This window comes from Streptomyces sp. NPDC085866 (genome assembly GCF_044541035.1).
Taxonomy (GTDB): Bacteria; Actinomycetota; Actinomycetes; order Streptomycetales; family Streptomycetaceae; genus Streptomyces.
This window is the reverse complement of sequence record NZ_JBITSQ010000024.1, coordinates 1-54,698: the sequence shown is the minus strand read 5'-3', so window position 1 is coordinate 54,698 and position 54,698 is coordinate 1. Positions and strand designations below refer to the sequence as shown.

At 69.4% G+C, this 54,698-nt stretch carries 54 protein-coding genes and 9 pseudogenes; 23 read left to right on the top strand and 40 right to left on the bottom strand.

The window, feature by feature from the left end; genetic code table 11:
* Nucleotides 1-236: 236 nt before the first annotated feature.
* From ACIF83_RS41315 to ACIF83_RS41270, 10 genes and pseudogenes are all read right to left on the bottom strand, one after another.
* On the bottom strand, nucleotides 237-530 hold the full coding sequence (locus tag ACIF83_RS41315) for a hypothetical protein (RefSeq protein WP_398141449.1): 294 nt from the start codon (nucleotides 528-530) through the stop codon (nucleotides 237-239).
* Nucleotides 531-788: 258 nt separating this feature from the next.
* Entirely contained in the window at nucleotides 789-2,240 is a 1,452-nt protein-coding gene (locus ACIF83_RS41310; protein WP_399735211.1) for an amidase, read from the bottom strand.
* 326 nt (nucleotides 2,241-2,566) lie between these two features.
* Nucleotides 2,567-3,364: pseudogene (locus tag ACIF83_RS41305) on the bottom strand (hypothetical protein).
* 265 nt (nucleotides 3,365-3,629) lie between these two features.
* Entirely contained in the window at nucleotides 3,630-4,445 is an 816-nt protein-coding gene (locus ACIF83_RS41300) for a carbohydrate ABC transporter permease (RefSeq protein ID WP_398141447.1), read from the bottom strand.
* Between the two features lie 16 nt (nucleotides 4,446-4,461).
* Nucleotides 4,462-5,361, bottom strand: coding sequence for a carbohydrate ABC transporter permease (locus ACIF83_RS41295; protein WP_399735207.1), 900 nt, complete (start codon nucleotides 5,359-5,361; stop codon nucleotides 4,462-4,464).
* A complete protein-coding gene (locus tag ACIF83_RS41290; protein WP_399735204.1) occupies nucleotides 5,333-6,583 on the bottom strand; it encodes an extracellular solute-binding protein in 1,251 nt (416 codons plus the stop codon). Before ACIF83_RS41290 ends, ACIF83_RS41295 begins: the two co-directional genes overlap by 29 nt.
* Before the next feature lie 49 nt (nucleotides 6,584-6,632).
* Nucleotides 6,633-7,442 (bottom strand): alpha/beta hydrolase, encoded by an 810-nt coding sequence (locus tag ACIF83_RS41285; protein ID WP_399735201.1) that lies wholly within the window; start codon nucleotides 7,440-7,442, stop codon nucleotides 6,633-6,635.
* Nucleotides 7,443-7,484: 42 nt separating this feature from the next.
* Entirely contained in the window at nucleotides 7,485-10,232 is a 2,748-nt protein-coding gene (locus tag ACIF83_RS41280) for a helix-turn-helix transcriptional regulator (protein ID WP_399735198.1), read from the bottom strand.
* A 70-nt stretch (nucleotides 10,233-10,302) separates the two neighbouring features.
* Nucleotides 10,303-11,343, bottom strand: a complete 1,041-nt coding sequence (locus ACIF83_RS41275; protein ID WP_399735195.1) for a helix-turn-helix domain-containing protein — start codon at nucleotides 11,341-11,343, stop codon at nucleotides 10,303-10,305.
* A gap of 147 nt (nucleotides 11,344-11,490) precedes the next feature.
* Nucleotides 11,491-12,342, bottom strand: a complete 852-nt coding sequence (locus ACIF83_RS41270) for an NmrA/HSCARG family protein (protein WP_399735191.1) — start codon at nucleotides 12,340-12,342, stop codon at nucleotides 11,491-11,493.
* A 204-nt stretch (nucleotides 12,343-12,546) separates the two neighbouring features.
* On the opposite strand from ACIF83_RS41270, the gene ACIF83_RS41265 reads away from it, so the two are divergent.
* Both ACIF83_RS41265 and ACIF83_RS41260 read left to right on the top strand, forming a co-directional pair.
* Nucleotides 12,547-13,641: an LLM class flavin-dependent oxidoreductase gene (locus ACIF83_RS41265; RefSeq protein WP_399735188.1), complete on the top strand. Its 1,095-nt coding sequence runs from the start codon at nucleotides 12,547-12,549 to the stop codon at nucleotides 13,639-13,641.
* Nucleotides 13,638-14,252 carry an FMN reductase gene (locus ACIF83_RS41260; protein ID WP_399735186.1) on the top strand — a complete coding sequence of 205 codons (615 nt, stop codon included), beginning with the start codon at nucleotides 13,638-13,640 and terminating at the stop codon, nucleotides 14,250-14,252. Before ACIF83_RS41265 ends, ACIF83_RS41260 begins: the two co-directional genes overlap by 4 nt.
* On the opposite strand, the gene ACIF83_RS41255 is transcribed toward ACIF83_RS41260, so the two are convergent.
* The 8 genes and pseudogenes from ACIF83_RS41255 to ACIF83_RS41220 form a co-directional block, all read right to left on the bottom strand.
* Nucleotides 14,209-14,484, bottom strand: a complete 276-nt coding sequence (locus ACIF83_RS41255) for a hypothetical protein (protein ID WP_393483889.1) — start codon at nucleotides 14,482-14,484, stop codon at nucleotides 14,209-14,211. The two genes, ACIF83_RS41260 and ACIF83_RS41255, sit on opposite strands and share 44 nt — an antisense overlap.
* Nucleotides 14,485-14,842: 358 nt before the next feature.
* Nucleotides 14,843-15,115, bottom strand: a pseudogene (locus ACIF83_RS41250) (cytochrome d ubiquinol oxidase subunit II); the annotation flags it as partial.
* Nucleotides 15,116-15,278: 163 nt separating this feature from the next.
* A complete protein-coding gene (locus ACIF83_RS41245; protein WP_398141437.1) occupies nucleotides 15,279-15,854 on the bottom strand; it encodes a Dps family protein in 576 nt (191 codons plus the stop codon).
* A 310-nt stretch (nucleotides 15,855-16,164) separates the two neighbouring features.
* Nucleotides 16,165-17,823, bottom strand: coding sequence for an MFS transporter (locus ACIF83_RS41240; RefSeq protein WP_399735182.1), 1,659 nt, complete (start codon nucleotides 17,821-17,823; stop codon nucleotides 16,165-16,167).
* 269 nt (nucleotides 17,824-18,092) lie between these two features.
* Nucleotides 18,093-18,830 carry a YoaK family protein gene (locus tag ACIF83_RS41235; RefSeq protein ID WP_393483884.1) on the bottom strand — a complete coding sequence of 246 codons (738 nt, stop codon included), beginning with the start codon at nucleotides 18,828-18,830 and terminating at the stop codon, nucleotides 18,093-18,095.
* The gene (locus tag ACIF83_RS41230) at nucleotides 18,811-19,335 is read right to left on the bottom strand and encodes a DoxX family protein (protein WP_393483881.1); all 525 of its coding nucleotides are present in this window, start codon (nucleotides 19,333-19,335) and stop codon (nucleotides 18,811-18,813) included. Before ACIF83_RS41230 ends, ACIF83_RS41235 begins: the two co-directional genes overlap by 20 nt.
* Before the next feature lie 49 nt (nucleotides 19,336-19,384).
* Nucleotides 19,385-20,047 carry a hydrolase gene (locus ACIF83_RS41225; protein WP_393483878.1) on the bottom strand — a complete coding sequence of 221 codons (663 nt, stop codon included), beginning with the start codon at nucleotides 20,045-20,047 and terminating at the stop codon, nucleotides 19,385-19,387.
* Nucleotides 20,048-20,174: 127 nt separating this feature from the next.
* Entirely contained in the window at nucleotides 20,175-22,049 is a 1,875-nt protein-coding gene (locus ACIF83_RS41220) for an amidohydrolase (RefSeq protein ID WP_399735336.1), read from the bottom strand.
* Nucleotides 22,050-22,415: 366 nt separating this feature from the next.
* Between ACIF83_RS41220 and ACIF83_RS41215 the strand changes: the two are divergent.
* A pseudogene (locus tag ACIF83_RS41215) lies at nucleotides 22,416-22,513 on the top strand (IS5/IS1182 family transposase); the annotation flags it as partial.
* A 119-nt stretch (nucleotides 22,514-22,632) separates the two neighbouring features.
* Complete coding sequence (locus ACIF83_RS41210; protein WP_399735178.1) at nucleotides 22,633-23,157, top strand: hypothetical protein; 525 nt, start codon at nucleotides 22,633-22,635, stop codon at nucleotides 23,155-23,157.
* A gap of 95 nt (nucleotides 23,158-23,252) precedes the next feature.
* On the opposite strand, the pseudogene ACIF83_RS41205 reads toward ACIF83_RS41210, so the two are convergent.
* Nucleotides 23,253-23,354, bottom strand: a pseudogene (locus ACIF83_RS41205) (IS5/IS1182 family transposase); the annotation flags it as partial.
* A 155-nt stretch (nucleotides 23,355-23,509) separates the two neighbouring features.
* Between ACIF83_RS41205 and ACIF83_RS41200 the strand changes: the two are divergent.
* Nucleotides 23,510-23,662, top strand: coding sequence for a helix-turn-helix domain-containing protein (locus tag ACIF83_RS41200; protein WP_393483872.1), 153 nt, complete (start codon nucleotides 23,510-23,512; stop codon nucleotides 23,660-23,662).
* A 321-nt stretch (nucleotides 23,663-23,983) separates the two neighbouring features.
* Nucleotides 23,984-25,417: a hypothetical protein gene (locus ACIF83_RS41195; RefSeq protein ID WP_399735174.1), complete on the top strand. Its 1,434-nt coding sequence runs from the start codon at nucleotides 23,984-23,986 to the stop codon at nucleotides 25,415-25,417.
* A gap of 13 nt (nucleotides 25,418-25,430) precedes the next feature.
* Here the strand turns inward: ACIF83_RS41195 and ACIF83_RS41190 are convergent, their stop codons facing one another.
* The 4 genes from ACIF83_RS41190 to ACIF83_RS41175 form a co-directional block, all read right to left on the bottom strand.
* Nucleotides 25,431-26,141 (bottom strand): HAD family hydrolase, encoded by a 711-nt coding sequence (locus tag ACIF83_RS41190; RefSeq protein WP_399735171.1) that lies wholly within the window; start codon nucleotides 26,139-26,141, stop codon nucleotides 25,431-25,433.
* Between the two features lie 291 nt (nucleotides 26,142-26,432).
* Nucleotides 26,433-27,302 (bottom strand): SDR family NAD(P)-dependent oxidoreductase, encoded by an 870-nt coding sequence (locus tag ACIF83_RS41185; RefSeq protein ID WP_393483865.1) that lies wholly within the window; start codon nucleotides 27,300-27,302, stop codon nucleotides 26,433-26,435.
* The gene (locus ACIF83_RS41180; protein ID WP_399735168.1) at nucleotides 27,289-28,668 is read right to left on the bottom strand and encodes a flavin-containing monooxygenase; all 1,380 of its coding nucleotides are present in this window, start codon (nucleotides 28,666-28,668) and stop codon (nucleotides 27,289-27,291) included. The genes ACIF83_RS41185 and ACIF83_RS41180 overlap by 14 nt, the downstream gene beginning before the upstream one ends.
* A gap of 563 nt (nucleotides 28,669-29,231) precedes the next feature.
* Entirely contained in the window at nucleotides 29,232-30,581 is a 1,350-nt protein-coding gene (locus ACIF83_RS41175) for a diacylglycerol/lipid kinase family protein (RefSeq protein ID WP_399735165.1), read from the bottom strand.
* A 326-nt stretch (nucleotides 30,582-30,907) separates the two neighbouring features.
* Here ACIF83_RS41175 and ACIF83_RS41170 point away from each other — a divergent pair, with 326 nt between their 5' ends.
* A complete protein-coding gene (locus tag ACIF83_RS41170; protein ID WP_393483856.1) occupies nucleotides 30,908-31,546 on the top strand; it encodes a TetR/AcrR family transcriptional regulator in 639 nt (212 codons plus the stop codon).
* A 110-nt stretch (nucleotides 31,547-31,656) separates the two neighbouring features.
* Here the strand turns inward: ACIF83_RS41170 and ACIF83_RS41165 are convergent, their stop codons facing one another.
* From ACIF83_RS41165 to ACIF83_RS41155, 3 genes are read right to left on the bottom strand one after another with little or no spacing between them, the layout of a single operon-like run.
* The gene (locus ACIF83_RS41165; protein WP_399735162.1) at nucleotides 31,657-32,679 is read right to left on the bottom strand and encodes a TolB family protein; all 1,023 of its coding nucleotides are present in this window, start codon (nucleotides 32,677-32,679) and stop codon (nucleotides 31,657-31,659) included.
* Nucleotides 32,676-33,944: an MFS transporter gene (locus ACIF83_RS41160; RefSeq protein WP_399735159.1), complete on the bottom strand. Its 1,269-nt coding sequence runs from the start codon at nucleotides 33,942-33,944 to the stop codon at nucleotides 32,676-32,678. The genes ACIF83_RS41165 and ACIF83_RS41160 overlap by 4 nt, the downstream gene beginning before the upstream one ends.
* Before the next feature lie 5 nt (nucleotides 33,945-33,949).
* A complete protein-coding gene (locus ACIF83_RS41155; RefSeq protein ID WP_393483848.1) occupies nucleotides 33,950-34,840 on the bottom strand; it encodes an alkaline phosphatase family protein in 891 nt (296 codons plus the stop codon).
* A gap of 322 nt (nucleotides 34,841-35,162) precedes the next feature.
* Between ACIF83_RS41155 and ACIF83_RS41150 the strand changes: the two are divergent.
* The 3 genes and pseudogenes from ACIF83_RS41150 to ACIF83_RS41140 all read left to right on the top strand — a co-directional run.
* A pseudogene (locus ACIF83_RS41150) lies at nucleotides 35,163-35,501 on the top strand (hypothetical protein); the annotation flags it as partial.
* 25 nt (nucleotides 35,502-35,526) lie between these two features.
* The gene (locus ACIF83_RS41145) at nucleotides 35,527-35,697 is read left to right on the top strand and encodes a hypothetical protein (protein WP_393483845.1); all 171 of its coding nucleotides are present in this window, start codon (nucleotides 35,527-35,529) and stop codon (nucleotides 35,695-35,697) included.
* Nucleotides 35,698-35,742: 45 nt separating this feature from the next.
* Nucleotides 35,743-35,964 (top strand): hypothetical protein, encoded by a 222-nt coding sequence (locus tag ACIF83_RS41140; RefSeq protein WP_393483842.1) that lies wholly within the window; start codon nucleotides 35,743-35,745, stop codon nucleotides 35,962-35,964.
* Between the two features lie 84 nt (nucleotides 35,965-36,048).
* Here ACIF83_RS41140 and ACIF83_RS41135 read toward each other — a convergent pair.
* Nucleotides 36,049-36,417 (bottom strand): annotated as a pseudogene (locus ACIF83_RS41135) (thioesterase family protein); the annotation flags it as partial.
* 19 nt (nucleotides 36,418-36,436) lie between these two features.
* Here ACIF83_RS41135 and ACIF83_RS41130 point away from each other — a divergent pair.
* Entirely contained in the window at nucleotides 36,437-36,580 is a 144-nt protein-coding gene (locus tag ACIF83_RS41130) for a hypothetical protein (protein WP_393483839.1), read from the top strand.
* Between the two features lie 67 nt (nucleotides 36,581-36,647).
* On the opposite strand, the gene ACIF83_RS41125 is transcribed toward ACIF83_RS41130, so the two are convergent.
* From ACIF83_RS41125 to ACIF83_RS41115, 3 genes are read right to left on the bottom strand one after another with little or no spacing between them, the layout of a single operon-like run.
* Complete coding sequence (locus ACIF83_RS41125) at nucleotides 36,648-37,769, bottom strand: ABC transporter ATP-binding protein (RefSeq protein ID WP_399735155.1); 1,122 nt, start codon at nucleotides 37,767-37,769, stop codon at nucleotides 36,648-36,650.
* Between the two features lie 3 nt (nucleotides 37,770-37,772).
* On the bottom strand, nucleotides 37,773-38,579 hold the full coding sequence (locus ACIF83_RS41120; protein WP_399735152.1) for an ABC transporter permease: 807 nt from the start codon (nucleotides 38,577-38,579) through the stop codon (nucleotides 37,773-37,775).
* Between the two features lie 10 nt (nucleotides 38,580-38,589).
* Entirely contained in the window at nucleotides 38,590-39,057 is a 468-nt protein-coding gene (locus ACIF83_RS41115) for an ABC transporter permease (RefSeq protein WP_399735149.1), read from the bottom strand.
* Nucleotides 39,058-39,661: 604 nt separating this feature from the next.
* On the opposite strand from ACIF83_RS41115, the gene ACIF83_RS41110 reads away from it, so the two are divergent.
* The 3 genes from ACIF83_RS41110 (at nucleotide 39,662) to ACIF83_RS41100 (ending at nucleotide 44,394) form a co-directional block, all read left to right on the top strand.
* A complete protein-coding gene (locus tag ACIF83_RS41110; RefSeq protein WP_398141422.1) occupies nucleotides 39,662-41,107 on the top strand; it encodes a gamma-aminobutyraldehyde dehydrogenase in 1,446 nt (481 codons plus the stop codon).
* A 323-nt stretch (nucleotides 41,108-41,430) separates the two neighbouring features.
* Nucleotides 41,431-42,852, top strand: coding sequence for a DEAD/DEAH box helicase (locus ACIF83_RS41105; protein WP_393483822.1), 1,422 nt, complete (start codon nucleotides 41,431-41,433; stop codon nucleotides 42,850-42,852).
* 135 nt (nucleotides 42,853-42,987) lie between these two features.
* Nucleotides 42,988-44,394 (top strand): RodZ domain-containing protein, encoded by a 1,407-nt coding sequence (locus ACIF83_RS41100; RefSeq protein ID WP_399735146.1) that lies wholly within the window; start codon nucleotides 42,988-42,990, stop codon nucleotides 44,392-44,394.
* On the opposite strand, the pseudogene ACIF83_RS41095 reads toward ACIF83_RS41100, so the two are convergent.
* Nucleotides 44,391-44,614 (bottom strand): annotated as a pseudogene (locus ACIF83_RS41095) (integrase core domain-containing protein); the annotation flags it as partial. The gene ACIF83_RS41100 and the pseudogene ACIF83_RS41095 sit on opposite strands and share 4 nt — an antisense overlap.
* A 176-nt stretch (nucleotides 44,615-44,790) precedes the next feature.
* Between ACIF83_RS41095 and ACIF83_RS41090 the strand changes: the two are divergent.
* Nucleotides 44,791-45,153 carry a DUF952 domain-containing protein gene (locus ACIF83_RS41090; protein ID WP_398141417.1) on the top strand — a complete coding sequence of 121 codons (363 nt, stop codon included), beginning with the start codon at nucleotides 44,791-44,793 and terminating at the stop codon, nucleotides 45,151-45,153.
* A 75-nt stretch (nucleotides 45,154-45,228) separates the two neighbouring features.
* Here ACIF83_RS41090 and ACIF83_RS41085 read toward each other — a convergent pair whose 3' ends face one another.
* Complete coding sequence (locus ACIF83_RS41085; RefSeq protein WP_399735143.1) at nucleotides 45,229-45,390, bottom strand: hypothetical protein; 162 nt, start codon at nucleotides 45,388-45,390, stop codon at nucleotides 45,229-45,231.
* A 165-nt stretch (nucleotides 45,391-45,555) separates the two neighbouring features.
* Between ACIF83_RS41085 and ACIF83_RS41080 the strand changes: the two genes are divergently transcribed.
* The 3 genes from ACIF83_RS41080 to ACIF83_RS41070 are packed head-to-tail and all read left to right on the top strand — an operon-like array spanning nucleotide 45,556 to nucleotide 46,725.
* On the top strand, nucleotides 45,556-45,861 hold the full coding sequence (locus tag ACIF83_RS41080) for a hypothetical protein (RefSeq protein ID WP_399735140.1): 306 nt from the start codon (nucleotides 45,556-45,558) through the stop codon (nucleotides 45,859-45,861).
* A gap of 23 nt (nucleotides 45,862-45,884) precedes the next feature.
* Nucleotides 45,885-46,196: a hypothetical protein gene (locus ACIF83_RS41075; protein WP_399735137.1), complete on the top strand. Its 312-nt coding sequence runs from the start codon at nucleotides 45,885-45,887 to the stop codon at nucleotides 46,194-46,196.
* On the top strand, nucleotides 46,189-46,725 hold the full coding sequence (locus ACIF83_RS41070; protein WP_399735134.1) for a GNAT family N-acetyltransferase: 537 nt from the start codon (nucleotides 46,189-46,191) through the stop codon (nucleotides 46,723-46,725). Before ACIF83_RS41075 ends, ACIF83_RS41070 begins: the two co-directional genes overlap by 8 nt.
* Before the next feature lie 248 nt (nucleotides 46,726-46,973).
* Here ACIF83_RS41070 and ACIF83_RS41065 read toward each other — a convergent pair.
* From ACIF83_RS41065 to ACIF83_RS41045, 5 genes and pseudogenes are all read right to left on the bottom strand, one after another.
* A pseudogene (locus tag ACIF83_RS41065) lies at nucleotides 46,974-47,117 on the bottom strand (DUF1707 domain-containing protein); the annotation flags it as partial.
* A 406-nt stretch (nucleotides 47,118-47,523) separates the two neighbouring features.
* Nucleotides 47,524-48,591, bottom strand: coding sequence for a MerR family transcriptional regulator (locus ACIF83_RS41060; protein WP_399735131.1), 1,068 nt, complete (start codon nucleotides 48,589-48,591; stop codon nucleotides 47,524-47,526).
* 225 nt (nucleotides 48,592-48,816) lie between these two features.
* Nucleotides 48,817-49,344, bottom strand: coding sequence for a transposase (locus ACIF83_RS41055; RefSeq protein ID WP_399735128.1), 528 nt, complete (start codon nucleotides 49,342-49,344; stop codon nucleotides 48,817-48,819).
* Nucleotides 49,341-49,562 (bottom strand): annotated as a pseudogene (locus tag ACIF83_RS41050) (winged helix-turn-helix domain-containing protein); the annotation flags it as partial. The gene ACIF83_RS41055 and the pseudogene ACIF83_RS41050, both read right to left, overlap by 4 nt.
* Before the next feature lie 362 nt (nucleotides 49,563-49,924).
* Nucleotides 49,925-50,932 carry a GlxA family transcriptional regulator gene (locus ACIF83_RS41045; RefSeq protein ID WP_399735125.1) on the bottom strand — a complete coding sequence of 336 codons (1,008 nt, stop codon included), beginning with the start codon at nucleotides 50,930-50,932 and terminating at the stop codon, nucleotides 49,925-49,927.
* A 95-nt stretch (nucleotides 50,933-51,027) separates the two neighbouring features.
* Between ACIF83_RS41045 and ACIF83_RS41040 the strand changes: the two genes are divergently transcribed.
* From ACIF83_RS41040 to ACIF83_RS41020, 5 genes are read left to right on the top strand one after another with little or no spacing between them, the layout of a single operon-like run.
* Nucleotides 51,028-51,846: a dienelactone hydrolase family protein gene (locus ACIF83_RS41040; protein ID WP_393483792.1), complete on the top strand. Its 819-nt coding sequence runs from the start codon at nucleotides 51,028-51,030 to the stop codon at nucleotides 51,844-51,846.
* A gap of 50 nt (nucleotides 51,847-51,896) precedes the next feature.
* Complete coding sequence (locus ACIF83_RS41035) at nucleotides 51,897-52,214, top strand: hypothetical protein (RefSeq protein ID WP_398141935.1); 318 nt, start codon at nucleotides 51,897-51,899, stop codon at nucleotides 52,212-52,214.
* Nucleotides 52,201-52,470 carry a hypothetical protein gene (locus tag ACIF83_RS41030; RefSeq protein WP_399735120.1) on the top strand — a complete coding sequence of 90 codons (270 nt, stop codon included), beginning with the start codon at nucleotides 52,201-52,203 and terminating at the stop codon, nucleotides 52,468-52,470. The genes ACIF83_RS41035 and ACIF83_RS41030 overlap by 14 nt, the downstream gene beginning before the upstream one ends.
* Nucleotides 52,467-52,757 carry a hypothetical protein gene (locus tag ACIF83_RS41025; RefSeq protein WP_399735118.1) on the top strand — a complete coding sequence of 97 codons (291 nt, stop codon included), beginning with the start codon at nucleotides 52,467-52,469 and terminating at the stop codon, nucleotides 52,755-52,757. Before ACIF83_RS41030 ends, ACIF83_RS41025 begins: the two co-directional genes overlap by 4 nt.
* A complete protein-coding gene (locus tag ACIF83_RS41020) occupies nucleotides 52,754-53,065 on the top strand; it encodes a hypothetical protein (protein ID WP_393483780.1) in 312 nt (103 codons plus the stop codon). The genes ACIF83_RS41025 and ACIF83_RS41020 overlap by 4 nt, the downstream gene beginning before the upstream one ends.
* A gap of 499 nt (nucleotides 53,066-53,564) precedes the next feature.
* Here ACIF83_RS41020 and ACIF83_RS41015 read toward each other — a convergent pair whose 3' ends face one another.
* The 3 genes from ACIF83_RS41015 to ACIF83_RS41005 all read right to left on the bottom strand — a co-directional run.
* A complete protein-coding gene (locus ACIF83_RS41015; RefSeq protein WP_398141938.1) occupies nucleotides 53,565-53,999 on the bottom strand; it encodes a DUF2267 domain-containing protein in 435 nt (144 codons plus the stop codon).
* A 69-nt stretch (nucleotides 54,000-54,068) separates the two neighbouring features.
* Nucleotides 54,069-54,464, bottom strand: coding sequence for a DUF2267 domain-containing protein (locus ACIF83_RS41010; RefSeq protein WP_399735114.1), 396 nt, complete (start codon nucleotides 54,462-54,464; stop codon nucleotides 54,069-54,071).
* Nucleotides 54,465-54,566: 102 nt separating this feature from the next.
* A partial coding sequence (locus ACIF83_RS41005) for an Hsp20/alpha crystallin family protein (RefSeq protein ID WP_399726269.1) occupies nucleotides 54,567-54,698 on the bottom strand: 132 nt, incomplete at its 5' end.

The following is a 54,698-nucleotide window of genomic DNA, read 5'->3' as shown; positions in this document are numbered from 1 at the left end:
CTTGAATCGACGGCGTGTGCCCTGGTTCCCCCGGTCGGGACGATCGGGGACGCGGGGCAGCCCGGCGCGTACGCGCCGGGCTGCGGTTGGGCGATGAGCACAGATGCTCGGGTCCCGAGCTAGGCCGGTCAAGACTGCGTGTCCCACCTCCGGTTGCGGATCGGCGGCAGCTCCGACCTGGTGTGCCTCTTCGTGCTGGATGCCCTGACCTGCCGCGCCGTGACCGAGCGTGTCGGTCAGCGGGTGACGACGTTGTGCGCCGGGATGATCTGCGGCTCGCCGTCGGCGTGGCCCAGATCGGACAGGATCGGCAGGAGGATCTTCGAGAAGTTCTGGAGCGCCTCCTCGGACTCCCACACGTCGACGACCCGCCACCCGCCGTCGACCGGCCCGGCCGCGTGGGAGATCAGTCCGGGTGCGGGAATGTCGGCGAGCGAGGTGAACTCGCCGCCCTCGGTGAGGCGGTTGATACAGGCGTCGTAAAGCTCCTGTCCGACGCCCGGAATGTCGAACGTGACGATGATGGCCATGTTGTCCCCCCACTGCTCGCCTACTGTGTGCGGCGATCGCTCCTGTCGGCGCGATCCCCCTCATGCCTACCCGACCGCTGTCCGTGCGTCGACGCCCTGCGGGGTCCGGGTGGAGGAAGCTGAGGCGCGCCAAGGGCTCCCGCGCCCCCAGGTGAGCCGATTGCCACCCGGCGCGCGCTGCACGGCGGCCGTTCGAGTCATTCGGAAGATCGCGTCCTGATCCGCACCTCGTCCTCGACTGACATCCAGTAGCAGGCCCTACGTCGGAGCCTGAAAGCCGCCGATCTCCTCCTCGAGCAGTTCGGCCAGCCGCAGCGGGGTGCGGTCCTCGAACATCGGACCGATGAGCTGCACTCCCACCGGCAGACCCTCGGGGGACCGGCCCGCTGGAATGGCGGTGGCGGGTAGGCCGGGCATGGTGGCCACACCGGCCCAGACGAGCTGGTCGAGGTACGGGTACTCGACGCCGTCGATGTCGATCCGGCGTTCCATGAGATCGGGGTTGTGGTCGTGTGCGAACGCGGGAGTGGGCGTGATGGGACACACCACGGCGTCGAACTCGCCGAAAAGCTGCCGCCAGCCGTGGCGGTGGAGCTCGCGACGGCTGTTCGCCTCGATCCAGTCGCGGTGGCTGAACACCATGCCGCGCAGCCGCACCGCATCGAGACTCCGGTCGTCTGCGCTCAGTCCGGCGGCGCGGGTCCGCAGCTGCTCGTACGCCTCGACGGGAAAACGTGCAACGGAACTCGAAAACAGCAACTGCGTGTAGAGCATCGCGGCTTCGGTCAGATCGGGCAGCATCGGACTGTGCCGTTCGACTCGGGCGCCGCCGTCGACAAGCGCGTCGGCCACCCGGTTCACGCCCGCCCGCACAGCGGACCCGGTCGGAATGAGCGGATGCTCGTCGAGGACCAGGACCCGGAAGTCGCTGAGCCGCTCGTGGCGCGTGGGCGGCAGCGTCAACTCGTGTGCCACACCGAGCGTCAGCGGGTCCGGTCCGGCCATTACGTCGAGCAGGAGCGTGAGGTCGCGGGCAGTGCGTGCCATCGGGCCGACGACGGCGAGGTCAAGGTCGGCCGGCAATGCCGGCGCGAGCGGCGGGACCATACCGCGGTGCGCCGCCAGCCCGAGTGTCGGCTTGTGTGCGTAGACCCCGCAGAAGTGTGCGGGGGTGCGCAACGAACCTGCGATGTCGGAGCCGATGGACAGCGCGCCGAATCCGGACGCCAGGGCCGCCGCCGATCCGCCGGAGGATCCACCCGACGTGCGACGGTGGTCCCACGGGTTGTTGGTGGTGCCGTAGATCTCGTTGAAGCTCTGTATGTCTTGCAGGCCCAAGGGCACATTGGTCTTGCCAAGCACCACCGCGCCTGCGGCCTTGAGCCGCGACACCTGCACCGCGTCCTCGGCCGGCATGTAGTTCCGGTGTAGCGGCATGCCCCAGGTCGTGGGCAGCCCGGCGATGTTGTAGGACTCTTTGACCGTCACCGGAATGCCGAGCAGCGGCCGGTCCTCACCGCGGGCGCGCGCCTGGTCGGCACCGCGCGCGGCGGCCCGCGCACGGTCGAAGTCCGGCACACAGATCGCGTTGATCGCCTCGTCGTCCCGCTCGATACGGGCGATCGCCTCGTCGGTCAGTTCCGCCGAAGTCACTTCACCGGCACGCAAGGCGGCCGCGAGTTTTTCGGCCGTCTGAAAATTCCATTCCATGAATCCGACCGTAACGGCCCTTGGAACAGGTCATGAAATGCCGCTTCGTGCAAGAGGATTGATGCCCGAATACTCGTCATGTTCCTGTCCGGCCAAAGACAGTTCGCCCGACCCCCGGCGATGCCGACGCGCGGCGGGATCGGTGCAGGCCTGGGAGTTCAGGAGACCTTCATCGGCCACCCGGCCCACTTCGCCAGGCTGTGAACCGACGTGTGCCCGGACAGCTTGATCAGCACCGGTGTGGACGCGGCCTGCCTTCACCGCAGCGAGGCCACCGGAGCGGGTGGCTGTGGCCAACCGAAGCGCTCGGAGCCGGTTCTGCAGGTTCAGAGCGTCAGCACCGGCCGGGTGGAGAAGTCCTCGCAGAGATCCTCGCCGTCCGGCCCGTACACGAACTCGACCATGGAAGGGTTGCGGTTGGCGGTGGCCAGTGGCAGCCAGGCCAGCATGTGGCCGTATCCGCCGCACACCGACTCGCCACCGTCTCCGCCGTGGACCGCGACGGCGTCGCTCGCCAGCTCCGCACGGTAGGTGTCGTAGGCGATACGCAGTCCGAAGGCGTTCGACTGATTCTGCGGGCCAGTGTGGTCCCCGTAGGGAATGCGGTCGAGGGGACAGTCGTTTCCTCACCGGAACAGGGTGCCCGTTCCGGCGCCACAGGCATGTTCCCACTCGTCGGAACTTGGCATCCGCAGCCCACGAGCCGTGAGAGCAGCAGTCATGTCAGCAGGCGACTCGGTCAGGTTCTCGTCCTCCACGGCCATGAGGACTGTGGCCAGGTCGACGCGGCGGCGGGGGCTGAGCGTCTGCGCGAGGTGGGCTCGTAGATCAGGTCCGCACCCGAAGCCCTGTTCCAGGCTCTCGGCGTAGTCGGCGGTCTGCTCCGGCGTCGGCTGCCAGTTCTCCAGGGCAAAGCCCAAAGACATGGAGCCTCCAGGTATCAGAGCGAATTCCTGCCCGTTCCGTTCGATCCGGACGCGGTGCAGCGGGGCACCGAGATGCTCCGTGGTCTCGACCAGGGTCACCCGGCCGTTCACCAGGTTGGCGGCCTCCTGGGCGACGCGGCGTGCGACGGGCAACTCGAAGGACCGCCACTGGTCCAGAGTGAGATCAGCGAGTGACATGGGCCGCAGTGTGGCATGCGCGTCTGACACAGCCTGCCGGACCAGCCCCGACCGGCAAGATGCAGGATCTGGGCTTGAACACCAACTCTGGAGTTGAACCGGCCGATGGACATGTCCTCCCGAGAGATCCGCATGCCCCTCAGCAAGCGAAACCCTCCGGCGCTCCCGCGTGGAAGGCCCGCCCGCCACCCGCCCCGGTGCGGTCACCCGCGTGATCACCGCGGCGGCCGAGGCCGTCCGCCGACCACCGCCTCCGACCGGGCCCTCACTTGACGGCTCCACCGGTGATCCCGGAGGCGACACGGCGCTGGGCGACGACGAGCAGCGCTGCCGCAGGAACGGAGGCCAGAACGGCGGTGGCCATCACGGCGTTCCACTGGTTCGTGTGGGCGCCGAGGTACTGGTAGATGCCAAGGGTCACCGGCCGTACCGTGTCCGTGGTGTTCAGGGTGAGGGCGAAGAGGAAGTCGCTCCAGGCGAAGAGGAAGGTGAAGACGCCGACGGTGATCAGAGCGTTGGTGCTCAGTGGAAGCACCACGGAGCGGAAGATTCGCAGCCTCCCGGCGCCGTCGACACGCGCGGCCTCGATGATCTCCCTGGGGATGGCCTGCATGAACGCCCGCAGAACGATGACCGCGAAGGGGATCCCGGCGGTCGAGTCGGCGAGGATCAACCCGAGGTGCGAATTCAGCAGTCCAAGAGTGTTATAGGCGCCGTAGAGCGCGTTCGCCACGACGATGCCGGGCACCGCCTGGGTGACCAGGACACCGAAGAGCACGACGGCGGTTCCCCGGAGGCGGAAGTGGGCCAGGGCATGGGCCGCCGGGGCCGCGAGCCCGAGGCTGAGCCCCGCACTGCCGAGAGCCACGACGAGGCTGGTGAGGAGGCTGCGCCCCTGCTCATGCAGTGCGGTGGCGTAGCCGCTGAAGTCCGGGTGGGCGGGAAACCAGCCCGCCCGCAGGGCGTTGCCCGCCGGTTGCAGGGAGACGTTCACCATCCAGTACACCGGGAACAGCATCAGCGCGAGCAGGACGATCCCCGCGAGCGTGGACGGCAGGCCCCGTACGGGTGCGCGCTTCATCGGACTCTGTCCCCCTTCAGGCCTTCAGGGCACGGCGGTTGGCGCGCAGGAGGACGAGGGCGAAGGCGAGCGACAGGATGACGAGGACGTTGCCGAGGGCGGCGCCACGCCCGAACTCGAACTGCTGGAAGGACAGTTCGTACGACCGGGTGGCGAGGGTCTGCGTGGCGTCGGCCGGACCCCCACCCGTCACGACGAGGATGATGTCGAGCACCTTGACCGTGTAGACGACGCCCAGCACCACGACGACGCCGGCCACGGGCCGCAGCAGCGGCCACGTGATGTGGCGGAACGACGCCAGCCGCCCGGCCCCGTCCAGCCGCGCCGCCTCGTACAGCGGGGCCGGGATGTCCTGGAGCCCGCCGTACAGGATCGTGGCGTTGAAGGGGATGCCCACCCAGACGTTGACGAGGATCACCGACACGAGCGCCTGTGACGTGCCGGTCAGCCAGGGGACGCCGCTCGACAGCAGGTGCAGGTCGCGCAGCGCGCGGTTCACCACTCCCGTGTCGGCGTCGAGCATCCACCTCCAGGTCGTCGCCGAGACGACCAGCGGCAGCAGCCAGGGCAGCAGCAGGAGCGCGCGCAGCACGCCGCCGAGCGGGAACCTGCGGTGGAAGAACAGGGCGACGGCCAGCCCGAGCACGAACTGCCCGGCGAGCGAACCGACGGTGAACAGGACCGTGGTCAGCAGAAGCTTCGGGAACTGGTCCGACGACGCGATCTCCGCGTAGTTCCGCAGCCCCACGAACGGTGCGGCACCGGTGTAGAACGCCGTGGTCGTGTACCGCTGGAAGCTCACCGTGATGTTCTTGACGACCGGGTACCCGAAGAACAGCAGCAGGTAGGCCAGGGCGGGAACGAGAAACCCCCACCGGGCGATCCGGTCAGGAAGTGGTCGCGATCCGCTGCGCATGCCCGAGTGCTTCCTTCGGTGTCTGCTCGCCCGTCAGCGCTGCCTGGACGGCCGTGTAGATGCCGGTCGCCGCCTTGGGCCACCTGACTCCCAGTTCGCCGGTACGGGCGCGGGCCCGCTCGACGCTCTCGACGAAGGCCGCCATCGACGGGACCTGCTCGGCGTAGCGGGACGCCACCGCCGTGCGGGAGGGCACGGTGAAGTTCTGCCGGGCCAGGGTGAGCATGTGCGCGGAGTCGTTCAGACAGGCGAGGACCTGGGCCGCCTTGGCCTGCCGGGCCCTGGACGCGTTCTGCGGGACCGTCCACACCTCACCGCCGAGCGGCGTGACGAGGGTCTGCCCCGGCCGGCGGACGGGGATGGGTGCCACTCCCCAGTGCAGGCTCTTGACTTTGTTCATCTCGGATATCCGCCAGGGCCCGTTGACCATCATGGCCGTCCGTCCGGCGACGAACTGGTCGTGCACGTCGGCCTGTGTCCAGTTCAGCACCGACTTGGACATGGAGCCGCTCCTGACCAGGTCGACCCAGAGCCGGAGCGCCTGCGCGGCCTGCGGGGTGTCCAGGTGCCTCTCGTCCCCGCCGTTGGACCACAGGAAGGGCAGGAACTGCCAGGTGCCCTCGAACGTGGCGTTCGCGTCCACCGCCATGCCGTAGCGCCCCGGGCGGGTCAGCCTGGCCGCGGCCGCCTTCAGCTCGTCCCAGGTCCGCGGCACGGCGACACCGGCCTCGGACAGCATGTCCTTGTTGTAGAAGAGAGCGATCGTGCTGACCGTGGGTGCCAGTCCGTACACCTTGCCGTGATAAGTGCCCGCCGACTGGATGCCCTTGGCGAACCCGCCGGAGTCGATGTCGTACCGGTCCAGCGGTGTCAGCGCGCCGGTCTGTGCGATCTGCTGCAGGTCGGGGTTGTCCAGCATCAACAGGTCGGGAAGCGTCCGTGACGACGCCTGCTGCAGTACCTTCGGGATCAACGAGGCCCCCGGAACACTGCGGTGCTCGACCGTGACGCCGGCAGTCCTGCCGCAGGCGTTGAGGCGCTCGCTCCACTGGGCGTGCTCGGACCCGTCGGTGTAGTAGTCGAGAGCGGTGATGGAGGTGACCTTCCCCGAGGTCGGCTCGGTCCCGGAGCCGCCTGTGCACCCGGAGGCGGCCAGGACGAGGGCGGCGGCCGCGAGGAGAGCGGATATGCGCCGTGCCGACGCTCCGGCCGCTGAGATCATGGTGATGCCTTCCTTGTGCTGGGCGGGGATATTACCCTTAATTCCCAATTCAGAAGGGGTGCCGAGGCGTGCGGCCGGAGTCGGGCCCGACACTGTGCGCCGCAGCTTCCCGGATCATCGCCGCCACGGCGTCGGGCTGCGAGCGCGGCACGGCGTGCGAACCCTCCAGTGAGTGGGTGGTGGCCGTCATGCGCAGCGCCATGAACCGCTGGGCGGTGGGGTTGAGCATGCGGTCGGCGGTGGCGACGGCGTACCAGGACGGTTTGTCCGCCCACGCGGGCGGGCCCGACCTGCTGGTCAACGCGCACCGGGCGATCGGGCGTTGCGTCACGGACAGCACACTGGTGACGTGCGGTGACAGGTCGGCGGCATACACCTGAGGAAAGAGTTCCCTGCGGATGTACAACTCGCTGTCCGCGTCGGCGGGAAACGGCGTGGGGACGGGGGCTCCGAAGAGCGCGTCCGCAGCGGGCGTGGGGGAGAAGCGGCTCGTGATGTCCAGAAGGCACTCTCCGGCGTCGAGTCCGAACGCCGCGACGTAGCACAGGGCGAGGACGTTGTCGGCGTCGGCTGCGGCATCGGTGATGACCGCGCCGCCGTACCCGTGGCCGACCAGTACGACCGGGACGTCGATCCGGCGCAGCACGTTCCTGAGGCAGGCGGCGTCGTGCGCCAGGCCGCGCAGCGGGTTCGCCGGGGCGTGCACGGTCAACCCGTCGTCGTGCAGGAGCCCGGTGACCCCCGCCCAGGACGAGGCGTCGGCGAACGCCCCGTGCACGAGTACGACGGTCAGCGGTGAGGGAGCGGGTCCGTGCACGTCGGCGACCTCCGACCAGGTGGGCTGCCCAGCCAACCGCATCCCGGTCCACCCTGGCATCGCGTGAACGTACCAACAGTGCGCTCAGCTGTCGGGCAGGGACCGCACCAGATTGGCGAGCTGCACCCGAGAGTTGACCGACATCTTGCGGAAGGCTGAGGTCAGGTGTGTGTTGACGGTGTGTGGAGAGACCACGAGCAGCTCTGCGGCCGCCCGGTTGGTGTGGCCCTCGGCGATGAGGCGTGCGACCTTCCTCTCCGAGACCGTGAGGGCCTCCCAGCCCTGGACGGGACGCTGCCTGTTCGCCGCCCGGCGGCCGTGGCTCCCCGCATTCTGCAGCTCGCGCTCGACGTGTGCCGCAGCGGCGTGCGCGCCCGATGCGGCGAACGCGGCATGGGCCCGGGTCAGGGCGGCCACCGCCCGGGGTCTGTCGCCCGCTGCCAGCAGCGCCTGCCCGAAGTCGGCACAGGCCGAGGCGTGGACCAACGGGCGGGGGCCTGCCTCGAGCAGCCTGACGGAACGTTCCAGCAGGGCGAGGTCGTGCGTCACGAGCCCGAGGGCCTGCGCCGCGACACCGGTCGCGGTGGGCACCGCCGGGTTGCGTGCGGCGTGGGCTTCGGCCTGCGCGGCCAGGTCCCGTGCCAGTTCGTGGTCCGCTCCTCGCAGGGCCATGCGTATCGCGGATTCGACCCAGCAGCGCAACAGCCGCCAGCGGAGGAAGGGACCTTCCGCCTGAACACGACGAACCTTGTCGACAGCGAGCCCGACGTCCCCTTCGGCGTCGGCGTGGAGTGCCTCCAGGAACCGCACCGCTGCCGTGTTGCCGGGGTTCGGTTTGGCCGCCAGCCTCTCCCGCGCAGCGGCCAGGTGCTCCCGTGCCGTCTCCTCCTCACCCCGCAGCAGGGCGGTCCAGGACCGGATCACGCGAGCGTTCACCTGCTGGACGGGCACCTGCACGTCGTCCTCCAGACGCTCCATCGTCACGAAGTCGGCGTCGGCGTCGTCGAGCCTGCCCAGCCCCAGATGCTGCTGCCCCTGGGCCCACAGCAGCATGGCCTCGCGGAGCCCTCCGGAACGCTGCGCCGCCTTCAGCAGCAGCCGCTCGCCGCACGCGAAGTCGTCCATGTGCTGGTAGGCGACGATCTCCTCGGGAGAGAAGGCGGAATCGACAGCGCTGAGCGCAGTGAAACGCTCCAGGGCGACGGCGTTCTCACCCGCGTTGAGCGCGATCTCACCGAGCGCGAACAGGGCTTGGACGTGGGCTTCCCGGTCCCCGATCGCGATGGCGTCACGCAGCGCGTTCTCGCCCGCCTCACGCGCCGTGCGCAGATCGTGGCCGCGGGACAATGCCAGTGCCCGCAGGGCGGCCAGCCGGGCCTCGACCTCCGGGGCGGCACCTCCGACGGCGAGGGCCGTCTCGGCCCGGTGGCGCAACTCCTCGGCGAGGTCCAGGTTCCACAGCGTCCCGCCGAGGGCGGCCTGCAGCCGGCCGAACGTCTCCACGGGCGGTCGGCACTCCAGCAGCCGGTCGCAGGTCGACAGCGCCTCACGATTCCGGCCGGCCCGGGTCAGACAGACGATGGCCTGCTCGCCCACGGCGAACCACGACGGCCGTGCTGTGGGCACCAGGCCGAGGGCGCGCGTCGCCAGGTCGGCCGCGAGCCCCGGCGTCACCGGCAGGACGTCGTCGGCGGCGCGCCTCAGCAGCCCCACCGCCTCCTCGTCCCCGGGCAGGGCGCCCCGCAGGATGTGCGACACCGCGTCGATCGGCTGGTGGCCCGCCGCGACGAGGTGGCCCGCGGCCTCCCGGTGCAGCGCCTTGCGGGCCGAGGGCGGGATGTCCACGTAGACCGCCTGACGCAGCAGGTCGTGCCGGAAGACCAGATGGTCGCCGTCGTCGTCCAGGAGTCCCGCGCGCACCGCCTCGTCGAGCGACGCGATCAGCGGAGCGGACGGCCCGCCGCAGAGCGCGGCGGCGTCCCGGAAGGCGAACCTGCGGCCCAGCACCGCCCCCATCTGCAGGAAGCGCAGTGTGCCGGGCTGCAGGGACTTGAGCCTGCCGCGCACTCCCGACACCAGCCCAGGGGGTACAGGCTCACCCGAGGCGTCGGAAGTCCGCAGCCCGGCGAGCATCTCGACCGCCAGGAACGGGTTTCCACCGGCTCCGTCGAGCAGCTCACGCACGCGCTCGTCCACGGCCGGGCCCAGGGCGTCATCGGCGAGCCGGCCGATGGCCGAGCCGGACAGCGGGCCCAGGGACAGGGTGCGCGCCGGGAGTTCGTCGTGCACGGCTGCGACGATCTCCTCCGCGGGTCCACCGACGCCCTTCCGCCCGGTCAGCATCCACAGGACGGGCGACGTCCGCAGACGCCGCGGAAGCTGCGTCAGCGCGAACCGGCTCAGCGCGTCGGCCCACTGCACGTCGTCCAGAGCGATCAGCACCGGCGTGCTGTCGGCCCTCGCCTCGATGGCCTCCGCCAAGCGCTCCACCAGCCGGATCCGCTGGTCGTGACGGTGCGCGAGATCGGCCAGCGCGTCGCCGGACAGCAGCGGCCGATCGCCGTGCAGGACGCAGGTCGCGAGCGACGAGAGCGGCACGATGTGGTGCAGCTCGTCGGCCTTGCCGACCCCGACGCAGAATCCCGCCGCTTCGGCCCGGGCGACGGCTTCGGCGAGCAACGTGGTCTTGCCGATTCCCGGCTCCCCCCGGATGAGGGTCAGGGCGCTGCTTCCGGTGCGGGCCACCGAGGCGATCAGTGCCTGCAACTCCTCGAGCTCGGCCTCCCGGCCGCGCAGACCGCTTCGGGACAGCGATCCGCTCGACCCCGCCACCGTGACCTTCCCCTCCGCACGCACCGGCGACGCCGGCGCTCCGGAGGCCCACTATGGCAAAAGCGGCAGCTCAGCGCACATGCAGTGGCTGGGGCGAGTTACCCGAGGCAGGGATCCGAGACCCCTGCACTGTGGAGCTGCGCCACTCGACGGGGGAGACCCCGTAAGCGGCCCGGAACACGCGGCTGAAGTGGGAGGCACTCGTGAAACCCCAGCGGTGAGCCACCGCCGCGATGGTCACCCCCGCCGCCTCCCGGCGGGACAGCTCACGTCGGCAGTGCTCCAGCCGGCGCTGCCGGATCCACCGGCTGACCGTGATGTCCTCGAGCTGGAACAGCTTGTGCAGGTAACGCACGGAGATGTGGTGAGCCCGGGCGATGGCCTCCGGTGTCAGGTCCGGATCGGCGAGGTGCCGGTCGATGTACGCCCGGATCCGTAGCAGCGACTCCCGCGCGCCGTTCGGCGTGTCCGCGGTCGCCCTGCCCAGCCGTTCGTCGGTCAGCGTCTGCAGCAGGTCCACGACGTTGCGGGCGATCGACTCGGCCGTGCGCTGCGGATACGTTTCCGCGGTGTCCACGAGCCGGGACAGGAACGGCGACAGCAACGCGCCGAGCGATGTCTCGGCGTCGAGGGGAGACGCGGTGATCTGCCGCAGCTCCGACTCGCTCAGACCCAGCACCTCGCGCGGCAGCACAAGCGACTTCGTCCGAAAGGGCTCGGGGAGGGTCATCCGGATCGGCCGCGCCATGTCGTACACGAAGAGCTGCCCCGGCCGGACGATGGCGTCACGCGTGTCCTGCTCGACTCGGGCCACGCCTTTGCACAGCAGCTTCACGACCACGAAGTCGTCGTTGTCGCTCCCTGCGATGAGCCGCCGCGTGCGCAGGGCCCGCTGCGGGGCGCCGTCCACCGTCACGGTCTGCATCGGGCCCAGCAGTGACGTACGGATCGTGCCGCGGTCGACCTCGTCGGGAACGCCCATGTCCACCGCCCCGAACGTCTGGGACAGGGCATCGCGCCAGTACGTTCTTCGTCGGTGGGTGGGCACCGCGTCCGTGGTGTAGAGGGTGCCCGAGTGCCCGGGTTCCAGCAACGATGAATCCGGCGACATGAATCTCCGCCCTTCGGCAAGTGCGCTTTCCGGACACACCGTGCCAGTGGGGCGTGTTCACCACATCGCGTGAACGCGTGAGATCCGGGGGCGGCACGGCTCGGACGGGCGTCCTCGTGCGAGCCGGCCGGCAGGCGGACGGCAGGTTCAGGAGGTGCTCGCCCAGGCGCGCTGCGCCCAGTCGGCGAAGCCGGTCCAGTGGATCTCCGGGTGGGCAGCGTGGAGTGCGGGGATGTCGACCCGATAGCCGGGGCCGTTCAGGAATGTCCACATCGCATGCATGTCCGGATTGCCGATGGCCGTCAGCGGTACGCGCTCATGGCGGACCTCCCGCCCCAGCGCGGCACCGAGCGCAGCCGCCATCTGCGTCGGAGTGGGTGCGTCGGAAGCCAGTTCGATACGCCGCCCGACATACGGAGAAGGGTTGAGCAGCACTTCCGCCGCGAACGCGCCGAGGTCCGGCCGGGCGAGCTGCTGCAACGGCCGATCGGGCGGCAGCGGCAGATCGAGGACACCGTCGAGGATGCGTTCCGCTCCGCCGAGTGCGTTGTCGAAGAAATACGTCGGCCCCAGAATCGTGAACGGCACATCTCCCGCCGTCAGTTCCGCCTCGATGCGTGCCTTGCTCTCGAAGTGCGGTACGCCGCTGTCCTGGTCGGCCCCGGCAACCGAGCTGAACACGAGATGCGGGACGCGCTCCTGGGCCGCGGCGGCGAGGATGGCCCGCCCCTGGCCCACCTCCGCCTCGACACCGGCCTCGAAGGGTGTGGTGAACGCGAAGACACCGGCCACCCCGTTCATGGCCGCGGCAAGCGACTCGCGATCGCTCAGGGACCCCGCCATCACGTCGACGCCCCGGCCGGCCAGTTCCTGCGCGGACCTGCGGGCGGGGTCGCGGACCAGCGCCCTGATCCGGGTCCCGCGGGCCAGCAGCGCGTCGGTCACGGCACCGCCCTGTCCGCCCGTCGCGGCAAGCACCAGGATCGGCTCATGCACCATGAATGAACTCCCTTCCGGCAGCGGGGCATCGGATCTGAAGTCGGCCCCGACGGCAACCATCCGTCACGAACGACGGTGCATGACGCAGACTCGCCCGAGACGGGCGCTGGAGGACTCGACCCTGTGCACGGACAGTCATGACGCTCGTGCGCCCGGCGCCTAGCGTTCCCCACCTCACACGATTGCCGGAAAGAAGAGAGACCCATGCAGTTCGGCATCTTCACGGTCGGGGACGTGACGCCCGATCCGACCACAGGCCGCACGCCGTCGGAGCACGAACGGATCAAGGCGATGGTGGCTATCGCGCTCAAGGCCGAGGAGGTGGGCCTGGACGTCTTTGCGACCGGCGAGCACCACAACCCGCCGTTCGTGCCCTCGTCACCGACCACGATGCTCGGCCACATCGCCGCCCGCACCGAGAAGCTGATCCTGTCCACCGCCACGACACTGATCACCACCGACGACCCCGTGAAGATCGCTGAGGACTTCGCGATGCTCCAGCACCTCGCGGACGGCCGGGTGGACCTGATGCTGGGGCGCGGGAACACCGGACCCGTCTACCCGTGGTTCGGGCAGGACATCCGCCAGGGCATTCCGCTCGCCCGGGAGAACTACGCGCTGCTGCACCGGCTGTGGCGCGAGGACGTCGTGGACTGGGAGGGCAAGTTCCGTACGCCCCTTCAGGGTTTCACCTCCACACCCCGTCCGCTGGACGGCGTACCGCCGTTCGTCTGGCACGGTTCCATCCGCTCCCCGGAGATCGCCGACCAGGCGGCCTACTACGGCGACGGCTTCTTCCACAACAACATCTTCTGGCCGGCCGAACACACGCGGCGGATGGTCCAGCTGTACCGGCGGCGGTACGCCCACTACGGTCACGGCCGCCCCGAAGAAGCCATCGTCGGTCTCGGCGGGCAGGTCTTCATGCGGAAGAACTCGCAGGACGCCGTACGAGAGTTCCGCCCCTACTTCGACAACGCCCCGGTCTACGGCCACGGACCGTCCCTGGAGGACTTCACCGAGCAGACCCCGCTGACGGTGGGCTCTCCGCAGCAGGTCATCGAGCGGACGCTGTCCTTCCGCGAGACCGTCGGCGACTACCAGCGCCAACTGTTCCTCATGGACCACGCGGGCCTGCCCCTGAAGACCGTCCTGGAACAGCTCGACATGCTCGGCGAAGAGGTCGTGCCCGTGCTGCGCAAGGAGTTCGCCGACGGCCGCCCCACCGATGTGCCGGACGCGCCGACGCACGCGGCCCGGGTCGCCGCGGCGTCCCCGAAGGGGGACACCGCCGCATGAAGCTCGTCGTCGTGTCCGCGGGTCTGAGCACCCCGTCCTCCACCCGTCTGCTCGCGGACCGTCTCACCGAGGCGGTCCACGGCGAACTCGCCCCTCAGAGCCTCGATGTGCAGACCCAGGTCGTCGAGTTGCGCGAACTGGCCGTCGCCGTCGCCAACAACCTCGTGACCGGATTCCCGCCGCCCCCGCTGGCCGCCGCGATCGACGCAGTGACGGGCGCCGCCGGTCTCATCGCGGTCACTCCCGTCTTCACCGCCTCCTACAGCGGACTGTTCAAGTCCTTCTTCGACCTGATCGATCCGGACGCCCTCACCGGCAAGCCGGTCCTGATCGCGGCGACCGGAGGCACGGCCCGCCACTCGCTGGTCCTGGAGCACGCGCTGCGCCCGCTGTTCTCCTACCTGCGCGCTGCCGTCGTCCCCACGGCGGTGTACGCGGCGTCCGAGGACTGGGGGTCGGGCGGCGACGCCTACACGGAGGGACTGCCCGCGCGCATCCGACGGGCGGGCGGCGAGCTGGCCGCCCTCATGGCCACGGGCCCGTCCGAGGCGGCACCCGAGGACGACGTCACCGCGCTGGAAAGGCAGCTGTCCGACCTGCGCTTCGACTGAGGCCGACCGCCACGGGCCCGGCCGGGTCCGTGCCGACCCGGTCCCCGCCTCGCCCGAGGCGGGGACCGGGTCGACGGCCGGCGAACAGAGCGAGGTCCTGCTCCTGCACGGCGATCACCACGGAGGTCTCCGGCAGTGCCCGGAACAGCGCAGCCGGCAACCCCTCGGCGGTGGGCCCGTCCAGACCGGCGACGGGTTCGTCCAGCAGGAGCACCGGCGGGCGCCGCAGCACGGCGCGCGCGATCGCTAGGCGCCGCCGCTGCCCGTGGGCCGGCAGACGCCCGCCGGGGCGTCGAGCGGAGCGCGGAGAGGTCGACCACCTCCTGTACGGCCCGCAGAGCGGCGGTGTCGGCCGAGGGGGCGGCCTGACGGAGATTGGCCACCACCGCGTCGTCGGCCGGCCAGTCGTCGGCCTCGACCAGGGTGATCGTCTCGGCGACGACCTGAGTGGACGGTTCGTGAACGGGGGCGCCGCCGAGGAGGACCGTGCCAGGAGGAGTCGGTATCCGCCCGGCGAGCTGTCCGAGCAGCGTCGACTTCCCGCGGTAGCATCCGGCCGCGCTGTGCTTCTCCGGGCGCAGTTCGCGCAGGATGATCGACACCAGCATGACGATCAGCGGCAGACGGACGCCGGGCAGCACCACGGCGTAGGTGCCGGGCAGCACCACGGCGTAGACACCGGGCAGGCCGGCCCAGAGGGCCACGCCGACCAGGATCAGCCAGCTCTCGTTGGCGTCCCAGGCGGTGGCGACGGTCTCGCCGTACTCCCGCCGGCGCTCGGGCCCGGCCGCCAGACTGAGCATGCCCACGCCGAGGTCGTAGCCGTCCAGGACGACGTACATGCCGAGCGAGAAGACGACCAGGGCGTAAGCGGCTCAAGCAATGAGGGCCTCAGGACCGCGCCCGAGGCGGGAACTTGCACCACATGAGCAGAAGGGGGCGCGGCACCCACAGCCCGATGCCGTCGGGGCGTCCGCCGGTCTGCTGATCCGGCGCCGCGCACCTTCTGTGTGCTGTGCGGACGGCTCAGGCGCGGACCAGCGGGGTGTCGACCAGGTGCTCCGCCAGGAACCAAGCCTGCAGTTCGCCGGTGCGGACGATCTGCGAGACCAGCAGGTCGTTGGTGCCGTCGTCGCCCAGCTCGGCGGTGCGGGCGGCCGCGTCATGGGCATCCGTGAGGATGATCTCGTGGGCTTCGAGCAGCCGCGAGAGCATGACCGGTACCTCCTCCACACCGTCCGGCGGGCGCGGAACCGACGTGATCTCGGCGACGTGCCGGGGATCGCCCACGGCGACACCGCCCAGCGTCTGGACACGCTCGGCGAGGGCGTCGACGAGTTCCAACTGCTCTCCCGCGTGCTTGTCCAGGAGCAGGTGCAGCTGGTAGAAGGTCGCGCCCCGCATGCTCCAGTGGTGCTTCTTGTAGAGGCCGTAGAGGATCTGGGTGTCCGCCAGCACCTTGTTCAGGCGCTGGGAGGAGTACATGCGCGCCTCGTAGGACAGAGCGATGGGGAACTGCTTGACGGTCCCGAACTCCTGGATGACCGAGCCCTTTTGATGCAGCCACGGCTGGCTGCTCGTGGGCTTGGAGCTGGTGGTCATGGTGTGCCTCCTGCGATGTCGTGCCGAATCGTGCTCGGTCGACGCTAGGTGTCGAACCGACGGCCGCGTTGTCCGCGCGTGCACGCGTAGGTGCCCCTCAGTGCACCGGATCCGGGCGAGGGGGGGGCGTGGCCCGGTGCGGCGACGGTGGCTTCTCCATGGTGATGGGTGACTTCCTCACCCCCGTCCAGTACGGCCCGCCGAGGTACGGGACGTGCCGCGCGAGGCGTTCGCCCACGACGGACCCGCGCTGCCGGAAGGCCGGGGCAGAAAGGGTGGATCGGGGAAGGGCGAGCGCCATGCGGAGGTCTCAGTCTCCGGAACTCGGCGCACCGGTGACTGCCTGACCCGGTACCGCAGGTCCTGACGTGGTGTCGAACGCATGGGTCACCTCGGGGAGGGTTCCGGGCGTGAGCAGCTCGCGAGCCCGCTCCTCGTAGCGGCGGTCGGTGGCCGTCAGCCGGACGTGGTGCTGGGCGAGGTGTTCCGCCCAGGAGGAGACCAGATAGGTCTCGACGAAGCGTTCCGGGTCGTTGCCGTCCTGGTAGAGACCCCAGGTGAGGGCCCCCGTACGGCGCCTGGACCGGGCCACGTGGTGCATGCGGTCCGTGAACTCGGCCCGGTTGTCCGTGGGGACGTGGTAGGCGACCGACACCAGGACCGGGCCGTCGGCCTCTCCCGGCTCGAACACCAGGGGAGGAGCGGGCCAGTGGTCGGAGGGCGAGGGGTTGATCCCCTCGCTGTCGTGCAGCGGCCACCGCCGCACGGTGGCGGCGCTGAGCAGCATCACGACGCCGGCGATCAGCAGACAGCAGCTGAGCCCCAGCCAGTCGGCCACCGCCCCCCACAGGGGCGCCGCCAACGCCTGGCCGCCCTGGAAGACCAGGAGGTAGACGGCGAGCCCCCGGGCCCTGACCCAGCCCGGCAACCGATTCTGGACGGCCGCGTTGAGCGTGGACAGCACGGCGATCCAGGCGAGGCCCGCAGGCAGCAGGGCGGCCGCGACCAGCCACGGTGCACGGACGGTCGACAGCACCGCGAGCACCCCGGCGAACACCACGGCTCCCGCCGCGAGCGTGCCGTTGGCTTCCAGTACGCGACGAATGCGCGGCAGCGCGAAGGCTCCCGCCACCGCTCCCACGCCCACCGCCGTCAGCAGCAGCCCGTATCCGCCCGAGCCGAGGCCCAGGGAGCGGCTCGCGGTCAGGGGCAGCAGTGCCCACAGAGCCGCGCCGCCGGGGATGAACAGGAGCGTGCGCAGCAGGACCCTGCGCACCCCGGGCGCGTTCCACACATAGCGGCGCCCGGCGTGCAGGGCGGCCAGCAGCCGTTCGCTGCCCGCGGCGGGGGCGGCCGTCGGCGGGCGCCGCCACACCAGGAGGACGGCCGCGATGCCGAGGTAGGAGGCAGCGTTGAAGGCGAAGACCCAGCCCGCGCCCGCCGCCGCGACCACCGCCCCGCCGAGTGCCGGGCCCACGGCGCGGGCCAGGTTCATGTTCACCGCGCCCAGAGCGGCCGCCTGTCCGAGCCGTCGGCGTTCCACCAGCTCCGGCTGGACCGCCTGCCAGGCCGGGCCCATCAGTGCGGTACCGCACCCCAGCAGGAAGGTGAGGACGAGCAGCACCGTCGGCGACAGCGCGTCCGTGAACGCCAGCACGGCCAGCGCACAGGACACCGCGAGCATCGCGAACTGCGCGGCCAGCAGCACCGAACGGCGGTCGAAGCGGTCGGCGATCACCCCGGAGGGCAGGGCCAGCAGCACGACGGGAAGGCTGGAGGCGGTCTGCACGAGCGTCACCAGTGCGGTCCCGTGCCCGACCAGCAGCCACTGGGCGCCCACCGTCTGCATCCAGCTGCCGATGTTGGAGACCAACTGGGCGATCCACAGCGCCCGGAAGACGCGTGCCGCGAGCGGTGCCCACGGGGATTCGCTCTCTGCGGGTTCCGGTGACGACGGTGTGCTCTTCATGCTTGTCCAGACCGGGTGCGGGGCGGGCATGGGCGGGAGTGACCGTAGAGCCCGCCGGCGGCAGGTTGTTGACCGGGAGTGCAAGGGATGTGGCCCCGGAGCGTGGTGACTCCGCCCGGGGGCCTTGCGGGCAGGGCCGGGGGAGGAGGACGAAGGAGGGCTAGCCGGATCTCGGATTCCTCCGTCAACAGATCCCGCTCGCCCAGCTTCCTTCTCGTGCGGGTCGGCCGTCCGACGCGCACGCCCCGTGAGACCGGGCCTCCGGATTCTCAGGAGGGTGACCGGACCCAGGGGGCGTCGGTGCTCGACAGCCGGTGCGTCACCACAGTGGTGAGCGCCAGGAGCAGCAGGGCAAGGCCCAGAGTGAGCACGAGATGGCCGTGCAGGAGGAGTTCGGCGCCGACGAACGCGCCGAGCAGCATGGCCAGCACGGACAGGACCCGGCGGCCCGGCCGAGGCGCCGCGCCGCCCGCCGGGGTGGAATCCGCGGCCAGCCCCGTGAGGGTCAGGGTCAGTACGGTCGTGGTGAGGTCGGGAACGCCGAGGCGCCGGGCGACCGCGTTCTGCAGACCCATGCCGAGCCCGAGACACACGATCAGCGTGTACTGGACCCCGGTGGTGACCCGGCCGCCGGTGACCGCCGTGACGGCGACGGTGACGGCGACCAGGACCGTCTGTGCGGCGGTGGCCGTCCGCAACAGGTGCCCGCGGTGCGCGGCGAACCGCGTACCCAGCCTGCCGCCGGCCAGCGCGCCGAGAAGGAACACCGCCAGCGCGACGACGGAGGCGAGTGCGGACAGGTTCGCGGCGTCCGCCAGCGCGAATCCGAGGAAGACCACGTTGCCGGTCATGTTGGCGACGAAGACGTGCCCGAGTGCCAGGTAGCTCACCGCGTCGACCAGGCCGGTGACCACAGTCAGCGTCAGCATCAGGGGAGCCAGCGGGCCGTGGCGGTCGTCCCTGGGCGGAGCCAGGGTGCGCGCCGCGTCAGTCAACAGCCTGCGCACGGCGTGTCCTTTCCGGTGCGGCGGGCACACGGTGCAGCACCAGACGGGTCAGCAGCCCGCTGGCGGGGCCGCACACGATCGCGGCCAGGGCGATCCACACCGGCCACGGGGTGACGCCCAGCACGTGGTCGAGGGACCATCGGCCGGGCCCGGTGAGGGCCAGCGCCGCGGAGACGACCACGAGGACCATCGGATACTCGTAGCCGTCGTTCTGCACCCACAGGCCCTTGGGCCACTTGACGGTGCCCGCGACCGTCATCACGCCCATGGCCGCCATCGCCGCCAGAGGCGTGAGCAGCCCTGCGGTCAGGAACAGGCCGGCCCCGATCTGACTGGCCCCCGCGACGACCGCCGTCAGCCGGCCGCCGCGGAACCCGTCGTGACGGAACTCCTCGGTACCGCCTGCCAAGCCGTGGCCCCCCAGCCGATAGCTCACCTTCTGCACTCCGTGACCGGCGATGAGGAGTCCCGCCACCAGCCGGAGGACCAGCAGTCCAGCATCCATCTCTTCCTACCTGTTCCTGACCTTCACTTCTCTGGCCGACGCAGTGGGATCAGCCGGCGGCGTGGGCGCCGATCACGGCCTGCGCGTAGACCAGACCGAGGCCATAGGCACCGCCGTGCTCCTTGACGACCTCCGTCACCGGCACATACGTCTCGGCGCGAGCCCAGTCACGCTGGAGCTCCAGCAGGACCTGCACCCAGGTGACCGGGACGGCACCGGCCTGGATCATGCGCTGGACCGCGTGCTCGTGCGCCTGCGGGCTGACGCCGCCGGACGCATCGGTGACCACGTAGACCTCGTAACCCTGGGCGAGGGCGGACAGCGTGGGCAGGACGACGCAGACCTCGGTCCACAGACCGGCTATGACGAGCTTCTGCCGGCCGGTCGCCTTGACGGCCTCGACGAACGCGGGGTCCTCCCAGGCGTTCATCGTGGTGCGGTCGATGATCTTCTGGTCGGGGAAGACGTCCGCCAGCTGCGGCAGGATCGGCCCGGAGAAGGACTCGGCGGCCACGGTGCTCAGCACGACCGGCACGTCGAACACCTTGGCGGCCTTGGCCAGACCCAGGGTGGAGTTGATGATTGCGGTGCGGTCACCGCTGCCGGTGCCGAAGAACATCTGCGGCTGGTGGTCCACGAACAGGACCGCGCAGTTCTCGGGCGTGAGCAGGTCGGGGCTGGGAGACGCGGTGACCTCGGCGATGTCGGCCATGTGAGGGTGCCTTTCCATGAGTAACGGCGCGGACAGGCGTCCGCGTCGGGCAAGAAACCGCCCGGTGGACGGTTCGTTGAGTGGTGTCCCGGGAGGGGCGGCTCGTGGCCCGGCCCTTCCGGGAGCACTAGAGGGCGAAGCAGGGATCGAAGGATGTGGCGGCGCCATCCGGCATCAGGCCGCGCCGTACGCGCCACTCGCGGTGCCGCTCCGACTCGGCGACGGCCTCACCGAGGGACTCCGCCTGGAGCACGCCCGCGACGTCCGGCCCTGACGCCTGGTAGCCGCCGAAGTGCGCCACCGGGCTCCAATGGGGGCTGACGGGCGGCAGTTCCTCGTCCAGTCCCTCGTACTCGCCGGCGGCGTAGACGATCCGGCCGCCGGTGACCGTGAGGAGCGACTCGATGTGCGCGATCTCCGGCTCGGGAACGGTGAAGTAGTCCGCGGACAGCACCGCGAGGTCCGCGTAACACCCCGGTCGCAGAACGCCCTTGATCTCCTCCTCACCGGTCAGCTCGGCGCCGGCCCGGGTGAACATCCTGAGCGCCGTCTGCCGGTCGACCCGGTTGCCCGCGGGGCGCAGCACGAGGTCTCCGACGGTGCGGCCGCTGACCAGCCAGTGCAGGGCCACCCAGGGGTTGTAGGTGGAGACCCGGGTGGCGTCCGTGCCGGCGGCCACGGTCAGCCCGCGCTCCAGCATCGCCCGGATCGGCGGGGCATCGGCGGCCCTGCCCGGGCCGTAGCGGCGCAGGAACGCCTCGCCCTGGAACGACAGCCGGTTCTGGACGGACACGGCGCCGCCGAGCGCGGCGATCCGGTCGAGACTCTCCGGGGACACGGTCTCGGCGTGGTCGAACAACCACCGGTTCCCGGCCGGGAACAGACCCTCGGAGGCCAGCTTCTCGAAGACCGTGAGGTCCCGGCGGATGGTCTCGTCGTAGGTGGCGTGCAGCCGGAATCCCCAGCCGCTCTCCATGAGAAGACGGACGGCCTTCTCGAATTCCCCTTCGTATTCCCCGAGTTCCGGACGCGGCTGGTTGAAGTTCTCGAAATCCGCCGCTGCCCAGGTGAGATTCTCACCTGCGCCGTTGAGCCGCAGCCATGCGTCCCCGTCCTCGGGACGGACCATGTCGATCCAGCGCGTGAGGTCGGCTATTTCCTGGCCCGCAGTCTGCGGGAAGAGGTGATAAGCGATGCGCAGCGACAGCTGGCCGGCCTTAGCAAGGTCGATGACGGTGCTGTAGTTGTCGGGGAAATTCTGGAAACCGCCGGCGGCGTCGATCGCCGAGGTCAGACCGAACCTGTTCAGTTCCCGCAGGAAATGACGGGTCGAGACCTTCTGGTCCTCGCCCTCCAGCACCGGTGCCTTGGCCAGGGTCGAGTAGAGGATGAGGGCGCCGGGCGCCGCGAGCAGCATGCCCGTCGGCTCCCCGTCCCGTCCGCGAACGATCTGCCCGCCCCGGGGGTCGGGCGTGTCCTTGCCGAAACCGGCCGCCTGCACCGCCGCCCGGTTGAGGACCGCGGACTGGTAGAGGTGCAGGACGAACACCGGGGTGTCGGGGGCGGCGGCGTTCAATTCCGCGACGGTCGGTAGGCGTCGTTCGGCGAACTGCTCGGCCGACCAGCCTCCCACCACCCGCACCCACTGACCCTTGGGGGTGCGAGCGGCCTGTTCCCGCAGCATGGCCAGGCCCTGACGCAGCGTGGGAACACCGTCCCAGCGCAATTCCAGTACGTAGTTGAGCCCACCCCGAATGACGTGCAGATGGGCGTCGTTGAGCCCCGGGACCATCCGCCGGCCGAGCGCGTCCACCACCTTTGTGGCGGCTCCGACGTACGGGGCCACGTCCTTGTCGTCACCGACGACCGTGATGACACCGCTCTTGACGGCGAGCGCCTCGGCCTGCGGGCGGTTCGGGTCTCCCGTATGGATTTTCGCGTTACGGACGACGAGTTCTGCGGCATCGTCGGTGGCCTGGGGAACCAGTCCGCCGACCGGCATGGGAGACACGTGTGCAGGACCCTTTCCGGGATGGACGACTTCGATGTCCGCCGCGTTCGAACGCGGCGGAGGGCAAATGCGCTGACGGTCTGAATGTGCGCTGCCGAATTCATGGGCGAACCACGGCCGCTGCGTCGTCACACTAGGCTCGGCGGACGCTGCTGTGTGTCCTGTCAGCGCACTGGAACATTGCTCGTAGCGCACGCCATGCGCGGCGGGAAGTGCGGCACGGGATCGCAGTGCCGGCGACTGTCGGGCAGGCAGGGATGCCTTCGTGCGCTCGAGGACAACTGACGTGCGCGCAAGACCTACCGTGCCAGGCTGCGGCGCCGGAATGCCCGGCACGACGATCCGGATCGGTTCCCGGAGGCGGACACCAGGCTGGTGATCGCCGCCGGGCGTCCGATGCCGGCACCACCACGGACGCGCATGCCTGGCGCGCATCCGGGCTCAGTCGGCACTGCCCGCTTAGGCTGACGGCCGAGCTTGTTCGAAATGGGGGGCGTCGTAGATGAGAGTTGCTCAGCCGTTGCCGGTTCAGGGGATACACACGGGCCCCTTCCCGATCGGGGCTGCCGTAGGCATGCTCGTGGTCGGTGGGGTGCTCGCCGCCTCTGCCGCGCTCTCGGCCAGGGGATCCGAGCCGAAGAGCGATGGCAAGTCCCTGAGGAGCTGGCTGCTCGGGCTCGGCACGACGTTGTGCGTGCTGGGCGGACTCGGTTTGTTCGACCACTACTTCGAGAACCAGCGGACGAACGACGGACTGCACGCCGCCGGTCGCCAGATCATCGACGACGCGATGGAGGAGGCCCGGGACTGCGACCCCGCTTCCCCTGAACCCACCTTCGTCTATCCGAGTGGATCGGTGCCCGACGGGGCTGCCACATACGTCCCGTCGCCGTGCAGCACATCCCCGCGTGACGTGCTGCTGTCGAACTCGACGACACTGACCGACCAGATCGGGTACAAGGCCGAGGAGGGGGCTTCCTTCTACACGAACGGGCACGTGACGGTGACCGACGAGGACAGCGGCAAGCAGGTTTGCGCCACCGTTCCAGACACGGCGAACGGTAGCGGCTCTGTGACCGACGGCCCATGCCGGGATTGAGGCTCGTCCCGCAATGATCATCTGAGAGACGTGAACGCCGTTGGCTGGTGAAGCGGTTCGTCTGTCCGGTGATGGTCGGGTTGTGCAGTCGTGCGGATGATGTGGGCGGCAGCGGACTTCGAGAGGCCGAACAGCGGGGCGAGCTGGCGCAGTGTCAGGTTGATATGCCGGTACGCGGCCACCGGTAGCGCCCGGTTGAACTCTACTCACTCTCCGGTCCAGTCGCTTGCGTCTCTCCGGTTCGGCGTCGGGACACACGAACGTCCCCCTGAGTCGTGTCACCGAGCAACCCCGGCAGGTGGACGAGCCGCAGCAGCAACGCAGCCGAGAGTAGGTAGCCCGCATCCTCGAGGTGACAGCTGCACTGCTGGAGGCGACCCCTTACGACGATCTCGGCACCAAGCTGATTGCTGCCGAGGCCCGGGTATCGGTCGGCGTGCTGTACCGGTACTTCGCCGACAAGGAGGCTACCGTCGGGTCTGGTACCAAGGACCGCGTCCGGTGAACCAGGCTCCGCGACGAGCCGTGGGCCCTCCGCGTACATCTTTGCCCGACCACATCAGCCGTGCCACCGCTGGCGCTGTCGCCGTCACTCGTCTGGCTGCCGTCCGGTCGCCGGGGCTGGTGGCACGTAGGCACTGGGCACAGGCCAGGAACGGCCGCCCGCTCGTCTGCTCCACCACCGGCTGGACGCGGCTCGACCTGTTTCTGTTCGGATTGACACCGGGCTGCCTGGGCCTCGTACTGAAGATGAGGGACTCTTGATCAGAAGCTTCCCTGTGGGGGGATTCCACCATCCGTAATCCTCCTCCCTCACGGAGGCACCATGACGGTGCAGCAACCGCAAGCCATGATCCCGACGGTTCTGGTGTACGAGGGCGACCCCGGATTTCCTCCGCTGGTCAACATGCCCGTACCGCATCCCGTTCCACAGCTCGACACACAGCCTTTCCCGACGGCCATCGCGGAAGCCACGCCGCAGCCCGACGGTGCCGGGCCGGGCACCGAGGCCTTCCGCTACTGGGTGGCGGCCGACGCGCTCAGCAGGGCCGCCCGGACCTGGGGTCCGCTGGTCCCGACCGGAACACAATGGCATCCGACGGTCGGCCGCGCCCTCAACGCACACCTCGACGCAGGAATCGACCTCAATGCCTTCTACGACCGCAAAGGCCTGTGGTTCTTCCGTCGCACGGTGCTGGGCGTCACCGTCGCCGCGTGCGAGAGCTCCGAGGTAGTCGAGCACGAGACGGGTCATGCGATCCTCGATGCCCTGCGTCCTCAGCTGTTCAACGCGGCGAGCGCGGAAGCGGCCGCTCTGCACGAAGCGTTCGGTGACATCAGCGCGCTGCTGAGCTCACTTGGGCTGGAATCGTTGCGGATCGCGGTACTGGCCGAGACACAGGGCGACCTCGAACTGTCCTCGCGGGTGTCGAGGATGGCCGAGCAACTGGGCTGGGCCATCCGCCAGGGCCACCCGAACGCGGTCGACCCGGACTGCCTGCGCAACATGGCGAACAGCTTCTTCTACCGCGACCCGGTGGAGCTGCCGCCGACCGGACCCGCGAACACCCTCTCCAGCGAGCCCCACTCGTTCTCCCGGGTGTTCAGCGGCGCGTTCCTGAAGATCGTCGCCGGGATCTTCAGGCAGCAGGACCTGCAGGACCAGGCCGGTCTGGCCAGGTCGGCCGAGATCGCCGGGCAGCTGCTGGTGGATGCCGTCGTGGCCGCGCCCGTGGTGTCCGCGTACTACGCACAGGTCGCGGGTCACATGATCGCCGCGGACCAGCGGCGGAACGGCGGCAAGTACGGTCAGTCCCTGCGCTCGGCGTTCATCCGTCACGGCATCCTCTCCCTGGAGGCCGCCGCGTCCGTCACCGAGCCGGAGGTGGCACGCCGAAGCGCCCAGATCGCCGAGGCGACGCCGGGCGGTGGTGACGACGAGGGTCTCACGGCCGTCACGATCCAGGGGGCGGCGTACGGCGTCACTCTGCCCCTCACTCTCTCCGCCCCGGCGGAGGAGCGACGGTTCGGCATCGCGGGCTCCGACCCCGCCGGCGGCTCGCTGCGGCCCGCCGACCCCGAGCGGGTCGCCACGTCGTTCCTCGAGGACCTCTTCCGCCAAGGCCGCGTCCACGTACCCGAGGAGCACCGCTCCGCTGCGACGTTCGTCGACGACAGGCCCTCCCGGCTCAAGACGCACGAGATCACGCGGAGCACGACCGGCGAGGGTCTTGCCCTCATCCGGCGGTGCTTCGACTGAGCAGTCAGCGCAATCAGTGGAAGAAACGCAGACGGCGGGCGGTGAGCCGCCCGTCGTCTGCACGCTCGATGACATGCGTCGTAATCGGCGTCGGCTCCTCACCCTCGAACACCGCCTCGCCCCGCGCCAGCAGGTCGTTGATGAATTTCTCGGTCGCTCGGCGCTCGGCATCGCCTGCCGAGACCGGCTGGTCGTCCCGGATCGCGAAGGCCACCGTTCCATCCACCGGTCCCCGCGGGTTCACCGTGAAACCGGCGTGCTCGAGCGCTTCGGCGCCCCGCGTGGTCGCCATGGCGAGCACGAGCCCCTCGGAGACGATCTGCACGACAACGGCCTCGGTCTCGTTCACGGCCGCAGCCAACTCGGCCACGCCCGGACCGCCCGACAGCTCGATCCGTGTCCGGAGCACGGGACGGTGTTCCATCGCGGCGACAGCGAACACCGGGTGGGCCGTCGTACGCATCCCCGCTTCCCGCGCGAACGCGCGCTCCTGAGCGTCCTCGCCCACGAAGACACAGTCGTCGGCCACCGCTCCTTCTGTGCTCGCGACCGCCCGATCGAAGATCCTGCGACTGTCCTTCACACCCCAGTGCACAAGAGCCTCGTCCGTGAAACGGCCGGGGAATGCCTTGTGCAGCGCGGCCGTTGCCCGTGCGGCAGCGCCCTCGCCCGGCCCGGGATTGGAGATGATGCCCGTGCGCACCTCGCCGAGGGCGTCGAGCACGGCCGTGACACGTGGTCGGGGCTGAAGTGTCAGGGAGCCGTCGGGTTCCCCGTGGGCGTCCGCCAGGGTCGCTCCGATGTCGAAGAAGATCACAGGCATGGGAAATGCCTCCCCGCAGGGGATGCCTTCCAGTCGCAACCGCACAGGTGAAAAGATCTCCACGGTCCGAACTGCCGGCGCAGTCCACTCGGCGATCGACTGGCGGCATGAAGCAGTCCCGTACAGCGACGCGGACCTGGCCCGACTCCAGCAGATCCTCTGCTACCGCGAACTCGGCTTCTCTCGACGAGATCACCTTCGCCGGAATCTTGCACGGGGCCTGCGCGTGTGCTCTTGTCCCAGGCCCTTGCGCTTGAGATAGCGGGCGTGCCCACGCCGTCCGATGCGTTCCATGAGGGGGAGGGCCCGGTTGGACAGCGCGGGGGCGAAGGCCATCGCCCGGGAGACGATGCTGTCGGCGTAGGGAAGGAAGATCTCCAGTCGTCGGGTGCGCAGGGCACGCGCATAGCCACGTACGACGTCCTCGACCGAGAGCACCTTGCCGACGAAGTTGAGCATGCTGCCCCCGTGCAGCGCCTCGTGCTGGAGCATGCGGGTGTCGACGCCGCTGGGGTAGATGCCGCTGACGGCGACCCCGGTGTTGCGCAGTTCGCAGGAGAGGGCGGTAAGGAAGGCCCGCAGTCCAGACTTTGCGGCCGAGTAGACGGCGGAGCCGGGAAGCGCCAGGACTCCGCCCATGGAAACCGTCGCCAGTATGTGTCCCCGGCCTCGCCGCCTCATCCCCTCCGCGGCAGCGGCTATGAGCTGGACAGGACTCTCCAGCATCACCGAGAGCTGAGTGTTCAGGTCCTTGGCCGCGGAGTCGGCCACGCTACCGGGGACGATGACGCCGGCGTTGCACACCAGGACGTCGAGCCGGTCGGACCATTCCTTGCGGACACGGGCGCACAGTCCGGCGACCTGCTCGCGGTCGGCTGCGTCGCACACCACCGGAATCGCGTCGGCGTTGATGGCGACGGCCGCCGTCATGGCTGCCGTCTCGTCGATCTCGACGGCGATGACGCGGTAGCCGCGGCCGGCGAGCAGGCGGGAGACGCCGAGCCCGATACCGCCACCGGCTCCGGTGACCAGGGCGAGCGGTTTGGAGTCAGCCGTTTGCATGGGCACTCGCCTTCCGGGTGGAAGCGGCGCGGACGGTGTTGAACAGTCCCGGGGACAGCTCGAACCAGCCCAGCCGCTTGGACAGCGTGCGGAGGTATTTCTTGTAGGCGCGCACTTCGATGTAAGCCGCGTGGCGGTCGGATCCGACGAATTTGATCCCGCCCGAAAGGTCAGGGCGGTCCTCACGGATGAGCCGCTCGAACTTCCCCGCACGGTCGGGACGGTGCACCTGATCGTTGAGGTACTGCGCCATCAGGTGCGAGATACGGTCGAACAGGGTGTACGCGCTGGAGTTGACCTCCAGGTAGCCGAGCCCGAAGAGGTTGTGCCGCTGCCGGCTGAAGGCGTTGAGGTACATCTGTGGCCGTCCTCCCTTCCACGCGAAGTAATCGGCCGGTACGTAGGGGATGGTCATGTCGTAGCCGGTGGCGAAGAGGACGAGGTCGATCCGCTCGCGGGAGCCGTCCGCGAACACGACCTTGTCGCCGTCGAAGCGCGCGATGTCCGGCTTGGCAGTGACGTCGCCGTGCTGGAGGTAGTGCAGGAGCTGGGTGTTGAGCAGCGGGTGTGACTCGAACAGGCGGTGGTCGGGGCGGTGCAGTCCCCAGCGGCTCACGTCACCCACCATCACCCGCCGCACGATCCCGTAGACCAGGCGCTCGGCCCAGATCGGCAGCCACTCGGTCTCGTCGGAGGGCATGCCGAATACGTGCTTGGGCACGAAGTGGTAGCCGCGGCGCGTGCTGATGAATGCGGCGTCGGCGTTGGCGGCGGCGTCGCAGGCTATGTCGGCGCCGGAGTTTCCGAGCCCGACCACGAGCACGCGCTGCCCGCGGAACAGCGACGGATCGGCGTACTCGACGGAGTGCATGGTACGTCCGGCGAAGTCGCCCGGTATGCCGGGAGTCCGTGCGTCCCAGGTCACTCCGGAGCAGCAGATGACCGCCCGCGCCCGTGTGGCTCCGGTCGAGGTGAGTACGGTCCAGGCGCCGTCCTCGTCCTGCTCCACCGAGCTGACGGCGGTGTCGAACCGGATCGCCTCGCGCAGTCCGAAGTCGTCCGTGAACGACCGGGTGTAGCGAAGGATCTGCTCGCGGGAGGGATAGTCGGCGAAGTCCTTCGGCATCGGATAGTCGAAGAAGCCCGACTTGTCGCGCGACGAGATGAAGTGCGCCGAGCGGTACATGGGTGAACCGGGATTGTCGATGTCCCAGATGCCGCCGACGTCGGAGTGACGTTCGAACTGTACGTACCGGATTCCCAGTCGCTTCAGCGCCCGGGCTGCGGAGAGTCCTGCGGGGCCGGCTCCGATGATCGCGACAGGCAGTTCGGCGTGGACCGGGGCCCGGAGTGCGTCTGTGGTCACTGTGGCACCTCTCTGTCAGAGCGTGCCGAGAGCATATCTGGCCAAGTGGCCAAGTCAAGTGACCTGTGCAAGTGATCAGCGCAGATGGCCGGTGTCGGGGACACGGCCTGTCGTCGGGTGAAGGGCTCGGCGCCGACCGGATCCCGGGCGGGCGTCGTGGTTCGTGTCCTGGGCGGGATCCCTTCGGATCCCCGATGCAGGTGAGTCAGAACGACTGCTCCGCTGACGAAGCCCGCACCGGAGGCGAGCCAGGTCACGGTGTCGGCCGTCGCGACTTTCTCGAGCGTCTCGGGTGAGTCACCCAGCCGGGGGCGATGGTCAGGTCGGCCCGGGAGGGAGCGGTGAGGGATCTGCGGTCGGCTACAGCAGGCGGCAGGAGCTCGAACCCGATCTTGAGGAGTGCGGCCGGTCGCGACGATTCGGTTCGGTCCGGTGAAAGGGGCGGGCGACGCCCGGCGGGAGGAGTGGTCTGCCAGGATGGCGGCGATGGGGCGGCGTGATGCTCTCGTGGTTGCGGAGCGGGTCCGACGCAGCCGCTGCGGGCAGTGCGGGCGGTACTGTCGTCAGGACGGAGTGCGGTGGTGGGGAGCGGCGGCGCGGCCGATGGTCACCGCCAGCTGGCCCAGTCGGTGCCAGTCCAGGCGGGGCTGGGCCGGGGGCACGCCGGGACGCTCCCGGGGGACCCGCACCCGCAGTGCGCGGGGCGCGATGCGGCAGAGTACGGGCGTGGGCAGCCGCATGGCTTCGCCGTCGATGCCGACGTCGATCATCTCGGAGTCACTGTCGACCAGTACTCTGCGGGCCGTCCGCAGTGTCACCCCGTGGGGTTGCGGGTCCAGTAGAAGCGCTGCCGCTTCGGCGGCGCTGTCCACCGTGACGCCGAGCACGCCCAGCCTTCCGGAGTCGAGCCGTTCGCGCCGGCCGAGGGCCAGTGGATCGCCCGTGCTGTACGGGTTGTTGCTGACCAGCACGGCCTGTGGACTCGTGAGAGTGATGCCCCGGGCCCGTGCGGTGAGTCTCGGGCCGAGCCGGCGGCTGAGAAGGTCGGGCAGCATGCCGAAAGCGGTGATCACCTTGTCCTCGCGGTAGGCGGGGTTCTGGATGACCGCCGCGTACGTGCCGAAGGAGGCGTTGTTGACGAACGGGTGGCCCGCGGCGAACCCGAGGTCCACCCGCAGTTCCACGCCGTCGACGAGTGCGTCGAGGCAGGACGCGGGATCGTCCCGGTCGAGGCCGAGGTCCATCGCGAAGTGGTTGCGGGTGCCTGAGGGGATGACGAGGAACGGAATGCCGTGTTCGGCGGCGACCGCCGCGACGAGTGCCTGAGTGCCGTCGCCGCCGGCGACACCGAGCAGGTCCGCGCCGTCCGCCACGGCTGCCCGGGCCAGTGCGGCGACGTCCTGCCGCTCCTCGGGGTCGAGCAGAACGACGTGCGCTCCGAGTCCTTCCGCCTTTGCCTGGAGGTCGAGTCGGTCGACCTTGCCGCCTCCGGAACGCGGGTTCATGATCAGGAACGGGCGCTCCGGGGGTGCCGTCCGGTGTTCCTTCACGCGAAGGATGCGCTCCCCGTCCCTCCGCAGCGCGTACCGTCCCGCTGCGACGGCAAGGGCCCACAGGGCGAGGGACACTACCAGCGTCCATTGGAACGTGACCACGAACAGGGCGATGAGCGCGGCGGGAGCCACGAGGGCCAGCGCAGCCGCCGCCACCCGGGCAAGGCCGCGGCGGGACAAGGTCCACCACACGGCCGCCGCGGTGACGGCCGCACCGGCGAGCCCGGTCGCGGCGGTCAGGATCCCCTCTGAGCCGCCGTACGCGGCGGGCAACAGTACGGCCAGGGCTGCGGAGGCCAGTGCGGCCCTGGCCGCCCAGCGATGTCGCCGGTGGGCGGAGCCGCGCAGATCTGCGCTCATGGAGTCCTCCGATCGGCAGCGGACCTCGCTGGGCGGATCCGCACGACTGCGAAAGGTACGGGCCGGGGCTGATGTGGCCCGACCGTACTACCCGGTTACGCCAGCGTCTCCGGGCCCCTCGCGAGCCGCGCGTCCTGTGCAGCCCGCGAGGGCCGCGCGATCGCGGTGACGGGGCCCGAAGGCGTCGACTGACTTTGTCCCCAATCTTTCTGATCGATCAAGTCGGTCATGCGACACGAATCCCTCGGCGACGCCAGGTCCGGAGTGCCGGAGGCTGGGCGACTTGGCCAACTGACCTGGTCGTGTGGTGTGGGATGATCCTCCCCATGGCCACCACCCGATCCCCACGCCGTCGGCCCGATGACGCCCGCCGCGTCGAACTGCTCAATGCCGCCCGAACGGTGATCGCCCGAGAGGGCGTCGGGGCGACGACGACGCGCCGCATCACACAGGAGGCGGGGCTGCCGCACGGCATGTTCCACTACTGGTTCTCCGGCAAGGAGGAACTCTTCGAAGAGCTCATCAACGAGGTCATCGAGGAGTTGCGGCAGCACGCTGCCTCGGTGGCCCCCGACGGCTCCGAGTTGGGCGTGGCGGACAGGCTGCGGGCGGCCTTCGAAGTGGCCCGGCACGACGAGGAGAAGCGGCCGGGCAGACAACTGGCCTTCTACGAACTGACCGCCCTCGCGCTGCGCACCCCAGCGCTGCGGGACCTGGCCCGCCGTCAGTACGCCGCCTACCGGGAGGCCTCCACCGAAGCGGCCGCCTCCTGGGCGGCCGAGCACAACGTGGATCTCCCCGGTGGCAGCCAGGCCCTCGGGGAACTTCTCGCCGTGGTGATCGACGGGATGATCCTGGCCTGGCTCGCCGACCCCGAGGGAAGCAACCCCGACCAGGTCTTCGCCCTGCTGGACACGCTGCTCACGCGGGCAGCCACGGTGAGCCCGGAGGCCACCGACAAGTGAGGGCGGGCCCCGATCGCCGGGATGGCGGCGGGCGTCAGTGATCCTGGGCGCTGAGCTGTCGTTCGTCAGTTCCGCCGATACTGGCCTCGCGCCCTGGGGATGGCGGGCTGTCAGCCCAGGTAGGCGGGAGCGACAGCCGAGTTCATCAGTCGGCGGGCCGTGCCGGTGCCGTCGGCGGGGACCGTCCACAGGTCTGAGCCGTAGTCGCCGGGAAGGGCGTAGACGAGGGTGGAGTCGTCGGCCCACAGAGCCTGGTCGTCGATGTTGCGCTGTTCGGCGGTCGCGGTCTCCTTCATCGTGTGCAGGTCGAGGACGTACAACCGCCAGGGCGCGTCGGGAGAGGCTCCCTTGACGCGTTTCTTGTAGGCGATCCGGGTGCCGTCGGGCGAGAGGGAGGGGCATTCGACGTTGCGGTGCAGGGTGGTGAGGGTGCGCGCGGCGACATCGCCGCGGACCAGATAGGTCCGGCCGCTGGTCGCCAGTGTGGCGTAGAAGCGGGTGTCGTCGGCGAAGGTGACACCCCAGATGTTGATGTCGGCGGAGCGGTAGGGACGGCCGTCCTTCGTGATGCGGAACGTCTCCAGGTTGTCGTCCATCGCCCAGGTTCGGGTGTCGACGATGGCGGTACGGGTGGAGAAGTTGGTGCCGGCGTAGGAGTCACCGCTGACGAAGACCGTCCAGGCCACCAGGTGGCCGGAGGGCGAGACCCGGGCCCGGGTGGGGATGCCTGCTGCCGGGAAGTGGTGCAGTTCGTGCAGGTGCGAGTCGAGTACGACCGCCCGGTAGGTGTCCTGCAGCGCACCGTGCACGGCCTGCAGGCAGATGCCGGTACCGGCCGCCGCGTGGAAACGCAGACACTTGACGCCCGATGCGGTGCGCGGCCCCTGCGGATCGTCGGCGGGCACGGTGGAGATCTCGTCGCGGTGCGGGCCCCAGGCCAGGTTGCGCACCAGCAGCCGGCGGCCGGCCGTCGGCCGGAGCGAGACGGTTCCGGGACGCACGGTCGGACCGTTCGCCTGCTGCTGGTCACGCATGCCCGACCGGTGGGCGGCGTAGAGCACCGCCCCGGTGCCGACGCTCCCGAGCAGCAGGACGGCGGCCATCAGGATCACCAGACGGGTGGTTCTGGTCATGTGGACACCTCATCGGCGGGACGAAGGACGAACGAGGCCACGAGGGCGCTGATGGCCAGTGCGGCGGTGGCGACGGCGAGTGCGGTTCGCCCGCCCCACAGACTCCAGACCGCGCCGAAGACGAGCGAGCAGGTGAACCGGGCCAGTGCCTGGCCGGTGCCGACCAGTGCCTGCCCGGCACCTTGGTGCTGTGCCGGCACGGCGTCGGCAGTGGCGGCCGCGAGGACTCCGTCGGTGGCGGCGTAGAAGGTGCCGTGCAGCACGAGGACGGCGACCACGGCCGGGACTCCGTGCCAAGGGGAGAGCACCAGGCCGTACCCGAGCAGCAGGACGCCGTGGCCGCTCAGGAAGAGCAGGCGGCGGCTGCTGCGGTCGGCGAGTGCGCCGAGCGGGACGGCGAGCAGCAGGAAGAAGGCGGCGGTGCCCAGCGGCAGCAGCGGGAACAGATGGGCGGGCAGGTTTCCTTCGCGCTGGAGCAGCAGATAGAGGAAGGAGTCGCTGACGGTGGTCAGGCCGAGCAGGGTCGCGCACACGGTGAGCCGGCGCAGCTCGGGGCGGCGTAGTAGCCCGAGCGCATCGCGTAGCACCGGCCGGGCCGATTCGGGCAGTTGCACGGCACCGGCTGGAGCGATGTGGCGGGGCACGAAGAGCACCAGCACCAGGACCCCCAGCGCGGCGACGCAGCCGCTGACCGCGAAGACCGCGTCGTAGCCGTCGACGGTGGCCCGCAGCACGGCGAAGGCGACGAGCGGGCCGAGCAGCGCACCGGTGGTGTCCATGGCACGGTGCACCCCGAACGCCCGCCCCCGGTGCTCGGGTTCGGTGGCCAGCGAGATCATCGCGTCCCGAGGGGCGGTGCGTAGCCCTTTGCCGGTGCGGTCGGCCGCGAGCACGGCGCTGATCACGGGGAGCGTGTGGGCGATCAGCAGCAGCGGCTTGCACACCGCCGACAGGCCGTAGCCGAGGCCCGCCACGACCTTGTGCCGGCGGCCACCCCGGTCGGCGAGGTGGCCGCCGGCCAGCCGGACCAGAGCCCCGACGCCGTTGTTGATGCCGTCCAGCAGTCCGAATCCGAGCGGCGACAGACCGAGGCCCACGACCACGTAGAGCGGCAGAACTGCGGTGACCATCTCCGAGGAGATGTCCGTGATCAGGCTGACCGCACCCAGGGCCAGCACGGTTCCTGGCACAGCGGCCGGCCGCCGCCCCGGACGGGTGTCCGAGGCGACGGCGGGCTTGGTGCTGCGGGAGTCCGCGAGATACACGGGCGTCAGTTCCAGACGCCGGTGATGTCGGAAGCCGAGGCGGCGTTGCCCGCGTGCGTGGTCAGACCGGCCAGGTCCTCCACGGTGCGCAGTACGTTGTAGTGGTTGTAGGTGGTGGAGCTGGAGCTGCCGGGGGCGACGTGCTGCCCGTACAGGACCGTGGGGATGCGGTTGCCGGACAGCTTGTTGTCCTCGTCGAAGGTGACGGCGAGGATGCTGTTGTGGGTCTGGGCCCAGGTGGCGTAGGCGCCCAGGTTGTTCTGGATCCAGGTGTCGCCCGTGGAGACCGAGCAGTCGTGCATGTCACTGCACAGGTTCGGGACGACGAAGGAGACCTTGGGCAGGGTCGTGTAGTCGGTCGGGAACTGCGCCATGGTCATCGCGGTGTTCGTCGGCACGTTGGAGAAGCCGAACCACGGGTTGTGCTTCTGCGCGTAGTTGCCGCTGCTGCAGACCGTCGAACCCTGACTGGGCAGCGACTCGTTGTAGCTCTTCCAGGTCTTGCCCGCGGCGATCAGCTCGGAGGCGAGGTTGGGAGCGGAGATGGAACCGACGCTGACGCAACTGTCGTCGGTGCGGCCCTGGTTGGAGCCCGAGAAGAGCATGTAGTAGTTCGGCTCACTGGGGTGGGTGAGGCCGTAGGACTGGGTGAGGTTGGCGCCACCCGCCTTGAGGGTGTTGTTGATGTACGGGGCGCTGGAGCTGCCGATCACCTGCGAGTAGGCGTGGTTCTCCATCACCACGACCACCACGTGGTCGGGGGTCGGGAGGGCGGCGGCCTGAGCGGTGGAGGCCGTGGCGGTCCACAGGCCGATCGACGTGGCGGTGAGGGCGACAGCCCCGGCGAGTGCGGCGAGGGGACGTCGGTTGCGCTTGGGAGCCTTGACGGCGGTCATGACTGTCCTCCGGACAGAAGTGACGGACGTTCGGGGGAGCGGCGCCGTAACCCTAGAAGCACCAGGCCGGAAATGGGTGAAGGGCAGACGAACGGTGGGCCTCGCCGGGCAAAGGTCACAACACGCACGGGTAACGCACAGAAAAAGCCGCCAGTCACAGGGTCGACGACCCTCGTTGGAGACGGTCAGCCCAGCCGCACCTCGCTGCTTCCCCGCCCCCACACGCCCCGGACCGCCATGGGTTTCCATCATGCGAACGGATCGATATCGGATCGCGTCAGGAGGTCACCCGCCGGCACGCTGCCCTCTATGAATCACGCGGATGCTCATCGGAGGACGAGCTGGTGTTGGCAAGACGACGGTGGGGTGGGAAGTTTCGGCGCTGCTGCGAGCCGCGGCGGTCTGTCACGCGATTGTCGTGGGTGACTTCATGGGGCAGGTGCATCCGGCACCAGAGGGAGATCCTCGCCGCGCGGAGGTCACCGAGACCGATCTGACCGCCGTGTGGGCGAACTTCGCCCAGCGGCTACCAGCGCCTGATCCGTACGAACACCGTGAGCGTGCACGAGTCCTGCTCAATGCCTCCGACGCCACCGCCCGTGAGCTGGTGGGACGGCAACTCGGTTCGGAACTGGATCAGGAGCTGGAGGGCGGCGTCCGCAACATGCCGGCCGGCAGGACTCGGCGTGGACACCGACGAAGCCGACGGCCGTGACTTCGGAGTCCGCGGTTCCCGCTGCCACATCACCCGCGCCGCCGAGGCGTTCGGCTTGAGGGTCCTGCCCTGCTACCCGCTCGCCAGCGGACTCCCGACCGGCAAGTACTCCTCCGGCAAGGCCCTGAAGGCGCGCAGCTGACCCAGTTCCGCCAGGACAACTTCGACAGCCGACCTGGGTCGGTTCATGGCCTTCGTTGACTTCGCCGCGAAGCGGGGTCTGGCCGAGGTCCAAGTCGCCTTCTCCCGGCCGGCCTCCCGCCCCGCCGTCGCCTCGGTGATCGCCGGTGCCACGCAGCCCGACCAGGTCACGCAGAGTGCCGCCACCGTCGGATACGAGTTCGGCGGGGACGACCTGGCCGAGTTGGACGAGATCTTTCCCCCGGTGGCGCCCATCGCGCTCTTCTGACGGCCCGTAAGCCGAGCCCTCGGACTGAACCTCCGCTCCTTCCGGCCTTGTCGGTCCTCCACCACGCCCCGATGCCGGGGCTCGTCATGCTTTCGGCAGGGGGCGGACGGTGAGGATCTGCTGGGCGTGTCCGACCGGGCCGTCGACGTCGTGCAGGACCGTGCCGGTGAGGCCCTGACCGGAGGGGCCGAAGGTGACGGTGGTGTCCAGCCCGGTCCACGGTCCACGCGGTCGGCGGTGCAGGTGGACGGTCAGGTCGACGTTGGGGAACGTCCATTCCGTGGGCGGCTGCCGGACGGCGATGCCGTTGGCGGTGTCGACCAGGGCGGGATACGACGCGAGTGGGCTGACCGGAGCACCGGCGACCAGGTCGAGGGGGGAGACCCAGGCGGTCGCACGGCCCGGCCGGGGCGGGGTGACCGGGCGGACGTCCGGGGAGGTGATGTAGCCGCCCGCCACCGCTGACCGGCTGATGGTGCTCCGCAACACCGTCCCTTACCGCTTCCAGCGCGCCGTCGACCACTACCACCTCGTTCTCGACGCCAACGCCTTCGACCTCCATTTCGCTCTCACGATCTGCCGCTGGCCCGGGTCGAAGGTCCTGCACCGCGAGTGAAGATGACGGGCCCGGGCCGCGACCACGGCGATCCACCCGGGCGCCTGGCCGACGGCCACGTGCCCCCTCACCGCTCCAGTACGAGCAGCTGTGCCTCCTTCGGTGACCAGCCGACCGTCACCGCGGCGTCGAGGTCGCCGGTCGCGCGTGAGCCCGTGCCGAGTTCGCGCATGACCACGTCCTGGCCGCCCACGTGCAGTCGGTGACGGATCGTGGCGCCGAGGCTGGTGGACGACAGCAGCCGACCGGAGCCGCGGTTCTCGGTGCGGTCGGCGTCGACGAACCGCAGATGCTCCGGGCGGACGGAGACGGCGTATGCGTCGCCCTCGGCCCCACGGTCCCGTACCCGGCCGACTCCCCAGGCGCCGAGGTCGACGACGGCCTCGCCGCTCTTGCGTTCCAGCACCGTGCAGGGCAGCAGGTTGGTGTCGCCGAGGAAAGTGGCCACCCAGTCGGTACGTGGATGGGCGTACACGTCCTCGGGCGTACCCTCCTGCACGATCCTGCCGTCGCGCATGACCACGATCCGGTCGGACATGGACATGGCCTCTTCCTGATCATGGGTGACGAACAGGACGGAGATGCCGAGCGACTGCTGCAGTGTCTTCACCTCGTCCTGCATCTGCTCACGCAGACGCTTGTCCAGAGCGGCCATCGGTTCGTCCAGCAGCAGGGCAGCCGGGTTGAACACCAGGGCGCGGGCGAGTGCGACACGCTGCTGCTGGCCGCCGGACATCTGCCGGGGACGACGGTCGCCGAGCCCGGCCAGTCCGACGCGGGCGAGTGCCTCTTCCGCACGCCTGCGCCGCTCGCCACGCTGGATTCCTCGCATCCGCAGCGGGAACTCGACGTTCTCGGCGGCGGTCATGTGCGGGAACAGGGCGTAACTCTGGAAGACGACGCCGAGGTTGCGGTCCTTCGGGGGAAGCCGGTCCACGGGTTCGCCGTCGATCAGCACGGTGCCGGAGGTGAGTTCCTCGAAGCCGGCGACCATCATCATGGTCGTGGTCTTGCCGGAGCCGCTCGGTCCGAGCAGCGTCACGAACTCACCGGACTCGACCGACAGATCGAGATCGTCGACGGCGGCAACGCTGCCGTACGTCTTACGGACGCTGCGCAACTCGATGGCGCCACGGCGCTCTTCATGGGGAGGCGAGGCTGATGCCTGCTGTGTGGTCGTGGTCGTCATGGTTCACCCTGTCTGTTCGGGGGCGGTCAAGGGGAGCAGCCGTGCGGCGGAGCGGCGGCGGATGGTGAAGCAGACTTGGACGAGCAGACCGAGCGTGGCGACGGTGACGAGCATCGCCGATGACACGGCGATCTTCGGGGTCAGGTTGTACTGGATGTCGGTGAACATCTTCACCGGCAGCGTCGTCGCGTCCGGGGACTGCAGGAACAGCGCGATGACCGTCTCGTCGATGGACACGGAGAAGGCGAACAGGGCGCCCGCGACGAGCCCCAGCCGGATGACCGGAAGATAGACGAACCGCATGACGGAGAAGACTCCCGCGCCCAGGCTGCTCGCCGAGCGGACGAGCGCCGGATTCAGCCCGGCGAGGCTGGCCCGCACGGTGAGGAAGGCGTACGGCACCGCGATCACTGCATGGGCGAGGCCGATCGGCAGGACCGTCCCCACCATGCCCAGGGAGATGAAGAACTGGTAGAAGGCCAGTGCCATCACCACCGCGGGCACGATCATCGGTGCGAGCAGCAGGCCCGTCACCGCCGCCTTCCCGGGAAACGTACGCCCGTGCAGTGCCACGGCTGCTGTTCCCCCGATCACCACCGCCATCACCACCGCGACTCCGGCCGCCTGCAGACTCGCGGACAGGGCAGCCATCCACGCCTGGTCGTCGAAGAAGCCGGTGACCGCGTTCGTGGACAACTGCTTGGGCGGGAAAGTGATGTATCGGCTGCCGGTGAACGCCACCGGCAGCACGATCAGCGTCGGCACCACGAGGAAGACGAAGACCGGCACAGAGGCGATCAGCGAGGACACATGTCGAGGTCTAGCGAGCCTCATGTTCGCCTCCTGCGCGAAGGATCCGCTGGTACACGGCTACGAGTACGCTGACGACGATGGTCAACAGCAGCGCGAGCGCCGACGCACCGGCGAAGTCGGTCAACTGCCGTGCATAGAAATCGATCTGATTGGCGATCATCATGTCGCCGGGGCCACCGAGCACGACGGGCGTGATGAAGAACCCCGTGCTGATGATGAACACCAGCAGACCCGCGGCGGAGACCCCGGGCACGGTCAGAGGCAGGATGATCCGCCGGAAGACCGACGCCTCGCCCGCCCCCAGCGAACGGGCGGCCAGTTCGAGCCGGTCGTCGATCGCGGCCAGGGCCGCGAAGATCGGGAAGACGGCGTACGGCAGCAGATAGTGCACCATGCCGACCACGACGGCGAAGCGGTTGTGGAGCAGGGCCAGCGGGGCGTGGGTGAGGCCGAGTCCCTGCAGCGCGGCGTTCACCAGACCGTTGTCCTGGCGGCACCCCTCGCGGGGAGTCTGCTCACCGCGTGCAGTGAAGGGGCATGGCAGGGATCAGCCCCGGGGGGAAAAGGGGATGCTGCGAACTGCGATGTGCGCCATGAGCGAACAGACCGGAGTGTGGCCCGCGGCTTACAGCCGTCGCCCATGGCAATGGACATTCCGGAGCTCGTCGACATCCGCCGCCACGATCAGGCGACCCGCGGAAAGGGAACGAGCCGGTACCCGCGGTCTGTGCCAGTCCGGCGACCGCGTGGCGCAACAGTAGGAATATGCCCTCTGTGCGTCAACGCTCAGAGCCGTGTGCAAACCATCCATTGACGTGGCCGGATCATGGATGAATCCGCCACTTCTTGGCCGGTCGGAGTAGCGGATAGCGTCGTCGTCACCCCTTCCGCCTCGTCCGGGCCGACCCCCTGGCCCCGGCATGACCGGGACGCATGCGCACGGCGCCCCGCCATCCCCTGGGGCGCCGCGTCACCGCCATCGTCCAGCCGGCCTGGGCGCAGAGCTGCCGACGGCGGCTCTCCCTCTGATCGCCGATTCCTCCATCACGATTCCCGAGCCACGAGGAGCACAGAACGTCGTGAGCGAAATTCACGTGCTGCGCAATTACATCGACGGTGCATTCATCGATGCGAAGGACGGCCGTACGCTGCCAGTACTCGACCCCACCACCGGTGAGGTCTACGCGAGTTCGCCGCTCTCGGGGCCGGCGGACGTGGACGCGGCGATGGCGTCCGCAGCGGCGGCCTTTGCCGTGTGGCGCGACTCCACTCCCGGCATCCGGCAGAAGCTGCTCCTGAATATCGCGGACGCCGTCGAGACACGTGCTGAGGAGCTGGTCGCGGCGGAGTGCCGGGACACCGGCAAGCCCCGCGCCGTGACCAGGACCGAAGAGATCGTTCCCATGGTCGACCAATTGCGCTTCTTCGCGGGCGCTGCGCGCCTGCTCGAGGGCAAGGCGGCGGGGGAGTACACGGCGGGCCTCACCTCCATCATCCGGCGCGAGCCGATCGGTGTGTGTGCACAGGTTGCGCCCTGGAATTACCCCATGATGACGGCGGTGTGGAAGTTCGCGCCCGCGATCGCCGCGGGGAATACCGTGGTCCTCAAGCCGTCGGACACCACCCCCGCGTCCACGGTGCTGCTCGCACGGATCGTGGGCGACGTACTGAAGGAGCTGGGTCTTCCGGCCGGTGTGCTCAATGTCGTGTGCGGCGACCGGAACACCGGGCAGCTGATGGTCGAGCACGCGGTCCCGGCGCTGGCCGCGATAACCGGCTCGGTCCGTGCCGGCATCCAGGTCGCCCAGAGCGCCGCCAAGGACGTCAAACGGGTCCACCTGGAACTCGGCGGCAAGGCACCCGTGGTCGTCTTCGATGACGCGGACATCGTGCAGGCCGTTGAGGGCATCACGGCCGCGGGCTTCTTCAACGCCGGGCAGGACTGCACGGCCGCCACTCGCGTTCTCGTGCACGAGTCCGTCCACGACGAGTTCGTCGCCGAGCTGGCCAAGGCCGCCGCCGACGTCAAGACGGGTGGTGTCGACGAGGAGGGCGTGGTTTTCGGCCCGCTCAACAATGCCAACCAGCTCGCACAGGTGAGCGGTTTCGTCGATCGGCTCCCTTCGCACGCCACCGTCGAGGCAGGAGGTCACCGCGTCGGTGGCAGCGGCTACTTCTACGCACCCACCGTCGTCTCCGGCCTCAAGCAGGACGACGAGATCATCCAGAACGAGGTCTTCGGCCCGGTCATCACCGTCCAGTCCTTCGCCGACGAGGATCAGGCCGTGGAGTGGGCCAACGGCGTCGACTACGCCCTCGCGTCCTCGGTCTGGACAAAGGACCACGCCCGCGCGATGCGCATGTCGAAGCGCCTCGACTTCGGCTGCGTATGGATCAACACCCACATGGTCCTCGTCGCAGAGATGCCCCACGGCGGCTACAAGAAGTCCGGCTACGGCAAGGACCTTTCGGCCTACGGTTTCGAGGACTACACCCGCGTCAAACACGTCATGACATCGCTGTGATCGGGCAGGTCTACCCCCATCCGCTCCTGGCCTGCGGAAATGAGTGAGGTGAAGCTCGTCGCTCCTGGTCCGGATCTTGGTGGGCGGGGGCCGCTTTCACGGACAGAGGCCTTGTGGTGCGGCGCGTCGAGACGATCCGCACAGGCAGGTCCGGCCGGCGTTCCGGCTGAGAGGTGCGGCCGCCGGAGGCCCGGGCGGTTGCCCCGTGCTAATATCGACCGTTTGCAGCGTCGCTGTGTCGGTGCCACGGTTCGGTGTCCCTGGCTGGTGTCCGCGTCCCCGCCGCGCCTTCCTCGGTACGGTCCCTTCGGAGAAGGCTTTCTGTGAGCGAATCAGCACGTGCCGTTGCCCGGCAGCAGGACTATGCGTCCGAGGCGTCGGCCGCCACTTCGACGCAGCCCACGGTGGCGTCCTTCGCGCAGCTGGGGCTGCCGGCCCAGGTTTTGCGGGCGCTCGGCGAGCACGGTGTGACTGTGCCCTTCCCCATCCAGGCCGCGGCGCTGCCGAACGCACTCGCGGGACGGGACGTCCTGGGCCGGGGCCGCACAGGATCCGGCAAGACGCTCGCCTTCGGCCTGGGGATGCTCGCCCGGACGGCCGGACAACGCGCGCAGCCCAAGGAGCCGCTGGCGCTCGTTCTGGTGCCCACCAGGGAGCTGGCGCAGCAGGTCGGTGAGGCGCTCAACCCGTACGCCGAGGCGCTGCGGCTGAGGCTTGCAACCGTGGTGGGCGGAGTGTCTATCGGACGGCAGGCAGCCGTGCTGAGGGACGGCGCCGAGATCGTCGTCGCCACGCCCGGTCGGCTGCACGACCTCGTCGAGCGCAAGGGCTGCCGACTGGGACGGGTGCGCATCACGGTTCTGGACGAGGCCGACCAGATGTGTGACATGGGGTTCCTGCCGCAGGTCACCGAGATTCTGGACCAGGTGCGTCCCGACGGGCAACGGATGTTGTTCTCCGCCACCCTCGACCGCGACGTCGACCAGCTGGTGCAGCGCTACCTGCGCAACCCCGCCGTGCACTCCGTGGACCCCTCGTCCAGCGCGGTCTCCGCGATCGAGCACCACGTCTTCGTCGTGCACGGTCCGGACCGGTACGCCGTGACCACGGAGATCGCCGCCCGGGACGGCCGCGTCCTGCTGTTCCTGGACACCAAGCACGGCGTCGACCAGCTCACGCGGCATCTGCGGGCGAACGGCGTGGCCGCCGCCGCCCTGCACAGCGGGAAGTCCCAGCCGCAGCGCACCCGGACGCTGGCCCAGTTCAAGAACGGGCAGGTCACCTCGCTGGTAGCGACGAACGTCGCCGCACGCGGCCTGCACGTCGACGACCTCGACCTCGTGGTCAACGTCGACCCGGCCACCGACCCGAAGGACTATCTGCACCGCGCGGGCCGCACGGCCCGGGCCGGCCGCTCCGGCACCGTCGTGACACTCGTCCTGTCGGGACAGCGCCGCGAGACGAGCCGGGTCATGGAGGACGCCGACGTCGTCCCCAAGGTCACCAAAGTGCGGTCCGGCGAGGCGGAGCTGAGCCGGATCACCGGCGCCAAGGCCCCCTCTGGAAAGCCTCTCGACGGTGGGCCGGCCGTACCGCGCCCCAAGAACCACAACGCCCCCTTCCGCGGCCTGGGCAGCACCAAGGATGCGAAGGGCGGCGCCGGTGGCAGGTCGTCCCGCAAGAGCAGCGAGGCCCGCAAGCTCGCGGAGGCCCGCGAGGCGGCCCGGGTGCGGCGCGGCGGCTGAGCCCGGCTTCCCCGACCGCCGGGCGGTGTCTTCGTCTACGCTGCTGGGCGGATACACGGGACCGGAGATCGGCCGGCGTGCACCGGACGGCGTCACATGTATGGGTGACCGCGCGCAGGGGGAGGCGTGCAGGCGATGGAGAACAGCGCGGACCTGCCATGGCGGATCGGTGTCTACACCGTCGAGCGAAAGCTGGGCGCGGGCGGCATGGGGACGGTCTACCTCGCCCGGTCACCGGGCGGCCGGGCCGTCGCGGTCAAGGTGGCCCGGCCCGAACTGGCGGCCGACCCGCACTTCCGTGAACGGTTCCGCGCAGAGGTAGAGGCCGCCCGCAGAGTCGGAGGTTTCCACACGGCTCCGGTCGTGGACGCCGATCCCGACGCGGAGGCGCCCTGGATGGCCACGGCGTACATCCCCGGATTCACGCTCGCGGAGCTGATCGAGCGTCAAGGGTCCATGGACAAAGACCAGTTGAGGGCTCTCGGGGCAGCGTTGGCCGAGGCGCTCCAAGCCGTCCACGCCTGCGGGCTCGTACACCGGGATCTGAAGCCGGGTAACATCATCATGGCCGACGACGGCCCACGCGTCCTCGACTTCGGCATCGCGAGGGCCGTGGAGTCCACCCGGCTGACCGCCACCGGGGCGGCCTTCGGCACTCCCGGATACCTCGCGCCCGAGCAGGCGCAGGGCGACGAAGTCGGTGGTGCCGCCGATGTGTTCGCGCTCGGGGCCGTGCTCGTCGCGGCGGCCGGAGGCAGGGCGTTCGGCACCGGCACGCCTATGGGGCTGATGTACCGATCGGTGCACGAGCCTGCGGATCTCTCCGCGCTGCCCGGGGAGTTGCGGGCGCTGGTCGCCGCCTGCCTGTCCAAGGACCCGACGGGCCGTCCCACGCCCGAGGCGCTCCTGGGCTCGCTCATGCCGAACCCGAACCCGAGCCCGAGTCCGGACCCCGTACCGGACCCGAACACATTCGCGCTCGCCACCCCTGCCCGGCCGCGCGTCGCGCCACCGGTCCCGGTCGTGCCTCCGGCCGATCCCGGCCGCGTCGACGAACCTCTCCGGCCCGCCCCGGCCGGACCCTCGCGCTCGCCCCGCGTGATCACCCTGCTGATCGTGGCCGCGGCCTCGACGAGCGCGCTCGTGGGCGGCCTCTTCGCGCTCACACGGCAAGGGGACGACAACAGAGGCGGCGGACCCTCCGTCACCGCTTCGGAATCCCGGCGGGCCAATTCCCGTGCTTCCGCTCCGCCGTCCACGCCCGCAGCGTCCCGGGTGAGCACAGCCCCCAAGGACCGGGTCACCGTCGTGGTGACCGCTAAGAGCGGGCGGAGCTGGATCTCGGCGAAGGACCACAACGGCCTAGTGCTGTTCGACGGACTGCTCGACGACGGCGAGAGCAAGAACTTCACGGACAAGAACCAGATCAGCCTGGTCCTTGGCGATGCCTCCGCCGTCCAGCTTGTCGTCAACGGCAAGGAGGTCCCGAACGACTTCCAGCCCGGCCAGGTGCGACGTCTCACCTATGGCAGAGGCGATTAGGTGTAGTGACCCCCAGCGTTGTCGACGCGGCTGACGGGCGGGTGTCCGCCGAGCGCGGTGTGGCAGCGGTGGTGGCTTAGGTGTGGAGGACGTCTGCCAAGGCCTCGCTCCGCCTGGTGTTTGAGGTGTAGGTCCGCTGGTACGCCCGTTCGTCGAGAAGGGTGCGGTTGAAGCGTTCGACCATGCCGTTGGTCTGCACGGGACGTCTTCGATCGCGAACCGCTGCCCGCCGACCATCTCCTGCGCTCCCTGCACAACGCAGTGGTGCCCCCTCATCGATACGTGAGCCGGGACCTGTGCGGAGCAGACAGCCGGCCCAGGTCATCGTCATGACGCTCTCGATGACGAGGGGCGGTGCTACAGCAGACCTCATCCAGCAGGTTGTATAACCAGATCATGATCTATCATGTTGTTTCGCTGGATGACTGGACCGCCCAGCCTGACCAGCCGTACACACCCGGTTCCCTCGCCGAGGACGGGTTCGTCCATTGCGCTCCCGACGAGGCGACCACGCTGGCAGTCGTCAACGCCTTCTACCGGGATGCGCCGAGGCCGCTGCTGGCTCTGCTCCTCGACGAGGGTCGGCTCACTGCGAAGTGTGTTTTCGAGGCCGCGGTGCCCACCCCGCCGCCCGGGACTGCCGACGGTGTCATGTTCCCGCATGTGTTCGGCCCGCTCAACCGCGACGCCGTCGAGCGTGTCCTGGAGATCCAGTGGGACGCTGACGGCCAGGCGACAGGACTGCGGGACGTGAGTTGACATTCGTGTTCTCCGGACCGCCCAGGGTCGAGACGACCTGCGCTTCCTCCAGAGCGTTTCTGGTGGTCTGTGGACTCAGCCGGCCCGGCGGTTGTCTCCGGCCTGACAGCCGTCATGGTCTCGGGGTGTCGCGCGGATGAGTTCGGGAAGCTGCTTGAAGAACCGGACGAGCTGCGTCATGACGAGGCCGGCAACCGAGCAGGCGCCAATGATGGCCAGGGTGAAGGTGTGCCACACGAACGACTCCAGTCCTCGGGCCGGACTGGAGCCCGGCAGCCACAGTCACACCACCGTGGCTGTGAGCGTGGGGCGGGGCGATTCCGCATCATCGTCCGCAGGCACCAGCACGCTGCCGCGCCCACTCCGATCCGCCGCCGGCACCCGCCTCACAAGGGGCCGAAGGTGTGGAGCACATGGACGAAACCGCGTGGCAGAGCCTGGTCGCCCGCCTGGTGGAGGTGGTGCAGGAGGCGAGGGCCGGGCCGCTCGCGCGACGGCTTCACCACCAAGCGCCAGCTGAGCCCGGACGGCCGCTGCCGCCAGCTGTCCCTGATCGTCACACCAAGGCAGCGGGCACAGCGGCACAGCGTCAAGCGGATCTTCGACTGCCTGGTCGCCGAGCATGGTGTGGCGGAGGTGACCTACCCCATGTTGCGCGCCTATGTCGCCGACCGCCGCCCGCAGATACGGATTGAAGCGGGCCGCTGAACGCGTTCATCCCGTAGACCCACATGCAGGGGGCCGAAGCAGCGGTCGATTTCGGGGACGTGACGATCCGTCTGGCCGGCGAGCAGATCAAAGTCATCCTGTTCGCGATGCGTCTGTCGTACTCCGGCAAGGCCGTGCATCGCATCTTCGCGCCCTGCGGGCAGGAGGCGTTCTTCGAAGGTCACGTCCACGCTCGCAGCGTGCTGTGCGGAGTGCCGACCGACAAGGTCCGTTACGACAACGTTGGCTTGCCCCCCGGCTCTGGACGGCGCAGATCGGCTGGGGAATCGCTTGGCCAGTGCTCGGCGGAGAGATCATCATGTGGGAATGTCTGAGAACCGATCCACTGTGGCACCGACTGTGGTGCGGCTTGCCCACTACACGAAGGCGGACCAGGAGGAGATCCTTGGCAACAGCGATGATCCCTTCGGTGTCGCCTGGACCGGTCTGACCTGGCTGCCGAAAGAGGAGCATTTCGGTATCAGGCACGACGCTCGACTCGTGGCACACGCCGGCCTGCTGCGACTGCCTGTCGCGATCGGCGACGCCGAGACAGAGGTGGTGGGCGTCGGCGGGGTGGCCGTCGCACCCGGCATGCAAGGTCAGGGGCTGGCGAGGCTCGTCGTCGCAGCTGTACTGGAGCACGCCCGCACGATGGGTCCTCAGCACGCGCTCCTGTTCTGCCGACCTCCCCTCGTATCGCTCTACCAGCGCCTCGGATGGCACCCGCTCGACAATGACGTACTCGTCGAACAACCCGAATCCCGCCTGGTGACCATGCCGCTGCGGACCATGGTGACGCCCCTGCACGACGACGCCCGCTGGCCCTCAGGGCCAGTACGGCTGTTCTCGCTCCCCATGTGACGGGCCCCTTCGGCAAAAGCCGCCCGGCGCGGCGACAAAGAGTCCACCCATCCCGTCCCGGTGTCAGTTCTCACCAACATTTTCCGGCCTGCGATCAGCAAGTGCTGCCCAAACCCGGTGACAAAGGGTGTCGGAACTGTCCAGCGGCCGTTCTGCTTGATGTTGCTCAGGCCGGTCTCAAGGACGAGCGTCTCCTCGTCAGCGTCAGAACGCGAACCAGAAGGCTGCTCCTGCGTCAGGTCGGCCGCCAATACGTCGAGTTCGCCGTACGTCTTCGCGGCGTAAGCCCGATCGAGCCTCTCCTCCAACTCGGTAGGGTCGATGCGGCCTTCACCCGCGGCGACTCGCAGTTGCTCAGCAACCGACTCCCGGCCGGCGTCTCCTGCGTCCACAGCTCCACTATGTCCTGCGACGTCAACTCCGGTACCCGCTCGCTGTCAGTCATGGTGCGACTCTGTAACCGCACGGGCGAAGTACCTCCCGACCTGGCCTTGGGACGCGCATGGGACCCATCGGGCAGGCCTTACCGACCTTCGAAGCGTGGTGTCGTGGAGCTGACGGGTGGTGATCCCTGCGGTAGTCGACGTCACGTCGGCCGAGTCCTCGCGTCTTGTTCTGGCGGTGTCACAGGCCGAGGCCCAGCAGCCGTGAGGGCTCCCATGGGGCGACCCCAGGGCACCATGGTGCGGGTTCGCTCGATCGACGTTGGCGCGTCTGTCGCCATCAATGGGTTCGCCAGCACCCTGAGCCGGCTGCGTCCGATTGGTCTGGGCGAGCCGGATCAGGGTGAGTGGACCGTCAGTCCTCCAGGCGGACCGGCATCAGGATCGAGAAGGTGCCCTCGTCGTCGGGCCGGCGGATCGCGATCGGCGCTGTGGGGGTGGCGAGCTCGAGAATCAGTCGGTCCCGGGCCCCGGCGGCCAGCGCGTCCAGCAGGAACTCACGGTTGACGGCGATGCGGTTCGGGCCAGCGTCACCGTCTGTGCAAAGGGTCGCCGTGCCGCCATCCTCCACCCTGAGCACGCTGAGGTCGGGCGCTCCGGCCTCGCCGGAACGGACAGGGCCGGTCTCCAGGGCCTTGCGGAAGGCCGCCACCTCGACAGCGGCGCGGCGCCCTGCGGCCTGGGGGAGGAGACGACGGTAGTCGGGGAAGTCGTGGTCGAGGCACTGACCGGCTGCCTGCCCGTCCCCGGCCTCCAGCGTCACGCGGTCACCGTCGACAGACAGCCGCACGGGTCCCTCGCCGTCCAACAGCGCCCGCATCGCGTCGACGAGCGGGGTGGGCACGATGACCTGCACTCGGCTCCCGTCGTGCCCGGCGATACCGGCCTGCGCGACAGCCATTCGGTACCGGTCGGTGGCCACGAAGTGGAGTCTCTCGCCCTCGATGTCGAACAGGACCCCGCCGAGCATCGGCAGTTCAGGGTCGGTACTCGCCGCGAAACGGACCGCGTCCAGCGCGGCTGCCAGCTCGGGTGCGGCGCCGGACAGCCGGACGGTGGCGATGCGGAGCGAAGTCATGGCATTCTCCCGGTGATCGAGTAGTACTCGGAGCGCGGAGAACTCGCTGCGGGCATCGGACAGTCCCTGTTCGAGACGGCACAGGTGCGCCTTGAGCAGTTTTCGGACCAGATCGGTGTCCGCGCCGGACCAGCTGGCCAGCACCAGCCTGATGTCCGGCAGCGGCATTCCGGCCCGGCGCAAGCGGGCCAGTAGCCGGGCCTCTTCGAGCTGCTCGGGTTCGTACCAGCGGTAACCGCTCACCGGATCCACCCAGGCCGGGACCAGCACACCGGCACGGTCGTAGAACCGCAGGGTGCTCACGCCCAGGCCGCTGTCGCGGGCCATCTCGCCAATGCTGTGCATGTCGTTCTCCACAACCAACACTCTGGGCCCTGCACAAGGTCGAGGGTCAACCCGGCTCGGGAGCGGATGTCGCGACAGCGGAAGGCAGGTGCTGCGGGTCGACGGCACTTGGGCGAGACTGTCAGCAGAGGAAGCTGTCCCCCATTGGTCTATCGCACCGCCCGACGCTCCCTCCCCGCCACGGCGTAGCCGACGTACGGCCCACCTGCCTTGAATGCCATGGCCTCACGGTCTGGCCCGGACCAGCCATGTACCGGCAAGGCAGCCATCGAGTACGTCGCTGCGGTACTGGAGCCGGCGCGATCCTTGACGGACGGCGGTGATCAGGTCCTCGGGATCTGCGAAGGCGCGGTTGGCCAGTGTGGTGCGCCGCACAACCGACCAGATGCCTTCGACTGGGTTGAGGTCGGGTGAGCACGGCGGCAGCTGGTAGACGGTCAGCCGGCCCCGCTCGGCGATGAATTGCCTCATCCCGGCGGTCAGACGAGTGTTGAGATTGTCCCAACCCAGCACGACGGGGCCACCGAGCTCCTGGTGGGCGGACCGGATCAGGTCGCGGTAATCGGTCCAAGCAAAGCTCTTGCGCCCGTCAAAGCGGGGGTCGGCGCGGGGCCGGTAGATCAGCTGCGACGACTGGCCGGGCTTGTAGCAGGTCGGCGCGCCGACCGATAAGCGGCTTCGGGAGCGGCCGCGTACCCGCACGATCGGGGTGTGGCCGCGCCTGGGCCAGGTACGGGTGGTGGGCGGCGTCATCGAGAAGCCGGCTTCGTCCTCGAAGACGAGCCAGGCGTCGAGCGCCGCCGCGGGCCTTCCACGCTCGGCCAGGTCTCCTTCACCCAGCCGCCCACCGCCGTCTCGTCACGTTCGACAGCCCGGCGGGCGGGAACCTGACAGGACCAGCCGTGCCGCTTGAGCAGAGCCGACACTCCCTGGACGGTGTAGCTCTTGTGGAACCCCCGCCCGATCAACGTGCCGCGGGCCTCGACGGTGCCGCGCACCAGCAGGAGTCCTGAGTGGAACACGCTGTGCGCGCAGGCCTCGTGGGAGTCCTTGAGTCTCCCAGACGATCACACTCGGCCGCCGGCACGCGGCACACCTCGCCCGGCTGCTGCGGGAGCTGCAGCGATTCCTCGGCCCCAGCACACACCGGCAACCGCCCCGTCACCACAGCGATTCCGAGCGCTCCAACCGGTCCTGGGCCGGGGCTGAGGGGTCCGGCGCCAGGCGCTGGACCACTTCCCGCGCGTGGACGACCGTGCTCGCAGTGGTCAAGCGGGGTGGGCTGCGCGAGAGGAGTGGGGCCCTGGACTGGGTCCGTCCGGGCTCTGGGAGATCAGGGCCTTGCGGTGTTGCGGCCCGCTTCGCGAACAGGCTGGCGGAACGTGGCGCGGTAGTCCCGCGGGCGCTGGCCCGTGTGCCGGGCGAATATGGCGCTGAATGTGCTCGTGTCCGCGTATCCCAGGTCGGCTGCGATGCGCAGGATGGTCCTGTCGGTCGTCTCCAGAAGATGACGAGCCCGGCGGACCCGAGCGGATTGCAGGTATGCGAGCGGGGTCTGTCCGGCCTCATGGCCGAAGCGGCGGAGCATGGTTCGCGTGCTCACGTGAAACGCTTCGGCGAGGGCGGACAGGTCGTAGCGAGCCCCGAGATTCTGGTCGAGCCACCGCTTCACACCGAGTGAGAACTCGCGGCCCACGGCGGGCATCAACTCCAGGTCGACGTAGGGTGCCTGGGTGGAGCGTGCGTCGTCGACGAGGGCGATGCGTGCGGTGCTGCGGGCTACGCGGGGGCCGTCGTGCTCACGGATCAACTGGAGTGCGAAGTCGTACATGGCACTGAAGGCTGCCGTCGTCGTCACACCTCGGTCGGTGAGCACCAGGTGCTCGGGGTGCACCTTCACGTCGGAGTAGCGGCGGGCGAACTGATCCGCGAAAAGCCAGGACGTCGTCGCTTCGCGTCCGTCGAGCAGGCCGGCCTCAGCGAGGAGGAAGGCACCGACACAGATCGACACGACGACGGTTCCGGAGGCGGCCTGCGACCGAATCGACGTCACTTCGGGCCTCAGGTTCGCGAGCGTCGCGCCGAGATCGAGCCTGGGCGAGAGCTCGAAACCCGGCACGATCAGTACATCGACTGGCCGCAACGCCGAGACCTCGATGGCCGAGCCGCCGGACACGACCACCCGTCGCCGGGGCGAGACGACGGACACCTCGTACCGCGGTCGGTCCGACCCTTGCGCTGCCGCGATGTGATCGGCCATGGCCAGCAGGTCGGGGATCCCGAACACTTCCGAGGCGAAGCAGCCGGGATACGCCAGTACACCCAGGCGCAGCGGTTTCATGGTTCCTCCGGCTCTCCACAGGGTGGCGATATCGCCTTACCATGTGGCGATATCGCCGGTTCCCGTCGGGCGAGTGTCTCACCAAACTCTTGATCATGACAACGATGAGGACGCGGCGCGACGACCCCTTGGACGACTTCTCCCGGAGAGTCGTCACCGTCGACGACGTCAGCAAGACTGTGTACGTTGCCGGGTCAGGGCCCGGCGTCATCCTGATGCCCGAGATGCCGGGCATCAGCCCCGACGTAGCGCGTTTGGCACGCTGGGTACGCGATGCCGGCTTCTGCGTGTATCTGCCCTCTCTCTTCGGCGTCGACGGCGCCTACCCAACCACCGAGGCAGGCAACGCCGTTGCCCGGCGCGCATGCGTCAGCGCCGAGTTCCGTGCGTTCGCTGGGGGCGGCACCAGTCCGGTCGTCGCATGGCTGCGCGGCCTCGCGCGTATCGCGCACACGGAGTGCGGCGGGCCGGGCGTCGGCGCCGTCGGACTGTGCTTCACCGGCAACTTCGCGCTGACCATGGCGCTCGAACCGGCGGTCATCGCGCCGGTCGTCAATCATCCCTCGCTGCCGCTCGACGACCCCGGGGGTCTGGAGATCGCAGACGAAGATGCTGTTGCGCTGGCCGAACGCATCGACCGAGACGGATTGACGGTACTTGCCTACCGCTTCGACAACGACAGGTGGTGCACGGGCCAGCGGTTCGCGGCCTACCAAGCACTCCTCGGCGAAGCGTTCGACGGCCGCGTGCTTCCCTCCGACGTGGCGAACACGAACCCTCCGCCCTTCTTCCGCGACGTCGTCGGGTGCGCCCACAGCGTCGTCACGGCACATCTAGTGGACGAGCAGGGTCACCCGACGCTACGTGCCCGTGATGAGATCATCGCCTTCCTCACGGAACGGCTCAGAGAGTGACGCGCGAGCCTCGCCGGAACACCTGCCTGGCCTGACCAGACAATCCCGCCGTGTTCCTGGCCTCCGACCTCGCCCGCGAGGTCCTGCTCGCCCTGACCGGCCCCCGCAACTACGACGACGCCGCGCCTGATTACAGCCGCGCCGCGCGCTCTCGCCTCCTTCGAGTCCTCGCCGATGAACTCCGCGAAGCACACGAACAGCCACTGCACCCGCCCGAGCCACGGGACGACCGACTGCAAGCCATTGCCCGGACGCTGCAAGAGACGCCGGCAGACAACGCCACGCCGGCCGAACTCGGGAAGGCGATCGGAGCCAGCACCCGCACCCTCAGCCGACTCTTCCGCAGCGAACGGCATGACCTTCTATGAGTGGCGCACGCAGCTACGCATCTACCACGCGCTCGTGCTCCTCGCCGACGGCCACGGCACCACCCGAACCGCCGACGCCTGCGGATGTGCCAACCCCAGCAGCTTCATCTCGGCGTTCACCGACATCAGGAGTTGCCACCAGGTGAGGTTGGGGATGCCGTGGATGCTGTATTCGAGGTGGCGGGCGAGGAAGGCGAGGGTGCACTGGGCGTGTTGGGCGTTCTACGAGAGAGCCAATGATGTGATCACTACATGAAGAAGATCGCATTAGGCGCAGCAACACTCATAGCCGTGGCCTCCCTGTCGGCGGGGTCTGTCGCCTCTGCGGCCCCCATGCCCGTGCAGCCGCACCCCTGGGACAAGCGCATCAAGTGCCGGGCCAAGGACCCCCAGGGCCGGAAGATCGTCACCCGGTACGGGAACTCCGAGTTCGGCCGGCAGGACCAGGATTACGATGCCTGCAGGGGGCAGACCATCGGCGTCATCAACGCGTTCTGCAAGAACCAGCCGGGGAACAAGTGTCCGGCCTGGGCAAAGCTGTGACAGCTCCAGGCCAGGACCACCACCAAGGGGTCTTTGAGCGTCTGCCCGGGATCGTCCGCACCCTGGTCGCCGATCACACACCGGACCTCCCCGCCTTCAAGGGGCTGGTGATCACCGGCAGCGACCGTATGCGGTTGTACCTGACGGCACCCGACGGAAGCCTCACCTACGGCGCCGACGTGATCATCAGCCACACCGGCCCCGGCCTGCTCTCCGGAATCACATCCGGCTACCTCGACAACGAGCATGACCAGAAGCCGACCGACGATCCCCTGTGCGATGTGGTCGTAGACCTGACCAGGTACTGAACGGCCACCAGGGCGCGCGCACCAGGAACACGAGCGGCCCCCCGGAAGGCATCTTCCGGGGGGCCGCTCGTCGCTGCCATACAGAACGTTGAGAAGCTGTGTCTGATCCCGACACGAAAACTCCGGGGCTCGCTGCTCGGGGCGCCGGTCCCGGATCCGCACCGCCCGGCGCGGCATTGACCCCAACATGAATGACGCGGTCGCAGTCACCCTGGTTACCGGCGGGTTCACCTTGTTGGCATCCGCCACCTCCAGCTGGTTCGCCATGCGAGCAACTGGCCGACAAGCGGCTCAGTGCCTGTTTGCGATCCGCAGGGTCTGTATGAGACGTGGCTTCCAGTGTTGACACACCGCCGGGCCGTTTCTGATGCGCTCGGCCGCGAACCAGCTCGTCGGTGCGGGCGGCCGAGCGGGCGGGCAGTGGTCATCTCGCGGGCCCCGGGCTCAGGGCGGACCGTGACGCGGCGGTCGCGCCCGCCCCGAGCACGCACGTCGCCGACTATGCGGCGGGGGTGAGTTCGGCGCGGCCGAACAGCAGCGCGTAGCCGGAAGGGAGCTGGCGCAGGATGCGGGTGATGAGGTCGGGGCCGGCGTAGGCCGCGACGGCGGAGAAGACGGATCCGGTGTCCCAGCGGGTGGTGCCCAGGGAGGCGCCGGTGCGGGCGGCGAGGTCCTTGACGAAGGCCCAGCCACCCAGCGGCTGGGTGTCGGGGATCTGGGCGGTGAGGATGCGCGCGGCCTCAACGGGCAGGCGGGCGGCCAGTTCGACGCGTTCGTCGCCGGTCAGCTGGCGTCCCAGTCCCGAAAGGGCGAGGCGGACGGCTTCCTCGGCCTTCTCACGGGTGGGGTAGGCACCTTCGTAGCGGACCGTCTCCAGCATGTGCTCGTAGGCCCTCCCGTAGGGCTGCTGGAGCGGCGCGCTCCGGTCGGACATCACTGCGATGGTTGCCTTTCTGTCACCAGGGTCGTGGTGGCCGGTGTGCGGTCACCGGGGGGTGGGTGGTCAGGTGGGCTGGGGGCGGCCGAAGAGGAGGTCGTAGCCCGCGGGGAGCTGGAGCAGGATTTCCTTGAGGAGGTCGTCTCCGGCGGCGTCGGCGACCGTGGACAGGACGGCGCTGACGTCCCAGGCCGCGGTCTGTTCGGTGGCCCCTTCGATCCAGGCCGCGGTCGCCCGCACGAACCGCTTCGGGGGCAGCGGCTCGGCGCTCTGCAGCGGGTTCAGCAGGATCAGGGCGAAGTCTTCCGGCAGACGCGCCGCCAGCTGGGCACGTACCTGGCCGACCAGGTGTGCGCCCAGCAGGGCGAGCACCACGCGGGCCGCGCGTTCGGCCTCCTGCAGGGTGTCGTAATCGCCGCGTTCCTTCACATGGTCGAGGAACGCTTCGCGTCGCACAGTCACGTCGGCCGCCCCCCTTCCTCAGGTCCACGGGGCGCGGAGGACGGGCGAGGGGGAGATCAGGTACCCGTCCTCCGCCGCTGTTCAACCCTCATCGGGTCCGGCTCAGCCGGAGATCTCCTTGCGGCCGGGTCCGGCGCCGATGGAGATCTTGCGGGGCTTGGCGCGCTCGGCGATCGGGATGCGCAGGGTGAGCACCCCGGCGTCGTAGTCGGCCTGGATGTGCTCGGTGTCCAG

What these genes read in the sequence shown, in the direction of transcription:
- ACIF83_RS41125 (WP_399735155.1), bottom strand. Translation starts at nt 37,769, where the DNA reads ATGACGACCACGACCACACAGCAGGCATCAGCCTCGCCTCCCCATGAA.
- ACIF83_RS41290 (WP_399735204.1), bottom strand. Translation starts at nt 6,583, where the DNA reads ATGATCTCAGCGGCCGGAGCGTCGGCACGGCGCATATCCGCTCTCCTC.
- ACIF83_RS41260 (WP_399735186.1), top strand. Translation starts at nt 13,638, where the DNA reads ATGAAGCTCGTCGTCGTGTCCGCGGGTCTGAGCACCCCGTCCTCCACC.
- ACIF83_RS41040 (WP_393483792.1), top strand. Translation starts at nt 51,028, where the DNA reads ATGACAACGATGAGGACGCGGCGCGACGACCCCTTGGACGACTTCTCC.
- ACIF83_RS41090 (WP_398141417.1), top strand. Translation starts at nt 44,791, where the DNA reads ATGATCTATCATGTTGTTTCGCTGGATGACTGGACCGCCCAGCCTGAC.
- ACIF83_RS41100 (WP_399735146.1), top strand. Translation starts at nt 42,988, where the DNA reads ATGGAGAACAGCGCGGACCTGCCATGGCGGATCGGTGTCTACACCGTC.
- ACIF83_RS41230 (WP_393483881.1), bottom strand. Translation starts at nt 19,335, where the DNA reads ATGGATGCTGGACTGCTGGTCCTCCGGCTGGTGGCGGGACTCCTCATC.
- ACIF83_RS41245 (WP_398141437.1), bottom strand. Translation starts at nt 15,854, where the DNA reads ATGACCACCAGCTCCAAGCCCACGAGCAGCCAGCCGTGGCTGCATCAA.
- ACIF83_RS41170 (WP_393483856.1), top strand. Translation starts at nt 30,908, where the DNA reads ATGGCCACCACCCGATCCCCACGCCGTCGGCCCGATGACGCCCGCCGC.
- ACIF83_RS41300 (WP_398141447.1), bottom strand. Translation starts at nt 4,445, where the DNA reads ATGAAGCGCGCACCCGTACGGGGCCTGCCGTCCACGCTCGCGGGGATC.
- ACIF83_RS41070 (WP_399735134.1), top strand. Translation starts at nt 46,189, where the DNA reads ATGTCTGAGAACCGATCCACTGTGGCACCGACTGTGGTGCGGCTTGCC.
- ACIF83_RS41195 (WP_399735174.1), top strand. Translation starts at nt 23,984, where the DNA reads ATGACGGTGCAGCAACCGCAAGCCATGATCCCGACGGTTCTGGTGTAC.
- ACIF83_RS41030 (WP_399735120.1), top strand. Translation starts at nt 52,201, where the DNA reads ATGACCTTCTATGAGTGGCGCACGCAGCTACGCATCTACCACGCGCTC.
- ACIF83_RS41310 (WP_399735211.1), bottom strand. Translation starts at nt 2,240, where the DNA reads ATGGAATGGAATTTTCAGACGGCCGAAAAACTCGCGGCCGCCTTGCGT.
- ACIF83_RS41140 (WP_393483842.1), top strand. Translation starts at nt 35,743, where the DNA reads ATGGCCTTCGTTGACTTCGCCGCGAAGCGGGGTCTGGCCGAGGTCCAA.
- ACIF83_RS41075 (WP_399735137.1), top strand. Translation starts at nt 45,885, where the DNA reads ATGCAGGGGGCCGAAGCAGCGGTCGATTTCGGGGACGTGACGATCCGT.
- ACIF83_RS41045 (WP_399735125.1), bottom strand. Translation starts at nt 50,932, where the DNA reads ATGAAACCGCTGCGCCTGGGTGTACTGGCGTATCCCGGCTGCTTCGCC.
- ACIF83_RS41270 (WP_399735191.1), bottom strand. Translation starts at nt 12,342, where the DNA reads ATGGTGCATGAGCCGATCCTGGTGCTTGCCGCGACGGGCGGACAGGGC.
- ACIF83_RS41155 (WP_393483848.1), bottom strand. Translation starts at nt 34,840, where the DNA reads ATGACCGCCGTCAAGGCTCCCAAGCGCAACCGACGTCCCCTCGCCGCA.
- ACIF83_RS41025 (WP_399735118.1), top strand. Translation starts at nt 52,467, where the DNA reads ATGAAGAAGATCGCATTAGGCGCAGCAACACTCATAGCCGTGGCCTCC.
- ACIF83_RS41240 (WP_399735182.1), bottom strand. Translation starts at nt 17,823, where the DNA reads ATGAAGAGCACACCGTCGTCACCGGAACCCGCAGAGAGCGAATCCCCG.
- ACIF83_RS41225 (WP_393483878.1), bottom strand. Translation starts at nt 20,047, where the DNA reads ATGGCCGACATCGCCGAGGTCACCGCGTCTCCCAGCCCCGACCTGCTC.
- ACIF83_RS41185 (WP_393483865.1), bottom strand. Translation starts at nt 27,302, where the DNA reads ATGCAAACGGCTGACTCCAAACCGCTCGCCCTGGTCACCGGAGCCGGT.
- ACIF83_RS41055 (WP_399735128.1), bottom strand. Translation starts at nt 49,344, where the DNA reads ATGACGCCGCCCACCACCCGTACCTGGCCCAGGCGCGGCCACACCCCG.
- ACIF83_RS41130 (WP_393483839.1), top strand. Translation starts at nt 36,437, where the DNA reads ATGGTGCTCCGCAACACCGTCCCTTACCGCTTCCAGCGCGCCGTCGAC.
- ACIF83_RS41210 (WP_399735178.1), top strand. Translation starts at nt 22,633, where the DNA reads ATGCTCGTGGTCGGTGGGGTGCTCGCCGCCTCTGCCGCGCTCTCGGCC.
- ACIF83_RS41295 (WP_399735207.1), bottom strand. Translation starts at nt 5,361, where the DNA reads ATGCGCAGCGGATCGCGACCACTTCCTGACCGGATCGCCCGGTGGGGG.
- ACIF83_RS41315 (WP_398141449.1), bottom strand. Translation starts at nt 530, where the DNA reads ATGGCCATCATCGTCACGTTCGACATTCCGGGCGTCGGACAGGAGCTT.
- ACIF83_RS41265 (WP_399735188.1), top strand. Translation starts at nt 12,547, where the DNA reads ATGCAGTTCGGCATCTTCACGGTCGGGGACGTGACGCCCGATCCGACC.
- ACIF83_RS41165 (WP_399735162.1), bottom strand. Translation starts at nt 32,679, where the DNA reads ATGACCAGAACCACCCGTCTGGTGATCCTGATGGCCGCCGTCCTGCTG.
- ACIF83_RS41220 (WP_399735336.1), bottom strand. Translation starts at nt 22,049, where the DNA reads ATGCCGGTCGGCGGACTGGTTCCCCAGGCCACCGACGATGCCGCAGAA.
- ACIF83_RS41175 (WP_399735165.1), bottom strand. Translation starts at nt 30,581, where the DNA reads ATGAGCGCAGATCTGCGCGGCTCCGCCCACCGGCGACATCGCTGGGCG.
- ACIF83_RS41285 (WP_399735201.1), bottom strand. Translation starts at nt 7,442, where the DNA reads ATGCGGTTGGCTGGGCAGCCCACCTGGTCGGAGGTCGCCGACGTGCAC.
- ACIF83_RS41015 (WP_398141938.1), bottom strand. Translation starts at nt 53,999, where the DNA reads ATGTCCGACCGGAGCGCGCCGCTCCAGCAGCCCTACGGGAGGGCCTAC.
- ACIF83_RS41275 (WP_399735195.1), bottom strand. Translation starts at nt 11,343, where the DNA reads ATGTCGCCGGATTCATCGTTGCTGGAACCCGGGCACTCGGGCACCCTC.
- ACIF83_RS41060 (WP_399735131.1), bottom strand. Translation starts at nt 48,591, where the DNA reads ATGCACAGCATTGGCGAGATGGCCCGCGACAGCGGCCTGGGCGTGAGC.